The following is a 46,466-nucleotide window of genomic DNA, read 5'->3' on the forward strand; positions in this document are numbered from 1 at the left end:
CCACCCGTGGTGTTGGTGGTCCTTTCCCCCACACAACACAGCCTGAGCCCTTTCGCGCGAAGCGCGCCTCGCCTGAGAAGACCACGCCTTTGGGGGTCGAAAGCCCCCTGGGAAGCACTGTCTGGAACCCCTGGAAGGCGTCGCCTCAGCGCCCCTGGTTCGCGACGGCCTCGATGGCGGCCTTGGCGGCGTCCGGGTCCAGGTATTCGCCGCCCGGCCGCTGAGGCTGGAAGTCGGAGTCGAGCTCGTACAGCAGCGGAATCCCCGTCGGGATGTTGAGGCCCGCGATCTCCTCGTCGCCGACCCCGTCCAGGTGCTTGACCAGGGCTCGCAGGGAGTTGCCGTGGGCGGCCACCAGGACCGTGCGGTCGGCCGACAGGTCGGGGACGATCGAGTCGTACCAGTACGGGAGCATGCGGTCGACCACGTCCTTCAGGCATTCCGTACGGGGCATCAGCTCCGGGGGAAGCAGGGCGTAGCGGGGGTCGCCGGCCTGGGAGAACTCGTCGTCGTCCGCGATCGGGGGCGGCGGCACGTCGTACGAGCGGCGCCACAGCATGAACTGCTCGTCGCCGAACTCCTCGCGCGTCTGGGCCTTGTTCTTGCCCTGGAGGGCACCGTAGTGGCGCTCGTTGAGGCGCCAGCTCCGCTTCACCGGCAGCCAGAGCAGGTCGGCCTCCGCCAGCGCCAGCTGGGCCGTCTGGATGGCCCGGGTCAGCAGGCTGGTGTGGACGATGTCCGGGCGCAGTCCGGCGTCCTGGAGGAGCTTGCCGCCGCGGCGGGCCTCGTCCTCACCCTTGGCCGAGAGGCTCACGTCCACCCAGCCGGTGAACAGGCCCTTCGCGTTCCAGTCACTCTCGCCGTGCCTAAGCAGCACCAAAGTCGCCATATCGCCAATCCTATGGTCAGGGATTACCGGTCCGGGTCGGCGAATCGGGCGAACGCCTGCAGGTTGGCCAGCGACTCCCCGCGCTTGGCCCGCCATTCCCACTCGCGCCTGATCGACGAGGCGAACCCCAGCTCCAGCGCCCGGTCGAACCAGTCGTCCGAGTACGTCAGCACGCACCCCAGCAGCCGGTCCACCTCCGCCTCGGTGACGGCGGCCAGTGGCACCCGGCCCACCAGGTAGACGTCCCCCACGGGGTCGAGCGAGAAGTGCACGCCGTACATCGCGCCGTTCTTGCCGAGCAGCCAGCGGTAGAACTCGGTGTGGTTCTCGTCGGGCTGGCGGCAGAAGAACGCCTCGACGTGCAGCGCCTGCTCCCCCACGATCAACCACGTCATGGTGGCGAGCTTGTGCTGCCCGGGCAGTTTGACCAGGAACGCGCCCGGCCGCGGCTCGTCGTAGGTGACGTCCGCGGCCTTGAGCGCGGCTTCGACGACATCGCGCATGCCGACAAGGATAGAAGGCCGCCAGAACAAAGGTCGGGCTGGAAAGGGCTAGAAGTTCAGGGCGATGGGCGTTTTGTGGAGGTTTGCGATGGCGGCCGCGTACACCTCCACCAGGCGGGACGCGGTCGCCTGCCAGCCGAACGCCGCCGCGTGCGCGCGGGCTCCCGCCGACATCGAGTCGCGCCAGCGCGGCGAGACGACGAAGCGGCGCAGCGCCTGCGCCCACTGCGCCGGGTCGTGGCCGTCCACGAGCAGGCCCGACACCCCGTCCCGCACGGCGGTGCGCAGCCCGCCCACGGCGGCGGCCGCCACGGGGGTGCCGCAGGCCTGGGACTCCAGGGCGACGAGGCCGAACGACTCGCTGTACGAGGGCACGACCGTCACCGAGGCCGCCCGGTACCAGTCGGCCAGTTCCTCCTGGGGAGCCGGAGGAACGAGGCGGACGACGTCCGAGATGCCGAGTTCGGCGGCCAGCTCGGTGAGCAGGGACGGCCTGGCCAGGCCGTTGCCCGAGGGCCCGCCGACGCAGACCACGACCAGGCGCTCGCGCAGCGACGGGTCGTCGATGAGCATCCTGGAGGCGGCGCGGAGCAGCACGTCCGGGGCCTTGAGCGGCTGGATGCGGCCCACGAAGAGCAGGACGTGCGCGTCCTGCGGCAGGCCGAGCCGGCAGCGGGCGGCGCCCTGCGAGGCGGGCTGGAAGACGGTGAGGTTGACGCCCGGGTTCACGACGGCGACGCGCTCCTCGACGGCGCCGTACAGGTCGATCAGTTCCCGCGCCTCGTCCACGGTGTTGGCCACGAGGCGGTCGGCGACCTGCACGACCTGCTCCTCGCCGACCACGCGGGCCTTGGGCTCCGGGTTGTCGCCCTGGGCGAGCAGGAGGTTCTTGACCTTGGCCATGGTGTGCATGGTGTGCACGAGCGGCACGCCCCAGCGCTCCTTGGCCAGCCAGCCGACCTGGCCGGAGAGCCAGTAGTGGGAGTGGATGACGTCGTAGCGGCCCGGGTCGTACATGGCCTCGGTCCGCAGCACCCCGGACAGGAACGCGCAGAGCTGGCTCGGCAGCTCGCTGCGTTCCATCTCCTCGTACGGTCCCGCGGTGAGGTGGCGGACGAGGACGCCTGGGGCGAGTTCGGCCACGGGCGGGAGGTCGCGGGCGGTGGCCCGGGTGAAGATCTCCACTTCCACGCCGAGGTGAGCCAGCCGCTTGGCGGACTCCACGATGTACACGTTCATGCCTCCGGCGTCGCCCGTTCCGGGCTGGTCCAGGGGCGATGTGTGCATGCTGATGGTCGCGACCCGGCTGACCCGTCGTCGCCTCACTCGACACCACCTCCAGACGGCTTATAACCATCCAGATTTTTGCGACATTCCCGACACATGGTCATAACAGGGTATTTAGGGCGGTCGTCAACATGCCCGGGAGGGCTGGCAGGATGAGGAGCATGCGGAGAACGGCTGTGGTGACCGGGGCGAGCAGTGGGATCGGCGAGGCGACCGCGCGGCGGCTCGCCGCCGAGGGTTTCGAGGTGGTGGCGGGCGCGCGGCGGCGCGAGCGGCTCGACAAGCTCGCCGCCGAGGTGCCCTCGATCAGGCCGGTGACGTTGGATGTGACCTCCCAGGAGTCGGTCGACGCGCTGGCGGACTCGCTCGAGCGGTGCGACGTGCTGATCAACAACGCCGGTGGCGCCCTCGGCCTTGAATCGGTCGCGGAGGGGCACCTGGATGACTGGCAGCAGATGTACGAGGTGAACGTGCTCGGCTCCCTGCGCATGACCCAGGCGTTCGTGCCCAAGCTCGTCGAGTCCGGCGACGGCGTGCTGGTGATGGTGACCTCGACGGCGGGCCTGGTGTCGTACGAGGGCGGCGGCGGCTACGTCGCGGCCAAGCACGCGCAGACCTCGATGGTCGAGACGCTCCGCCTGGAGCTGGTCGGGCAGCCGGTGCGGATCGTGGAGATCGCGCCGGGCATGGTGCAGAGCGAGGGGTTCGCGGTCACCCGGTTCCGCGGGGACGAGGCGGCCGCGGCGCGCGTCTACGAGGGCGTGCCCGGCCCGCTGACCTCCGACGACGTGGCCGACGCGATCGCCTGGTGCGTGACCCGCCCCGCCCACGTGAACATCGACCGCATGATCATCCGCCCGCGGGCCCAGGCCGCCCAGCACAAGGTGCACCGCGTCAGTGGCTAGACCGGCCGGGGCCGCCAAGGCGGGGGGCAGACCGGTCGGCGCCATCACCAGGGGCACGACCGGGCACAACCGGCTGCGGCGCTCCGACCGGTGGATCGCCGCCGCGCACGGCCGGCTGCTGCGGGCCGCCGAACGCCCCCTCGTGGTGGATCTCGGGTACGGGGCGTCGCACACCACGACGCTGGAGCTGTTCACCCGCCTGCGCCGGGTGGCCCCCGGCGTCGAGGTGGTCGGGATCGAGATCGACCCGGCGAGGGTGGCGGTGGCCAAGCCGTACGAGCGGGAGGGCCTGAGCTTCCGGCTGGGCGGCTTCGAGCTGCCCGTCGGGCGCCCGCCGACGCTGGTGCGGGCCTTCAACGTCCTCAGGCAGTACGGCGAGGCCGAGGCGTGGCACTACTGGGACGTGCTCAGAGGCCGGCTCGCCCCCGGCGGCGTCCTGGTCGAGGGGACCTCCTCCGAGAACGGGCGGCGCGCGATCTGGGTGGGGCTCTCTCCGGAAGGGCCCCAGACGATCACGTTCTCGGCCCGTTTCGATGCTTTCGAGCGGCCTTCTGACCTGGCCGACCGGCTGCCGAAGACCCTCATCCACCGGAATGTGCCGGGCGAGCGGATTCATGCGTTCCTGAGCGACTTCGACCACGCGTGGGCGGTGAGCGCGCCGTACGGGGCCCATGGGCTGCGGCAGCGGTGGCTGGCCTCCGTGCGCGCGCTGTCGGGCTCCTGGCCCGTCGCCGGGCGGCCGCCGCTCGGCGGCCCGGCCCGGTGGCGGCTCGGCGAGCTGACCCTCCCGTTCTCGGCGGTGGATCCCCGCGATCAGAGGCGCGCCTCGAACACGGCGTAGGCCGCGCTGTCGAACAGCACGAAGCGGACGTCCTCCACGGACGTGTCCGCCTGCCGGACCGTGTCCAGGGCGATCCGCGCGGCGTCGTCCATGGGCCAGCCGTAGATCCCGGTCGAGATCGCGGGGAAGGCCACCGACCTGGCCTCCAGCGTGTCGGCGACCCGCAGCGACTCCCGGTAGCAGGAGGCCAGCAGCTCCGAACGGTCCACCGACATGGAGTACACCGGCCCGACCGTGTGGATCACCCACTTCGCGGGCAAGCGCCCGGCCGTCGTCGCGACCGCCTTTCCGGTGGCCAGCCCCTTGCCGTAGTGGCCGGCCCGCAGCTTCCGGCACTCCTCGAGGATCTCCGGACCGCCGCGGCGGTGAATGGCGCCGTCCACGCCTCCGCCGCCCATGAGGGAGGAGTTGGCGGCGTTCACGACGGCGTCCGTCGGCTGCTCGGTGATGTCGCCTTTCACCAACGTGATGCGCATCTCACCGAGATTGGCATCAACGGCCGCCCCGCACCAGCACCGCGGTCCCCCTGCCGGCCATGCGCACGGCCAGCAGGACGAGCCCCGGCAGCGGCAGGAGCATGGCCACGGCTCCGGCCAGGCGCTGGTCGGCGAGGACGCCGGGCGCGCCGGACGGGGCCACGAGCGAGATCCAGTCGGCCGCGACCGGGGGCGCGAGCAGCAGGTACGTCCCGACGGCGAGGTGGGTCAGGGTCACGGCGGCCAGCAGGCGGGCACGGTCGCCCCACGTCACCGGGTCCGCCTGGGTCAGGACGCCGAACACCAGCAGCCCGAGGCCGAAGAACAGGAGCTCGGTGAGCAGGTGAGGAGCGTAGCCGGACAGCGACCACGACAGCCAGGGAGTGCCGTAGAGGAGGACGAACGCCCCGAAGTAGACGGCGGGATGCGCGAGGAACCGGTACCGGCCGGCGACGGTGAACGGGGCGCCCAGGCAGAGCAGGAGCGGGGCGACGACGGTGAGCACCGTGTGCTGGACCGAGTGGACCGACAACATCGCCCGCGCGTAGCTCCCGACCCCGCCGAGCAGCACGAGCGCCGTCAGCGCCAGGCCCGCGTACCAGGCGATCGCGCGGCCGGCGGGCCAGGAGGCCGCCCTGCGCGCGGCGACCGCGTAGGCGACCGCGGGCAGCATCAGGAGGATCAGGACGGTCGGGTCCAGGCGGAGCTCGGTGATCAGCGCTCCCGGGGTGAAGGGGGCGAGCGCGTACTCCAGGGCGGCCTGGTCGTGACCGCCGCCGCCACCGGGCGGTGGCGGCGTGCGGGACAGGCCGATGGCCAGCCCGACGGCCGCCGCCATCACGATCACCTCGCCGGTGGCCAGGCGGACGAAGGTCCGGCGTACGGACCGGTCGGCGATGCCCGCGACCGTGCGGCGGCGATGGGTCCAGCCGAACAGGCCCAGGAGCACGAGGGCCGCGGTCTTGGCCAGCAAGAGCTGCCCGTACGAGCTCTGCCAGAGGTCGGACGGAGCGCTGAGCCGTACCCAGGCGCTGGCCACGCCCGAGACGGCCACGGCGGCGAAGCAGCACAACGCGAGCGCGCTGAACCTGGGCAGCACCGCCGGCAGCTCCGGGGACCTGCGGAAGTGGAGGAGCACCGCGACCAGGCCGCCGACCCAGACCGAGACCGACACCAGGTGCGACATGAGGGCGGAGACGGCGATGTCGTGGTCGCCCGCGGAGGCCGCATGCCCGACGTAGGCGGGCGGCAGCAGCCCGAACACGGCGACCGCCAGCCGGACCGCCGAGGGCAGCCGCCAGGTGAGCCCCACGACGACGGTGGCGGCCAGCACCACGAGCAGGGCCTGGGTCTGCGGGATCGAGGTGCCGAACTCCAGCAGATCAGGCGACGCGAGCAGGGCCCCGGCGGGCAGCGGGATGAGGTTGGACAGGGTGAGCACGTAGCTCAGCCCGGTCGCCAGGGCCCAGCCGAGCGCCCACCAGCCGGCCGCGCGGCGGCAGGACCGGGACTCGGGCGAGGAGGCGGGGGCCAGGAGGGCGGCGACGAGCGTACCGACGCAGCCGACCGCGCACACGTCGAAGCAGAACCGGGCCAGGGGCAGCCCCCACTCGGTGAACGGCCCGGCGGTGGGCAGCCCAGGAAGCTCCGGCTTGATGGCCCCGCCGAACCGCAGGACGACGACCAGCACCACGACGCCGGCGGCCACCGCCGCACCGGCGTAGGTCCTGGCCGACTTCCCTGCCGCGACCGATGGGACCGATGGGAACGCCCTGGCCATGGGTCAGCCCGCTTGCTTGGCGATCTCGGCCAGCTCCGCCTTCTGAGCCTTGATGATCTTGTCGGCCAGCTCGAGCGTGGGCCCGTGCTTGCCCGACTTCTTGACGGTCTCGGCCATCATCACGCCGTGCTCCAGATGGCCCGACAACGCCGACAGCCACTCCTTGTCGAAGCCGGAGCCGGCCTTCAGGTCCGCGCCCATCCGGTCGGTCGGCTCCGGCGGCACCGTCTCCTTCCAGGACTGCAGCCACGACGACATCATGTCGATGTCCGCCTTCTCCTCCGCGATGAGCTTCGTGCTCAGGTCACGGACGTACGGGGACTTTCCGCTCTTGGCCGCCACCTCGGCCAGCTGGATCGTCTGCTGGTGGTGCGTGATCATCTCCTGGCTGAAGACCACGTCAGCCTGATCGTGTGTCGTCGACGTGCTGTCCGCCGAGGCCGCGCACCCGGCCGCCAGCACCAGACCGAGCAGGGCCACAACCGCTGTACTCCAACGCATGCACGGAGATACGCACGACACGGAGACGTGGTTCACACGCCCCAAATGCCTGCTCGACAGGTTGTAGAGCTAGCCTGTAGGGCGTGAAGGGTCTTGGCGAGCTTGAGCGCAGCATCATGGACATCCTCTGGGCGGAGAGCGGCGCGCTGACCGCCCGTGAGGTCGGCAGGCTCATCGCCGACCGCGATCTTGCCCCCACCACGGTGATGACCGTGCTCGACCGCCTCACCCGGAAGGGCTTCCTCCAGCGCACCCGGGACGGCCGCGCATGGAGATATCAACCGGCCGAAAGCCGCGACGCGTACATCGCCGAGCTTATGCTGGAAGCCTTGGACATGACGGGCGACCGATCGGCCGCCCTGACTCGCTTCGCCCAGGCCGTGTCGGGCTCGGAGGCGGAGATCCTGCGCAGAGCCCTTACGGAGCTGGAGGAAGAGTGATCACGGCAGCGGCGCTGGCAGCGCTCGCCACGGCGTGCGCGGTCGGCTCCTGGCGTTTCACGACTGCCCGGTGGACCTCACGCGCTCCTCGGCTGGCCATCATCGTCTGGCAGTCCCTGGGGGTGTCCTGGGGCCTGGCCACCACCGGCGCCATGCTCGCCTACGCGGTCCAGCCGTACGGCGAAGGGGTGCTGCCCGGGCTGTTCGCGTTCGCGCGGGGGGAGGCGCCGCTGGAGGCGTGGGACCCGCTGCACGTGCTGGCCCTGATCGCGGGGCTCACCGCTCTGACCGTGCTGATCGCGGTGCTGCTCACCGCGGGTGTGCAGGCGCTGCGCGCCCGCCGCAGGCACCGCATGCTGCTCGCGCTGATCTCCCATGACGACCCCGGCGTGCCCGGGGTGCGGGTGCTCGCCCACCCCGGCGCCGCCGCCTACTGCGTGCCCGGCCTGCGTTCGCAGGTCGTGGTGAGCGAGGGCGCGCTCAAGCTGCTGTCGGAGGACGAGATGGCCGCCGTGCTCGCGCACGAGGCCGCGCACGTGCGCGAGCGGCACGACCTGGTGCTGCTGCCGTTCGCCGCGCTGCGCAGGGCGATGCCCTGGTCGAAGGTGGTGGCCGACGCGCAGGCGCAGGTGGAGCTGCTCATCGAGATGGCCGCCGACGACCGCGCCCGGCGCTACTGCTCGCCGCGCAGGCTGGCGACGGCGCTGCTCAGGTTCGGTACGGCGGGCGCCATGCCGACCCCCCAGGGCATGCTCGGCGTGCACGCCAAGCACGTCATGGCCAGGGTCGACCGCCTGATCAAGCCGGCTCCCGAGCTGGCCGCCCCGGTGCGCTACGGCTACATCGCACTCTCTGTGACCTTGGTCACCTCGGCGCCTCTCCTGTGGGTCTTCCAGCTCTGACGTGCTTGCTGGCGTTTACCGTCCCGTTTGCAATTGCAAGCACTACGGGGCAGACTATGAGGCATGGCACTACCCAAGGTCGACTCGATCGGTGAATACATCCGCGAGCAGCGGCAGCAGGCGAAGATCTCGCTGCGCCAGCTCGCGGCGGCGGCAGGGGTCTCCAACCCCTACCTGAGCCAGATCGAGCGTGGGCTGCGCAAGCCGAGCGCGGAGATCCTCAACCAGATCGCCAAGGGTCTGCGCATCTCCTCGCAGGCGCTCTACGTGCAGGCGGGCCTCATCGAGGACCGCGAGCCGCCGAGCGACGTCATCACGGCGATCAGGGCCGACACGCACCTCAGCGAACGGCAACGCCAGGTGCTGATTGATATCTATGAGTCGTTCCGTAAGGAGAAGCGCGCCGAAGACGAGCAGACCTCCCAGAATGCTCGCCCCCGGCACGACTCCGGATCGGACGACGAACCGCTGTCAGAGGAGTTTCTCGCCGCTCTTGAGCCCTATACGGCGACCTCCGGCAACGGCAACGTCACCCAGGAAACCAAGGAAGGTTAACCCATGACGCTCGCAACCGAGGTCAAGAAGCTTACGGAGTCCAAGCCGTTCTACGCCGTCGCGGGTGTCGGCGACTTCGCGGTCGAGAAGCTCCGCGAGCTGCCCGAGCAGCTGCAGAAGCTGCAGTCGCGCCGCACCGAGCTGACCAAGGACCTGCCGGAGATGGCCCGCGCGTACGCCGGCAAGGCCGAGAGCTTCGCCAAGGAGTTCCCGGAGAAGGCCCGCGGGTACGCCGACCAGCTCGCCGGCAGGGCCACCGAGGCCTACGAGGACTTCGCCACGCGCGGCCGCCGGGTCGTCAGCAAGACGAGCGGCGACGCCGCGCTGGAGCTCGAAGAGGTGGCGCAGGCCGCCAAGCCCGCCACCCCGGCCAGGAAGCCCCGCACTACCAAGGCGAGGGGCTGAGCTGACGCGAAAGCCCGCCTCCCGAGGGAGGCGGGCTTTCCGCTTTGGGGTGCCCGTCTGTCAGGGTCGCCTATTAGGCTGAAGCCGATTTCATTGCGGCGTTGTGCGGAGCCAACAACATGAATTTGATCAACAGTGTCCTCAATCTCCTCTTCCTGGTGCTCGCCGCCGTCATCTTCGGCATGTCGGCGTACGCGCTCGTGCACGCGCTACGGGTGCCGACCGGCGCTTTCGTCTCGGCGGGCAAGCTGCAGAAGAACATCTGGCTGCTGATCCTGGCGCTGGCGACGCTGTTCTCGGTGGGCGGCGCCTGGAGCTACTTCATCGACTTCCTCATCGTCGGCGGCGCCGGTTTCATCGGCCTGGGCGCGCTGGGCTTCTTCTCGATCGTTGCGGCCATCGCCGCCACGATCTACATCGTGGACGTCAAGCCGGCCGTCAAGGGCATGGGCGGGCGGGGCAACAACGGTCCCTACGGCCCCTGGTGATCAACCCGGGCGTTAGGCTGCCGACATGACCTACGACCTCCACGGGCGCACGCAGCGGTTGGAACTGTCCGACCAGGTCCTCCGCGACTTCGAGGCCGTCGTGCTGGACGCGACGCCCGAGGGGATCGTGCTGGACAGGTCGGCGTTCTATCCGGGCGGCGGCGGCCAGCCGGCGGATCACGGAGTGCTGATCTGGCAGGGCGTGGAGACGCGCGTCGTGGGGGTGCGCAAGGGCGACGACCTGCAGCTGATCCCGGCCGAGGGCGATCCGATCCCGCCGGTGGGCACCGTGGTCGAGGCGGCGGTGGCCGACGAGCGGCGCTCGGCCCTCATGCGTACGCACTCGGGGCTCCACGTGCTGTGCGGGGTGGTGTTCAGGGACTACGGCTGCCTCGTCACCGGCGGCAACATGGACGAGCTCAGCGCGCGGATGGACTTCAACCTGCCCGAGGTGCCTCCTGGGTTCAAGGAGGCCGTCGAGGACGCCTGCAACACCGAGATCGCCGCCGACCGGCGCATCGACGTACGCGTCCTGCCGCGCAAGGAGGCGTTCGACATCCCCGACATCATCCGCACGGCCACCAACCTGGTCCCGGAGACCGTCCAGGACGTGCGGATCGTCGACATCGTGGGCCTCGACACCCAGGCCGACGGCGGCACCCACGTGGCCTCCACCAAGCAGATCGGCCACATCAAGGTGGCCAAGATCGAGAGCAAGGGCCGCGGCTTCCGCCGGCTGCGCATCCAGATCTCCGACTAGTCGATCACCTCGGCGAGGCCGTCGAGCAGCGGGCCGAGCCCGAACTCGAAGAGCCGGTCCAGGTCGAGGTCGAAGTCGCCGGCCAGCTCGGCCACGACCCCGGCGAAGGCCGGATAGTCGTTCGACTCGGCGATCCAGAGCAGGTGCTCCTCCTGCCCGGCCATGAACTCTTCGGCGCTGAGCCCCGTGGCGGCCTGGGCCTGCCGCTCCAGCTCGAGGTTGGCGGCGATGCCCTGCACGTAGCTGTAGACCAGGGTGTGCACGTGCATCTTGGCCGTGGCGTCGAGCCTCGTGCCCGCCAGCGCGGCCATGACCCACTCCGTGTGCCTCAGCAGGCTGGCCGAGGGCAGCGGCCTGGTCAGCGAGGTGACGCCGGCCATCCACGGGTGCGCCCGGTAACCGGCCCACTGGAGGCGAGCCGACACCTCCAGCCTGGCCCGCCAGCCCTCCGGGTGCTCCACGGGCAACGGGAACTCGTCGATGACGGCTTCGACCATCAGCAGGACCAGGTCGTCCTTGCCGGCCACGTGGCGGTAGAGGGACATGGTGGCCATCCCGAGCCGGTCGGCGAGGCCGCGCATGGTCAGCTCGGAGAGGCCCTCGGCGTCGGCGATCTCGACGGCGGCCCGTACGATGCGCTCCCGCGTCATCTCGTTGCCTGAGATCTCCGGCCGCCGGGCGGTCGTCCTGCCCCCGCGCGGCTCCGCCACGATCGTCCCCACGCGCGGCTCGGCGACCACGACGCCCTCCTGGGCCAGGAGCGCGAGCGCCTTGGCGGCGGTGGCCAGGGCGACCCCCCGGTCCCTGGCGAGCTGCCTGGTGGACGGGACGCGGTCTCCGGGGCGGAGCCGGCCGTCGGCTATGCGGCGCTTGATGTCGGCGACGATCTCGGCGTAGGGGGCTGCCATCCCATCCTCCTGTACTAGTACAGATCTTGCCATCTTACCCTTGCGAGCTGCTGTCCGTACTCCGTACATTCAGCGTACAACGTCAACATCTGCGAACAAGGAGCAGATCATGAAGGTCCTCATCTCGGGCGCGAGCGTCGGCGGCCCCGTCCTGGCGTACTGGCTGCGGCGGCACGGGTACGAGACCACGCTCGTCGAGCGGGCCCCGGCCCCGCGCAAGGGCGGTCAGGCCATCGACATCAGGGGCGCCGCGCTGGACGTGGTCGCGAAGATGGGCGTCATCGAGCAGATCAGGGCTCTGCGGACGACCATGCGCGGCATGTCCATGGTGGACGGCGACGGCAACGAGCTCATGCGCAGCTACGAGCAGACGGTCAGCGGCGGCCGGTTCGACAGCCCGGACATCGAGATCATGCGCGACGACCTGACCGCCATCCTCACCTCGGTCTCGGGCGCCGAGTACGTGTACGGCGACTCGATCGCCACCCTCGACCAGGACGCCGACGGCGTGGACGTGACGTTCGAGAGCGGCGGCCGGGGGCGCTACGACTACGTCTTCGGCGCCGACGGCCTGCACTCCAACGTGCGCAGGCTCACCTTCGGCCCCGAGGCGCAGTTCCTCAACCACCTCGGCACGTACGTCTCCATCTTCACCGCCGACAACTTCCTCGGCCTGGACCACTGGCAGACCTGGTTCCGCGAGGGCGACACGGGAGGCGCCCTCTTCAGCGACCGGGACGCCACCGTGATGCGGGTCAACCTGGGCTTCGGCGCGGGTCCGATCGACTACGACCACCGCGACGTCGAGCAGCAGAAGCGCCTGATCCAGGAGCGCTGCTCGGGGCTGCGCTGGGAGGTGCCCAAGCTGCTGGAGGCCATGTGGAAGGCCGACGACTTCTACTTCGACGCCATGGCCCAGGTCAGGATGGAGCGCTGGTCGAAGGGCCGGGTCGCGCTGGTCGGCGACGCGGGCTACTGCGCCTCGCCGCTGTCGGGGCAGGGCACCAGCCTGGCGCTGGTGGGGGCGTACGTGCTGGCGCAGGAGCTCGGCAGGGACCCGATCGGGGCCTTCGACCGGTACGAGGAGCGCATGCGCCCGTTCGTCGCGCAGAACCAGGCGCTCGCCCACGAGAACCCCGGCCAGGGCGCCTCGCCGGAAAGCGTTCAGCGGGCGGCAACCAGCATCACGCTGGACTGACAGTCACGAACCGATACGATTTGCCGCCATGGGTACCAGACTCACCATGGCCGCACTCGGGGCCACCGCTCTGACGTTGACCGCCGTACCCACGTACGCGGCGGGCGCCGGGATCACGGACGAGGTGACGATGACCCTCGGCAAGAACGGCACCCTGCACGTGGTCGAGAAGATCAGCGGGGCGTCGGGTGAGCTCAAGCGGACGTTCATCACCAGGACGCGGTACGACGACGGCAACGACCGCGTCTACCAGATCTCGAACGTCAAGGGCGGCACCCTCGCCGGCGACGTGCTCACCGTGAAGGGCGACGGAACGGTCGAGTACGACGTCAAGGGGGCGGTGACCACCTCGGGCGGTGTCGAGGAGCTGCGCTGGTTCGCGGTGAACGGCTGGAGCCAGCAGGTCGCCAAGGCGACGGTCAAGGTGAACGGCCCCGGGCAGGTCCAGAACCTGTCCTGCTTCGCCGGCGAGCTGACCTCGGCCATCGGCTGCACCTCGGCCTCCATGGACCACTCGGCCACCGAGGCCGACTTCGAGCAGGAGAACATCGCCCCCAGCCAGGCCCTGACCGTGGTCGTCGGCTACCCCAAGGGGTCCAGCTCCGGCGTCCCCATCCTGGAGAGGCGCTTCTCGCTGGCCTCGGCGTTCACCCTGAACACCGTCACCGGCGGCGCCCTGGCCGGCCTGCTGGTGCTGCTGCTCGGCGGCGTCGCCCTGCTCTACTGGACGCGCGGCCGTGACGCCAGGGCCGCCGGCCACGCGCAGGGCCCGGTCGATCCGGTGCAGAACGGCCACTTCTCCCCGCCCGACGGGGTACGGCCCGGCCAGATCGGCACCTTGGTGGACGAACAGGCCGACGTGGTCGACGTGACCGCGACGATCGTCGACCTCGCGGTCCGCGGCTACCTGCGGATCGACGAGCAGCCGCGCCAGACGTACGACGCGCCCGACTGGATGCTGGTCAGGCTGCCGAACGCGCCGGTCAACGCGCTGCTGCCGTACGAGCGCGCCCTGTACGACGCCATCTTCGACGGGCGGGACGCGGTGCTGCTGTCGCAGCTGTCCGGCTCGTTCGCGGCCCACCTGGGCAAGGTGCGCGACGCCCTGTACGCCGACGTGGTCAAGCAGGGGTGGTTCGCCCGCCGGCCCGACACCGAGCGCACCAGGTGGACGACGATCGGCGTGGTGCTCATCGCGGTCGGCGTGCTGGCCACGGCGGGGCTGGCCTGGTTCACCACGTACGGGCTGCTGGGTCTGGCCGTCGTCATCGCGGGCGGCGCGCTGGCCGTCGGCGGGCAGTACATGCCGGCCAAGACGGCCAAGGGCTCGGCGGCCTTGGCGCACACGATGGGCTTCCGGCAGTACCTGTTCTCCGGCGAGCTGGGGGAGGTGCCGGAGCAGCACCGGGTGGAGCTGTTCTCCCGCTACCTGCCCTATGCGGTGATCTTCGACGGGGTGGAGCACTGGTCGCGGGTGGTGGCCTCGGTCACGGGGAACGGCCACCAGTCCGACAACCTGTACTGGTACCACGGGCCCGCGGAGTGGGACCTGTCCAAGTTCGCCGGGTCGATGCGGACGTTCACCACGACGACCTCGGGCGCCATCTCCGCCACCCGCCAGTTCCGCACCCTCTGACGTCCTTCTAACGGAACCGGAGCTCACCCACCGGCCGGCCGCCGCCGAACACCGGCGGTGCGGCCAGCTCGGCCAGCTCCGGCGCGTCCAGGCCCAGCGAGCGCAGGGCCGCCACCGTGGCCGGGACGCGGGCGCGCTGGGACCCGTCCTCGATCTTGACGGTGCCCGCGCGCCCGTCCTCGAACGCGAACGCGTCGAACGCCTCCGCCCCCGCCTTCAGCATGAGCCCGGGCAGCGCGCGCATCAGCTTGGCCTCGGGGCGGTCGGTGCCCGAGGTCCACTCGGGGTAGGTGCTCATCGCGTCGAAGATCTTGCGCTCGTACGAGTCGGGGGACGACATCGGGAACGCCCTGAACGCCTTCGTCACGCCGAGCATCGACACGAAGAACAGCGGCGCCCCGCACCCGTCCACCCCGGAGGCCGCCACCCGCTCCCCCGTCAGGTCCTCCACGGTCTCGCGGATCGCCCGCTGGAGCGGGTGCCTGGGCTCGAGGTAGGACTCGGTGGGCCAGTCGTTCAGCACGCAGGTGGCCAGCATGGCGGCGTGCTTGCCGGAGCAGTTCATGTAGACGCGGCCGCATTCCGTGGCACTCCGGTCGGACGGGTAGTCCTCGGGGCACAGCAGCGCCGACTCCTCCAGCCCGGCGCCCGCGAGGATCTTCCTGACGCCGTCCACGTGGAACGGCTCGCCCGAGTGCGAGGCGCAGGCCAGCGCCAGCAGCTCATTCTCCAGCCCGAGCCCGGAACGGAGCATGCCGAGCGCCTGGAGCGGCTTCATCGACGACCGTGGCGACGCGGGAACATGCACCGCGCCCTTCGCCTCGACCGGGCGTCCTTCCGCGTCCACCGTCAGCATGCGAGCCTGATGCGTGGACTCCACGAACCCGGACCGGACAACTTCCACAATCATCGACATTTCGCTTCCCCTTTCGGCATGAGTCTACGAACCCTTCTTCCTGGTCCAGAATGGGTTGCCATGCGAGCAGTGGTGCAGAGAGTGAGTTCGGCGTCGGTGGTGGTCGACGGTCAGACCGTCGGGGCCATCGACGAGCCCGGCCTGCTGGTGCTGGTGGGCGTCACCCACACGGACACGCGGGCCGAGGCCGCCAAACTCGCCGCCAAGCTCTGGGGCCTGCGCATCCTGCACGGCGAGAAGTCCTGCTCGGACGTGTCGGCGCCGCTCCTGGTGATCAGCCAGTTCACCCTGTACGGGGACGCCCGCAAGGGACGGCGGCCGACGTGGCAGGCCGCCGCCCCCGGGCCGGTCGCGGAGCCGCTGGTGGAGGCCGTGGTGGAGGAGCTGCGCCAGTTGGGGGCGCACGTGGAGACGGGCGTCTTCGGCGCCGACATGAAGGTGTCGCTCGTCAACGACGGCCCGATCACCCTCATCCTCGACTTCTGACCGCCCACGCCCGGGCACCTGCCCCCGGGAGAGCCCTCACCTCGGCACCTGCCCCCGGGAGAGCCCTCACCTGGGTGTCCGCCACCGGGAGGGCCCTCAGCGGATGCGGCGGCGGAGGGCCGGGTCGATGGAGACGTTGCGTCCCGCGTCCGGTGGCACGATGACCTCCTGCGCGGCCGCCACCCCACCGGCCAGCAGCGGCGCGTCCGCCGGCACCGTCCGCTTGACCACCGCGAGCGCGATCGGCCCGAGCTCGTGGTGCCGGGCGGCCGACCCGACCACACCGACCTCCTGGCTCTCGAAGATCACCGGATCGCCGTGCGCCGGCAGCGTGTCCACACTGCCGTCGAGGTGCAGGAACACCAGGCGGCGCGGCGGGTGCCCGAGATTGTGCACCCGGGCGACCGTCTCCTGGCCGCGGTAGCACCCCTTGCTCAGGTGTACGGCCGCACCGATCCAGCCCACCTCATGGGGAATCGTCTTGTGATCGGTGTCGAACCCCAGCCGCGGCCGGTGCGCCTCGATCCGCAGCGCCTCGTACGCCCACAGCCCCGCCAACGGCTTGCCCAGGTGGTCGGGCAGCTCGTCGCGCGGCACCAGGAAGTCCTCCGTGGCCGTGGACAGCACGGCCAGGTCGTCGGCCCGCGACACCTCGACCCGCAGCATGAACCGCATCCGGTCGAGATAGTCGATCAGGCTCTGCGCGGTGCCCGGCTCGACATGGGCCAGCATGCTCTCACCGTCGTCGACGAGCGTCAGGTGGTGCAGCACGTGACCTTGCAGGTCGAGATCGAGCGTCTGCGTCCACTCGCCTGGCTTCAGGGTGTCGAGTTTCTGCGAGGTGAGGTCGTTGAGCCATTTCAGCCGGTCTACGCCGGAGATGCGGACCACCTCACGGTTGCTGCGGTCGACGACCGCCTCACCCTTGGCCAGCGCACGCTGCTCGGCGAACAGATCGCCGTAGTGGGCGGCAACGTCGGAATCCGGCCCATCGGCCGCGACGGCACCGGGGAGATCGAGCAGAGGGCTACGCATGCCCTCCAGGCTATCGGCACTCACGCCACCGCCCGAAAACCCCCACCCACTCGCCCGCGTACGGCAGCTGGAAGCAACCACTCACGTACCCAAGGCAGCCACCCAAGGCCCGGGCACGGCCACTCGCGTTCGCCGAACACCGGCAAACAACTACCCACACACCCACCTGCGGCAGCCGCTCAACCCCCCGTGAACGACCACCGCCCCAACTCCCAGCAGTCACGACAGTCACGGGAACGCCCGGAGGCGGCCGTCCTCCCGTCCGCTACCGGCAGTTGCGGCACCGTCCGAAGACTGTCAGATGGTGCACGTCGGCGACGAACCCCAGCTCCTCGTCCAGCCCCTTGACCAGCCCGTCCGCCAGCTCGGGCCGTACCTCGAACACCTCGTCGCACCCCCGGCACACCAGGTGCACGTGATCGGCCTCAGCGGCCAGGTGGTAGGTCGGCGCACCGTGGCCCAGATGCGTGTGGGTCACCATGCCGAGCTCTTCGAGCAGCTCCAGCGTCCGGTAGACCGTGGAGATGTTCACGCCACGCGCGGTCTCGCGGACCTTGACGCAGATCTCCTCGGGCGTGGCGTGCTCCAACGTCTTGACCGCCTCAAGGACGAGCTGGCGCTGCGGGGTGACCCGGTAGCCCTTGGCGCGGAGTTCCTCATGCCACTGCGTCTCCGTCATGCCCCGAGTGTACGGCCCGGCGATATTCACTTGCCCCTTTCGCGCACAAGCGCATAGCGTCTTTGGTACGCGGAAAGGAGGTGGTCCAAACAATGGTGAATCATAGTTGGGCTAGCGAGGTGGTTGTCCGCTAGCGCTGCGGACTGTTGTCTCGTGACGCATGCGAATCCGAGGCAACCACCGGGGCCCCTGGCAGCCGGAGGGCGGGACCATGATCCCGTCTTTGGTCCATCCGGCCCACCTGCCGAGCAGGTGGAGTTCGCCTGGGGCCCTTCTTCATGTCCACGTCGGGAAGCCGAGCCGTTGCACGCACCTTGCCGGACGGAAGCCCCCGCTCGTGAAAGCCCCGCCTGACGCTTCAGGCCGTGGCCGGCACCGGCTCCAAGAGCACGACCGAGGCCACTCACCCGGCCACTGAGGCGACCTCGACACGACCGGAGTCACTCACCCGGCCGCCGAGACCTCCACACGACCGAGTTACACCCTCGACCACCGAGACCTCGACCACCGCAGAGCGCCACCGGGGTTACTCACCCAGCCACCGGGACCTCGGCACGACCGGGTTACGCACCCGACCACCGAGACCTCCGCCACCGCAGAGCGCCATCAGGGTTACTCACCCAGCCACCGATATCCCAGCCGCCGATGTTCCGGCCAGCGATATCCGGACCACCGATATGCCGCCACCATGATCGCTACGCCATAAAGCGCGGGCTCGGGGGCGAGGGGGACAAACTCGAGAGACGAAGGGGACAGGCTCGAGCGACGAAGGGGACAGGCTCGAGGGGCGAGGGGGACAGGCGCGGGACCAAGAGCCCCCGAGCCTCCGTTCAGTGCTCACCCCGCGCCGCGATGCCGAGCTTGTCGCACGCGTCCCGATAGAGCTGCACCACGGCCTTACGCACCTGGGCCCGCTCGGTGAGCGTCTCCCCCCAGGGCACCCGCACCCGCTCCCCACCATCGACCACGAACTCGATCGCCTCGGCATCCACATCACTCGTCACCGCCGAGGTGGCGTCGGGCCGGCCGCCGAGCGCCCGCACGATGATCAGCGAGTCCCCGGCGTGGTCGTCATTCATGTGGCGCTTGATCGCCTCGACGGCGTCAGCGGTGAAAGGCGTGCTCATATCGGCTCAAGCTACCTTCTTCAGCTCCGCCGACATATGGTCCGTGAGCGGGTGACCCACGGCCGCCATCTCGTACGCCCACATCAGGTTGCCGTTGACCAACCCGTACAGCCGGTGCCCCGCCGTGTACTCCTTGGCGGTGCTGGTGCGGGCCACGACGTCCGTCCTCAGCTCGATCTTGTGGAAGACGACCTCGCCGATGTAGATCTCGACGATCCCGGTCGGGTGGGCGAGCACCACCTCGATCTGCCTGTCGGGCTGCGGGCGCCAGTATCCCGATTCGGTGGCCAGCGGCTTGACCCGGTTGCCGTCCTGGTCGAGCAGCCAGGTGCGGCTCACGTAGCTCAGGAACGGCTTCCCGTTGTGCCCGAACTCGATCTCCTGCCCGAAGTTGAAGCTCTCGATCGTCGGGTAGCCGCCCACGCCGGCGCCTTCCCACCGGCCGAGCAGGAACGCGATGGGCTCCAGGGCGGGGTGCACCTCAGGTTCTTCCATGCTCCCCAAGCGTAGTGCTCCTGGCTCGCCGTACAGCCTCGGTGTACAGCTCAGTGGTGAGATCATCGCGGCCGATGCCGACGTCCGCCATCACCTGCCTGATCACCCGCAATGCGCCGGGCACCGCGTCGGGCTCGACCACTGCCTCGATTTCGAGAAACGTACCGTCGAGTTCGGGAATGGTCACGAGAGTGGCCAGCAAAGAAAGCCCCGACTTCGAAATCCGGTAGTTCCTGCACCGCTTTTCGTACCGGATCACTTCCCGCAACCCAAGTTTGCGCAGCACAGCTTCCATCGCCACCGGGTCCTCGACGCCGGTCTCGTACTCAGGCTTGGACCCGCTGACCGGATCGACGCTGGGATCCTTGAACGTGAGCAGGCTCACCGCGCCATCGTCCACGACCCTCACCCGGATCTCCCTCCCGTCGCGGGAGTACCGGAGATCGGGGGTGTCGTAGTAGACATCGCGGTAGACACTGGCCGTCTCCGGCGCAAGCTCCCGCAACGCGGCCCGTACGCCGACGGGATCCCACACGACGGCCTTCAACTCGGCCTCGATCCGCATACTCCTCCTTCAGCCTCCCTCGTAGCAGCCCATGGGGCGGTGCCTTTCGGCGTCCCCTGCGGGAGCCCGTGGGGCGGTGTTCTTTGTGGCGTTTCTTCGGTCAAGGTGGGGTCTTTCCCGCGCGGGCTTGTGTATTCGGTTGGAGTCCTTCGCCGGAAGTCGGGGGGAGTTAGGGTGACGGGTATGGAACGATCACTGGTGATCAAGGTGACCGCCGGGGCGGATGCCCCTGAGCGGTGCAACCAGGCGTTCAATGTCGCGGCCGCCGCGCTCGCGAGTGGTGTGCCCGTTTCCCTGTGGCTGACCGGCGAGGCCTCGTGGTTCGCGCTGCCGGGCAGGGCCAAGGAGTTCAGCCTGCCGCACGCCGCGCCGCTCACCGACCTCCTCGACGCCGTGCTGGCGGCGGGGCGCGTGACACTCTGCACCCAGTGCGCGGCCCGTAGGAATATCACCGTGGACGACCTCATCGACGGGGTCCGCATCGCGGGCGCGCCGGCGTTCGTCGAGGAAGTGGTCAGGGAAGGCGCCCAGGCGCTGGTCTACTGATCCTCCGAGATCGTAGGCCGCACAGCACATCCCCCTGAGGCTCATCCGCCGGCGTCCCAAAGACGGGGCGCGCGAAGAGCAGGCGCCTGCCCTGAGTGCAGGGTGAGGCCTCCGGCCCGCCGACCCCGATGGCCGACCCCGATGGCCGACCCCGATGGCCGACCCCGATGGCCGACCCCGGTGGCCGACCCCGGTGGCCGGTATCGGTGGCCGGTGGCGAAGTTGGCAAGGTGCGGGAGTCGTGGTGGGTATCGGTGGCCGGTGGCGAGGGTTGCAAGGTGCGGGAGTCGTGGTGGGCAACAGCTCTAACGCCCGTTGCGCGCCGGTCGGCCCCTGGTTTTCGGCCCGGCCGTCATGAGCTCACCAACCGATGCTCGGACCCCGGCCCCAGAGGCCTGTCCTGACCCCCGCCGTTCGGGCGGGCAGAGCGGGTTTGCCTAGGATCGGGAGTCGATCGAGGAGGCGGAGGGTGGAGATGACCGGCGCGTTGGCGGAGGCCGACTGGGAATCGCATCGCTCCGCGGTCTTCGGGGCGGCCTACCGGATCCTCGGCACCGTGGCCGAGGCCGAGGACGTGACGCAGGAGGTCTGGTTGCGCGCCGCCGCCGCCGACCTGTCCGAGGTGCGGGATCTGCGGGCCTGGCTGGTGACCGTGGCCGCCCGGACGTCCTACAACGTGCTGCAGTCGGCCCGCGTCCGGCGCGAGTCCTACGTCGGCCCCTGGCTGCCCGAACCGCTGCTGACCGGGCCCGACGCCGCCGCCCGGGTGCTCATGGACGAGTCGGTGAGCACCGCGATGCTGGTGGTCATGGAGACGCTCACCCCCGCCGAACGCGTCGCGCTGGTGCTGCACGACGTCTTCGACTTCCCGTTCGCCCGGATCGCCGAGGTGCTCGACAGCACGCCCGCCGCCGGCCGCAAGCTCGCCTCCCGCGCGCGGGCGCGGGTCGCCGCGGTGCAGGAGCGGCCCCGGGCGTCCAGGGCCGAGACCGAACGGCTGCTCAGGGCGTTCAAGGCGGCCGCCGACGCCGGTGACCTGGCCGGGCTCGTCGAGCTGCTGCACCCCGAGGCCGTGTACGTCGCCGACGGCGGCGGCGAGGTGACCGCGGCGCGCAGGCCGGTCCGGGGCGCCGAGCGGATCGCCCTGCTGGCGGTCAGGCAGATCGAGCTGAGGCGGCCCGACGCGTTCCAGGTCATCGAGGTGAACGGGCGCCCCGCCCTGGCGACCTACCACGGCGGCGAGCTGGTCTGGCTCGACACCGTGGAGATCGCCGACGGGCGGATCACGACGTTCAGGCGGCTGGTCAATCCGGAGAAACTCGCCCGCCTCGGTCACATCTGACCCCGCCGTCTTGTCTCCCTCCCGACCGGCCCCCGATCCCCCGGGGGCCAGGCGGAGAGAGGACGGGACAGTGGCGCACGTTGTGACCATCGGAGGCGGTTTCGCGGGCGTGTGGAGCGCGGCGGGAGCGGCGCTGGCGCGCGGAGCGGCGGACCTGCGCATCACGCTCATCTCGCCGAACGAGCACCTGGTGCTACGACCACGCCTGTACGAGCCGGAGCCGGACCTGGCCAAGGTGGAGCTCGGCAGAGTCCTCGGGCCGATCGGCGTCGAGCACCTGCGGGCGTCGGTGAGCACGATCGACACCGGCCGCCGCGTGGTGGTGGCCGACGGCCGGGAGATCGGCTACGACCGCCTGGTGCTGGCGGCGGGCAGCAGGCTCGTCCGGCCCGAGGGCCTGCCCGGCGCCGAACGGCTCTTCGACATCGACACCCTGGACGGGGCCCGGCGGCTCGCCGACCACCTGCGCGACCGCGAGAACTACCACGCCGTGGTCGTCGGCGCGGGGTTCGTGGGCCTGGAGGCCGCGACCGAGCTGGCCGCCCGGGGCCGGGTGCTGCTGGTGGACCGCTCACAGGTGGTCGGGCACCAGCTCGGCCCGGGCCCGCGCGAGGAGATCGAGGCGGCGCTGGACAAGCTGGGCGTCGAACGCCGCCTCGGGACGACGGTGACGGAGGTAGGCGACGGGTACGCCGTCCTGTCCGACGGCACCAGGGTCGAGGCGGACGCGGTGGTCTGGGCGGTCGGGATGAGGGCCAGCGAGCTCACCCGGCAGATCTCCGCCGAGCTCGACCACCTCGGCCGCGTGCCGGTGGACGGGCACCTGCGCGCCCTTCCCGAGGTGTTCGCCGCCGGGGACACGGCCGCCGCGGCGTTCGACGCCGAGCACACGGTCATGCAGGCCTGCCAGCACGCCACCCCGCTCGGCAAGGTCGCCGGGTACAACGCGGCGGCCGACCTGCTCGGCGTGCCGCTGCGCGACTTCACCCCCGGCCCGTACGTCACCTGCCTCGACCTGGGCGGGGCCGGCGGGATCTTCACCCGGGGCTGGGACCGAAGAGTGATGGCCTCGGGCGCCGACGGCAAGGAGATCAAGACGCGGATCAACCAGGCAATCCACCCACCGGTCGACGACGCCGCGAAGATCCTCGCCGCCGCCGACCACGTCTACCTGGAGTTGCCCTTCTTCCCTCCCGACGAGGAGACCGGTCAGCCGGGCAGGACGGCGGCCAGGCGTTCCTGGCGCAGGGCCTCGTAGCGGGAGTTGTCGAGGGGTGCCAGGTCGCCCACCCGCCACGACAGCAGCAGGTCGGCCAGAGCCGGGTTGCGGGCCAGGGCGGGCCCGTGGAGGTAGGTGCCCACCACGTGGCCCGCGTAGCAGCCCTCGAAGCCGTCTCCGTTGCCCACCCCGACGAGGGTCCGGGACAGGGGCTTGACGCCGGGGCCCAGGTGGGTGATGCCCATGTGGTTCTCGAAGCCGGTCAGGGTGGGGAGGTTGAGAGCGGCGTCCACCTCGGCGGCCAGCTCGCCGACCGCTCGGGCGGGACCGCGGGAGCTGGCGATGTCCAGCAGCCCGATCCCGTCCACCGGCTGGCCCTCCTCGCCCCCGAACGTGCTGCCCATGATCTGGTATCCGGCGCACACCGCCAGCAGGGCGGCGCCGCGGGCGATGGCGCGGTGGAGGCCGCCGTCGCGGCGCAGGCGTTCGGCGGCCAGGATCTGGGGACGGTCCTCGCCGCCGCCGATGAGGTAGATGTCGCCCGAATCCGGCACCGGGTCCGCCGAACGTACGTGGATCGTCTCGGTCGCGATCCCCCGGCGGTTCGCGCGCTGCTCCAGGACGAGCGCGTTGCCCTGGTCACCGTACGTGCTCAGCAGGTCAGGGTAGATCCAGACGATGCGAAGGGCGCTGTCAGACGGCACGGCCGAACTCCGTTCGGATCTGCTGGAAGGCGGTGTAGTTGGCGATGACGTCGACCCGGCCGGGAGGCTGCATGGACAGCGCCTCCGTGAACGAGCCGCACAGCGTGAACGGCACGTCCGCCACGTCGAGCCGGAGCGCCAGGTCGAGGCGGCGCTCGCCCGTCACGAAGACGGGGCGCCCGCGCAGGATGCGGTAGTCGACGTCCCACAGCCAGGAGGTGTCGCGCCCGTCGGGGCCGTTCGCGTTGACCGAGAGGATGATCGGCAGCTGCGGGTCGGCCACGTCGAACGCCTCCAGCCACCCCGCCGGGTTCTTCGCCAGCAGCAGCCGCGCGTGGCGGCCGTCGCGCTCGACCGTGGTGTAGCGGCCGGCCACCGAGGTGACCTGGCGCAGCCGCGGCAGCGCCCGCTCCACCGGCACCCCGAACGCCTCGGCCACCGCCAGCGCCATCACCGCGTTGGACCGGTTGGCCAGGCCGGGCAGCTGGATGTCGAGCTGCCATCGCTGCCCGCGCGGATCGACGGCCACCTCGTCGTCGATCGCCCACTGCGGCTCCGGCCGGTGGAACGTGCACTCCTTGCACGCCCAGTCGGCGTCCTTACGGTCCAGCGGGCCGCCGCACTCGGGGCAGCACCAGGAGTCTTCCTTCCACCGCTGGCCGCCGGAGACCCAGGTGACCTTCGCCGCCGTGGAGGCGCCCCAGGTCACGAGCGGGTCGTCGCAGTTGGCGATGACGTGGGTGGGCTTGCCGGACAGCGCCCTGCGCCACTTCTGCGCGAGCAGCCAGATCTCGGCGGCGCGGTCCATCTGGTCGCGGCTGAGGTTCATCAGGCACACGACGCCCGCGCCGGTGGTGTCGAGGACCTCCGGCAGGTATTTCTCGTCCACCTCCAGCACGCCGTACGGGGCGGCCTTGTTCTGGGAGAGCGCCGAGACGTGGCCGGCGGGCATGTTGGCGCCCAGCGCGTTGGTGGCGACGTCGCCGAGCTCGAGGAGCGCCGAAGTGATCAGCCGCGTGGTGGTGGTCTTGCCGTTGGTGGCGCTGACCAGGGCCAGCTTGCGGTCGCGGGCCAGCTTGCGCAGGAGGTCGGGCTCAAGCAGCAGGCCCACTCGCCCGCCGATCACCGACCCGTCCCCGCGCCCGGTCATCTTGGACAGCGTCGCGGCACTGCGGCCCAGGGCGCTGGCGAGCTGGGCCCGCAGAGGAAGCTGGGTCATGCCCAAGGATCCTAGTCGGCATTGGCCGATAGTCTGGAGATGCACACGAAAACGCGGCCCGGTCGGTAGCCCGGGCGAAGCTTCACCGTATCCGCCCTTCCATGGGATGTCCGGTGTGCCGGAAGCGGCCTCGACAGGCCGTCATTTCGGCATACGCGCATGGAGGGCGACGTGGTGACGATGTCGGTCTATCTGGACGGGCCGTTCTGGGTCGGCGTACTCGAGATCGTCGAGGACGGCACGGTCCGGGCGACCCGTTTCACGCTCGGGTCCGAGCCCACCGATCCGGAGCTGTACGAGTTCCTGCGGCGCCACGGCGTCGCGCTGCTCGAACGGGCGGCCGCCTCGCCTCCCGTCCCCTCGGAGGGGCGGGAGACCAAGCGGGTCAACCCCAAGCGGGCCGCGAAACTGGCGGCCCGGGCGGCGGCCGGGGTGTCCCGCCGGAGCACGGCCGCGCAGGAGGCGCTGCGGCTGGAGCTGGAGAGCCGGAAGGCGGAGACCGCGGACGACCGGCGGGCCCGGCGGCGGGAGGCGGCTGAGCACAAGCGAGCGGTGGCCCGCCGCAAGCGCCTCGAACGCCGCCGCGACCGCTGAGACCCGCCGCCGTCGTCGCCGAGACCCGCCGTCATCGCCGAGACCCACTGTCATCGCCGAGACCCGCCGCCGCGACCGCTGAGCCCCGGAGGTCAGGACGGGGAGGGGGCGGTGTCGGCGAAGGCGATCTCCGGGGCGCCGCCGTGGTCGAACGGCAGGACGAAGCGGCGCGGCCACGACAGCACGCCCTCCAGCCACCCCGCCCCCATCGTCTGCCCCACGTGCCGCAGCCGCGCCGACGACTCGATCCCGATCGCCACCGTCGTGATGTCCCGCTGCACCCCCTCGTTCTCGTCGTCCCCCAGGATGACCCGCCAGGCCAGGGCCCGGTTCCGGTCCACCTCCATCGACAGCGGGTGGTGCCGCAGCGCCTTGGCGCGGTGCCCGAGCAGCTCGGTGTGCACGAGGTCGGGGTTGGCGCCGTTGCCGTTCGAGGGCTGGCGGAAGAGGGCGTACTCCATGGGCGGCGCGGGGCTGCGCAGGTTGGGGGCCGCGTGGCCGTGCGGGAAGAGCCTGTCCACCTCGTGCAGCCACCGGACCTGCGGGATCACCCACGAGGCGCCCGGCCGGTCCCCGCCGCCGTCGAGCCCGGCGAGCAGCCGCGTGGCGGTCTCGGCGGCCTTCTCGGTGAGCAGGGCGGGGTCGAACCAGCTGCGCAGCGACCAGGCGCGCCGCTGCACCGAGCGTTCGATCAGGGTCGCCAGCAGGCACTCGCCGCGCCGCGCCGGCAGCTCGCCCCAGGCGGCGCCCAGGGCTCGCGGAACGCCGGGCAGCGGCCGGTTGCTGACGAAGGCGAGCACGACCGTGTCGCACCAGATGCGCAGCCAGGCCCACTCGGGGGCGTCGGCGAGCACGTCGGCCTCGCGCAGCTCCACCAGCGTGCACGCCTGCCCGGTACGGCAGGACGCGCCGCACGCCGCGGACCGGCGGCCGCGGATGGGCGGCGGCGGGCCGGGCAGCACCTTCTCGCGGGACTCCCCCAGCGGCACGCGGACCCGCAGCGGCCGGTCCATCCCGTCGGCGAAGACCGCTGCCGAGCCCGGCTGCAGGGAGACCACGTGGCGGGACTGCTCGTCGCTGAGGTTCATGGCGGCGCCGACGAGCTTCCTGTCGTCCTCCGCCGGGAGCCGGTGCACGACCTTCAGCGCGGTGTTCTTGACGACGTCGGAGACGAGCTTGGTCGGGATCTGCTCCGCCACCACGATGCCCTCGCCGTACGCGCGGATCTCCGCCAGCAGCCCGGCCAGCAGCTCCACCGCGTGCGTGGAGGCCCGGCCGTGGCCGCGGTCGCGCAGCAGCCGGTGCGCCTCCTCGATCACGATGACGTGGCGCAGCTCGTGGGACTTCTCCCGGCGGGCCCGCATCCGCAGGTGCTCGACGATCCGGATGATCAGCGTGCCCATGAGGAACGCCTTGTCCTCGTCGTTGGCCACGTCCTCGATCGCCAGCACGACGTCCCGCTCCAGCAGGCCGCCGATGTCGGCGGGGTGGCCGCCCTCGAAGAAGCGACCCGCCGAGCCGACCCGCAGGGACCGGAGCCGGAGCGAGATGAAGCCCTCCACGTCGGCCTGGACCTCGCGGCCGTAACCGATCTCCTTGATCACGTCCATGGCGTGCTGCTGGAGTTGTTCGAGGGTGGGGATGCTGGGCGGGACGTTCGAGCCCGGCACGGCGCCGCCGGTGACGACGTCCCAGCCGGTGGCCTCGTAGACGCGCTGCAGCGCCAGCGACATGATCTGCGGGAACGGCTCCTCGGCGTCGAACGCCGCCATGAACAGCGCCCTGACCATGTCGATGTGGGCCTGGACGGGGTAGCCGGGCTCGGGTTCGAGCGGGTTGATGCTGAACGGCACCCCGTCCGGCGCCGACGGGTTGATGACGGTGACCGGGTCGTCGAGGCGCCCGGCCATGGCGGCGTACTCGGACTTGGCGGGCTCGATGGCCAGCCACGGGATGCGGGCCCGGCTGAGCTGCTCCAGCAGGTGGCGCACCGTCTGCGACTTGCCCGAGCCGGTGGCCCCGGTGACGAACGCGTGCCGGTTGAGCGTGGCCAGCGGCACCCGGAACGTCCCGACCCCCCTGTCCTGCCCGTCGAGGATCTCGCCCAGCTCCAGCTCGCCGCCGTCGGCCTCGGACGTCACGTCGAAGAAGCCCGACTCGAGCACGCGTACCCCCGGGACCTCCCGCCTGGGCAGCCCGGCCAGCGCCGCGAGAGCCCCTGCGGTGGCGGCGAACGGGGCGGCGGCGCCGTCCATCGGGTCCTGCATGGTGATGGCGAGGGCCTCCGACAGGCCGTAGGCGGCGCCGTGCGAGCTGCGCAGCCGGTACGGGTGATGGCTCATCTCAACCGACCCGACCAGCACGGGAGCGATCTGCCGCAGCTCCTCGGCGGTGGCGCCCCCGGCCAGCACGCGAACGTTCCAGAGCCCCGCCTCCCTGAAGGCGTCCAGCTCCTGCATGCGCCGCTCGGCCCGCTCGGCGTCGAAGCGGGAGCGCTCGGAGGCGTCCCCGTACTGCCTGAGCACGTTGAGCTGGGTACGCAGGTGCGCCACCTCGGCGTCGAGCAGGTCGGTCGGCTCGGCCACCACCAGCCAGGCGAAGGGCCGCGACATGAGCGTCACCAGCGTCGACTCGAACAACGTCGGCCGCCTGAGCTCGTCCGGGTCGAACTCGCGACCCTTGTTCCCCAGCGGCGGCGCCTGGCGGCCCGGGCACGGCGTCCACACCAGGTCCGCCAGGTCGGCGAGATACTCCTCGTCGAGCTGGACCCCGCGCGCCCCGCCCGGGAACAGCAGCGGCTGCGGCCCGCTCGGGCGGCCGGGCGCGTCGGTGGACCTGCGCGGCTGGCGCGGCGGCGACAACGGCCCGGCGTTGGTGATGAGCTCGAGCGGCGCGCCGGATCCCCGCGACAGCCACCCGATGACGAACGGCCGGTCGCGTTGCGCCGCCGACAGCACCGCGGGCAGCACGGTGACGAAATCCCACTCCGCCGACGAGCTTCGCGAAGGCGCTGCGATCGACTGGATTCGATACCAGGGCCCATTCAGCGACACACTCGGCTGCATTTCATTCCCCCACAGACGGTTCTTTGTTAAATTCCGCCAACCGTCAGCTCGTCACGTTGACATTGACCATGTCATTGCCTGCCCTTGCGCCAGTCCAGGCGTGGCGGTGGTGGCCCGAGGTTCGGTGGGGGTTCCCCGTCGGTGCCCTGTGCCTGGGGGTCGAGCGCGAGCACGGCCTCGCGTACGTCCTCCAGCTCGCCGAGCGTGGTCTTGGGGAAGGTCAGGATGGCGGGGTTCGCGTCGGCGAGGCGTACGCGCCTGCCCTGGGCCGTGGCGTCGGTGACGATCACGGAGGTCGTGGGGAGCTGCTGGAGCTGGTGCGGCTCGACGAGGAACTCGCGCGAGCGCTGCAGTACCCGCTCCTTCTCGGAGATCTTGTCGGCGGTCCTGCCCCACTCGGTGGACTCGGTGATGTCGCCGGCCAGATCCGCGAGGTTCTCGTCGCGGTCCTCCGTGCCGTCGTCGTCCATCTGGGAGATCGTGGAGGTGTAACCGCCGTCGAGGCCGGGCAGCGAGTCGCTGATCGTCTCGGTGAGCTGGGCCAGCTCCAGCCGGTGCTCGGTGCCGACGTGCTCGCTGGCGACGCGCGCGTCCTCGGCGTTGCCCAGCCGCATGAACGCCACCGCCGCGTGCCCCCTGCCGAGCCGCTCCCGCACGGTGGGGGTCAAAGACCGATAAGTCAGAACCAGTCCGGTACGGGAGGTCTCGCAGGCGTCCATCAGCCGGTCGAGCACGTCGCCCCTGAGCTTGTCCGCGCCCGCCACGATGATCGTGTGGTACCAGGGCCGGTCCGAGGCCGGGGACTGGCGCAGGATGTGGGTGAGCGCGGTGGCCACGTACGTGCCGAGCACCCGGTTGCCGAAGGCGCCCGCCTGCCGGTCCATGCTCACCACCCGCAGCCGCGCCGGCGGCAGCCGTACGGCCTCCGAGCCGAGCGTCTCCAGCTTGCGCAGCTGCGACTCCAGCGCCCAGGCCCGCTCGATCACCACCCGCTCGCTCACCCCGCGCCCGAACAGCGTGCCGATGCGCTCCAGCTGGGTGGCCGTGATCAGCCCGAACCTCAGGTCGTCGCGCGGGTCGCCCACCTGCGCGAGCGCCCGCAGCGCGGCCGTGACCTGGCTGATCGTGGCGTTCTCGCCGAGCACCTCGAGCACCCGCTCCAGGATCGCGTTGTCGAAGCTGAGGTCGCGCGTGGTGCGGTGCTCCTCGCTCACGCTCACCACGTGCGCCAGCACGTCCGCGAACGCCTCCGGCTTGAGCGTGGCCCCCAGGTCGAGCTTGGGCAGATCGACCGGCAGCACCCAGACCAGCGGGTCGTCGCCGCCCTTGCGGGCCAGCTCGATCAGGTCCTTCGCGATCGCGCCCTCGGACAGGTCGAGCACGGTCAGGTGGCCGCCGCTGTAGAGCCGCGTGGCGCCGAGCAGCGTGATCAGCGCCGACCAGCCGGGGAGCGTGCCACCCGCCACGTCGATGCGGTCGATCTCGTCCGGCACGGCGACCGCGTACCACGAGAGCTGCCTGTCGTGGCGTTCCTTGGAGTCCTGCCACTCGCGGTAGCGCTGGGCGTGCTCCTCCTGGGCGCGGAACAGCTCCTTGTCACGTTCCTCGCGCCGGCGCTCGTTCCTGGCCTGCTGCTCCAGCACGCGGTACTTCACCGCCCGGTCACCCTGCAACAGCGCGTAACTGCAGATGCCCGCCACGCCTCCGGCGGCGGTGAGCCCGGCGATCGCGAACGGCCACGCGAGGTAGCCCGCGATCCCGGCGGCCAGGATGAGCACGGCCAGCATCAGCATGAGCGTCCGGACGAGCCGCACGGGCTTGTTGAGCATGTCCTCCTGGAGCCGCTCGCGGCGCAGCAGGTCCGGGTCGACGGGGCCGGGCGGGTCGGCGGGCTCCTCGAGCGGAGAGGGGCGCTTGGGCGGCGGGCCAGGGTCGGAGTGCAGCAGGATGTACTGCCAGCCCAGGTAGATGCGGTCCGCCTGGAGCTGGGCATGCTCGGGATGCACGTCCGTCACGTGACCCTCCGGCCGCCGATATGTCGTTAGGAGTAAGGGCCAACCCTTTCCGCTCCGTGACAGCGTATGAGCTTCGAGGCCCGTAGCGGCAGGGTTTCTCGGCAATTCTCCCAGTCCGATGGGAGTATTGCGGCAGATGGGACAAGCGAGACCTACTACCATCCTTACCCATGACGGAACCCTCCGGCGCAAGCAGTGACAAGCCCAGACGCCCGGTAGTGGTGCCCGCCCTTGCCCTGGTGGCTTTCACCGCCATCGGCATCACCGCCCTTCTGGGCGGACTGAGCGAGGCCGCCGAGGAGCCCGAGGCGCTGGGCGCGGGCGGAGTGCTCGATCAGGGCCTGTACGCCACCAAGTTCGTCGAGTCGCGCGTGACGGTGCAGAAGGCCGAGTCGCAGTTCGACGAGGACAAGCGGTTCGTGGAGCTGGTCTTCGAGGTCACCAACAAGGGCGACAAGACCTACCAGGTCGGCCTGCCCCCGGCGAAGCTGGAACAGGCCTTCACGAGCGACTCCTTCGCCGGCTCCCTGGTGAAGATCACCCCCGCCTTCCCCAAGGACGCGGGGCCGTTCACGTTCGCCCAGGCCAAAGGGGGCGAGACCGGCCAGCTTCACCCGGGGGTGACCAGCCAGGTCATCCTCCGCTACCGGCTCAAGGACAACGAGCAGCCGCCGGAGAAGATCACGATGGACGTCGCGTCGTTCGAGTACGAGCCCGGCTTCAACAGCAACGTCCCGCGCTGGCAGATGGTCGCCAACGAGAACCTCGACACCATGAAGTTCTATCCCGAGATCAAGGCGCGGGTGACTCTTGCGGTCAAGAAGGGTGACGCAACGTGACCGCCACGCAGCAAAGATCAACTGTCGCGCCCGGTCGCCGCGGCAGGAGGGCGGGCCGGGGACCGGGGATCGGCACCCGGCTGCTCAGCGGCGTCGTCGGGCTGGTGCTGCTGGGCGGCGCCGCCTGGCTGCAGACCCTGCACATGGCCGAGGGTGAAATCACCGACCCGATCACGTACACGGGCGCCAAGGGCGAGGTGGTGGACGCCCGGCGGTTCTCCCTGCGGCTCGACTCGTTCACGGCCGCCAAGTCGATCCAGAGCGGCAGCAAGACGATCGAGACCGACAACCTCTTCCTCGTCGTCAACGTCACGGCCAAGTCCAGCCTCAAGCCCTATCACCTGGAGCAGCCGGAGCTGCTGACCGCTGACGGGAAGAGGTTCGACGCCACCGACCGGGTCAACAACGACCTCACGATGGCCATGTCATGGGTGCAGCCGGACATCTGGAAGAGCGGGCGCTTCTTCTTCGAGGTGCCGTCGTCCGAGCTGGCGGGGGCGCATGTCGTGTTCGGGCTGAACAAGGGGTTCGTGGTGGAGCCGTACCAGCCGGAGGTCGAGGTGGATCTCGGCCTGGACGACGAGGGCGCGCGCAAGCTCGCGGCCTCGCCTCAGGACGTCTACTCGACCGACAAGAAGTGATCTCAGGATGAGCACGAACGAGCGCGACTGGTTCTCGCCCAGGAACGACCCGCGGCGCGAGGACGATCCGGCCCCGCCCCCACCCCCGCCCAGCCAGGAGCCGCCGCCGGGTCTCGGCAACCACTCCGGCGGCGGCGCACCGCCGCCCGGCCAGGGACGGCACTCCGGGCACGACCCGCGCCTCGATCAGGACCTGCTCGGCGAGGAGACGGCGCCGGTCCCCCGGGTGCCGTCCGCGGGCGACCTGCCCGGCCGTGGCGGCCGTGGAACGCCGCCTCCGGGCTACGGCGCGCCGAACGGGCCGCAGGAGGCGATGGGCTGGCCTGAAGCGCCTCGGGAGGCGATGGGCCGGCCCAACCCGCCGCAGGAGGCGTTGGAGTGGCCCAACGCGCCACAGGGCCCCACGCACCCCCAAGGCCCCGCACACGCCCAAGGCCCCTCGCACGCCCGGCCTCCGGCGGATGCCCAAGGCCCCTCGCAAGGCCCCTCGCAAGGCCTCTCGCACGGCCAGGGTCCGGCGCACGGTCAGAGCCCCGCCCATGGGGAAGGCCCGGCGCACGGCCAGGGACCGGCACGCGCGCAAGGTCCCGCACACGCGCAGGGCCCGGCGCGGAGGCCGGGGCTGCCGCCTCGCCCCACCCCGCAGCAGCCCCGCGCCCGGCACGCCGCCCAGCCCGACCAGCAGGTGTGGCCCCCGGCCCCCCGGGAGCCCGTAGGCGGCTCCACACAGCCTCTGCCGGCCGTCCCGGCCGCCATGCCCGTGTCGCCGCAGCAGGGCCCCGGCACGCCCCTCCCGCGCCGGCAGAGCCCCGATCCGGAACCCGCGGCCCACCAGATGTCCGAGCCCGAGCCGTCGCCTGACGCCCCGCAGGAGGCCCCTCCCGGGTCGCGGCGGGCCGCCGCCCCTGGAGGCCGCAAGAAGCGCACGGTGCTGGTCGCCGTGGCCGCCGTCATCGTGTCGCTGGTCACCATGGGCGCCCAGTCGTACGACGGCTACCTCTTCTACGAGAAGACCACCACGAAGGAGACCAAGGAGACCGTCGTCTCCGCCGGCCAGGCGGCCAAGGTGAAGAACATCGAGTGGCGGGCCACGGTCACCCGCATCGAGATGCCCGACAACCTCCCGTACGGCCCCGAGGTGACCGCGCTGAGGGTGGACATCACCAAGAAGATCCTCGACGAGGGCAGCGTCACCAAGACCGGCCTGTTCACCGACGCCAAGCTGGAGGACCGCGCCGGCCGCAGCTGGGTCGTGAGCGTCGATCCGCAGAGCGACCGGCCGACGGACCGGCTGGAGGTCGGCAAGGAGTACAAGTTCCTGGCGGCGGCGGTGGTGCCGACCGCGGTGGCGGACGAGGTCGAGCTGTCGTTCAGGCCGAGCAACTACCGTTCGGACACGCCCACGGCGGACCTCTTCAAGCGGGACACCGTGGCCAAGCTCGAGGCCGACGTCGACGTCCTGAGGTTCAGGCGGCGCTGAGCGGTCGCGGCCGGCGACCGCTCGTGGGTCGCCGGCTCAGACGTCGTCGAACGGCTCGCCCCTGAGGCGCGCCCTGGTGGCCGCGAGGTCGTACGTGGCCGCCAGCAGCGCCATCGTGAGCACGGCCACGACCGTCTCGCGCACGAAGCTCAGCGGCGGCCCCTGGAACTGCCACACCCACTCCCGCTCGGTGCCGATGAGCCACCGCAACCCCCGCTCGGCGTACTCCCCGCCGACCAGCAGGCCCACGTAGCACAGGCACATCATGCCGAACAGCGGGAGGCCGGCCTTGACCACCATCCGCAGGGAGTTGGCCAGCGGCAGCCAGCGGTCCCTGAACCCGCCGGTGAGATGGTCGAAGGACTTCTGGGTGAGGTCGTGGGCACCTTCCAGCCGGTCCACGCCCCGCTCCAGGCGGGTGCCCTTGACCAGGGCGCGGGTCTCGTCGGAGTACGAGCCGAAGACCAGCATCGCCACGGTGAGCCAGGCCAGCGGGACGGCCACGGCGTCGAGGAAGAACGGCCAGGCGTCGCCGAGGAAGCCGGTGACGGTCTCCCACAGCGGCACGTTCTTCTGCGCCTCGGCCCAGAGCTCCTCCGTGCCGGCCACCACGTTGCGGTGCTCGACCCAGTCGGTGCGCGCGGTGCCGATGTAGAGGGTGGCGTTCAGGCCGTAGAAGACGAAGGCGAACTCCGAGAAGGCCGCGCAGAAGCCGTAGAACTTGCCGTTGCCCTCGGTCTTCTCCAGGAGCTTGGCGAAGAGCAGCTTCAGCCCGAACATGACGGCCATCGCCCCCAGCGACACCCGCCAGTCGAGGTCCGTGAGTCCCCGGCCGACCTGGGACTGCTCCCCGAAGAAGGACGCCGACGTCTGGTCGTAGATGTGGTGGAACAGGTCCATCTGGTAGACGTCCCTGGCGTCCTCCGTCTGGAACCCCCACGCCAGGTAGAGCACGGCGAAGGCCGGGGCCACCCGGTCGAGCACCCGGAAGAAGCGCTCGTCCTGCATGCCCTGCTCGGTCTTAGCGCGCATCTCCCACAGGGCGTTGCGCAGGGAGTACAGCATGCCGGCGGTGACCGTCATCACCGACAGAATGATCAACGTGAGCAGCGTCATCACGAGGACCAGGCGGACCTGCCGGAAGTCGCCGTAGGCGACCTCCGTGGCGGCGTAGAGCAGGACGTAGCGGGTCAGCTGACCGGCGGCGTACCAGAGGATCAGCGGCAGGGCGCACTTCCCCGCCAGCCGTAGGGCGTGCAGGGGCAGCGAATACGGCGACGGCATCCCCTGAGCCGGCGTAGGCCCAGGTCGGGGAGGTGCCGCCACACCTGTCGAACCGGACATCTGCAGAATCGTATCGGTCTGTCACACATGTCGCAGCAGCAACCCCGGAAAGCGCGATGCTCCGCATGCCAGTGCGGGTGTGGTCCCTGGGCAGTGACAAAAGAATTATCGGCGGGGAAATGGCGGTCCCGCAGCGGGGCGCGTGCCATTGCTCTATGGAGCCACGGCCCGCACTCGACGCCGATCCCCACATCGTGGGAGATCGCCTCCGGCGGCTGCGGCACGAGCGCGGCGTGTCGCTGTCAGAGCTCGCCAAGCGCGCGGGCATCGACAGGGAGACCCTGTCGGACGTCGAGACCGGCAAGGTCGACGCGACGGCGGAGACGCTCTGGGCGATCACCGCGCAGCTCGGGGTGCCGATCGGGGCGATACTCGACGCGCCGCCCGAGCCGCAGATCATGCGGGGCAGGGCGATGGAGGCGGAGCTGCTGGAGGTGTTCGAGGACGACCGGGTCACGTACGAGCTCTACCGGGTCACCGTCCCGCCGGGCCTCACCCAGACCTCGCCCGCCCACCACGAGGGCGTGAGCGAGCACGTCACGGTCTTCACGGGCACGCTCAGCGCGGGCCCCATGCGCGAACCGCTCACCGCCGGGCCGGGCGACCACATCTCGTGGATCTCCGACGTGCCGCACGGCTACCGCGCGCACGGCCCCGACGTCGTACGCGCCACGCTCCTCATGCGCTACCCGATCAAGCCTTAGGCACTGGCGGGCCGGCACGTGCGGCACGGCCGGTAGCCGGCGGCCCTGGCCTGGGCGATGGTGCGGAAGCCGTGCCGGTGCCGCGGCGTGATGCGCCGGGCGTTGTGGCAGGTCGGGAAGCACACCACGCCCGTGGTGTCGCTGGCCAGGTAGAACACCCGGTCCCCCGCCAGCTCCCGCACCCGCTCCAGGTCGGCGCCCTCGGCCAGCAGCAGCCGCTCCTTGGCCGCCGGGCCGAACACGTAGTCCCCCGCGACGCCGTCCGACCGGGTGACGCGGTGGCACGGGATCAGCAGCGGCACGGGGTTGCGGCCGAGCGCCGTGCCCACCGCGCGCACCGCCCTGGGCCGGCCGATCCGCTCCGCGATCCACGAGTACGGCCTGACCTCGCCGCGCGGGATCGTACGGACCGTCTCCAGCACGTCGCGCTGGAAGTCGCTCACCCCGCGCAGGTCCAGCCGCAGCCGGCCCAGGCGCCCCGTGCGCAGCGCGGGCAGCAGCCCGGCGGGCGGGCGTTCGGCGGGCAGCAGCGGGCGGGCGAAGCGCCCCCTGAACGCCTCGGCGAACCCGTCGCCCGGGCGCACGTAGGCCACGCCCTGGTCGGTGAACGCGACCCGCAGCTCCCCGATCGGGCTCGGGACGCGTACCCAGCGGGCCGCGATCCGGTCGAGCAGTCCCTCGGGCGCGTCGGCGGCCAGCGCCGACAGCCCGGCCAGCAGTGGATCGTGGGTCATCGGGCACCTCCCAGTGCGCGCAGCCGCCGCAGTCCCCGCGACACGTGCGACTTGACCGTGCCCTGGGGGATCCTGAGCACGGTGGCGATCTCGCTGACCGGCAGGTCGACGACGTGCCTGAGCACCACCGCGACCCGCTGCTCCTCGGGCAGCAGGCCGAGCAGCCCGGCCAGCTCGTCGCCGGTCTCGCGGCGCACCGCGGCCTCCTCGACGTCCTGACCGGGGTCGACTTCCTCGATCGGCTGGTCCCGCAGCTCCGGTGGCGGCTTGCGGGACCTGGTCCTGGCGCAGTTGCGCCAGACGTTCATCAGGATCGTCATCAGCCACGCCCTCGGCTGGAGCGTGGCGATGCGGTCGCGCTCGTATCCGGCCAGCGCCCTGTACGCACGCAGGAACGCCTCCGCGGTGAGATCCTCGGCGTCGGCCCAACGCCCGCTCAGCCGCAGCGCGGTCGAGAAGACCAGGCCGCGGTAGGCGCCGTACAGCTCGGCGAACCCCTCGTCGAGGTCGTCGAGCAGCGCCTTGCGCACCGGGTCGGGACAGTCGGTTTCTCTCACGTTGGTACAACACCGGCGTGCCCGGATCCGTTGCACCGAAAAGACCCGCGTCCGGATCGGACGCGGGTCTTTTACCTCAGCAGTCTCAGACGGCGACCGCGAGCGAGGAGACCTCGCCCAGCTTCGCCTCGACCTTGATGTCCCTGGTGACGCCGCCGCCCGCGATGATGCGGACGGTCCAGTCGCCGGGGGCGGCGAAGAAGCGGAAGACGCCCTCGTCGGACACCACGACTTCGCCGGTGAACTCGCCGGAGTGGTCGAGCAGACGCGCGTACGCCGTGCCGGCGCCGGTCACCACGCCCTGGATCACGGCCTGGGTGGACAGGTCGATCCCGGCGGGCAGAGTGATCGTCTGCTCCGGCGCTCCGCAACCCTGTGCAGCAGTCATCAGCGGGCCTCCCCCAGCTCGATCGGCACGCCCACGAGCGAGCCGTACTCGGTCCACGAACCGTCGTAGTTCTTCACGTTGTCCTGCTCGAGCAGCTCGTGCAGCACGAACCAGGTGTGCGCCGAACGCTCGCCGATGCGGCAGTAGGCGATGGTGTCCTTGCCGAAGTCGACCCCGGCCTCGCCGTAGAGCGTGCGCAGGTCGTCGTCGGACTTGAACGTGCCGTCGTCGTTGGCGGCCTTGGACCACGGGATGTTACGGGCGGTGGGCACGTGGCCGGCGCGCTGCGCCTGCTCCTGCGGGAGGTGCGCGGGAGCGAGCAGCTTGCCGGTGAACTCGTCGGGCGAGCGCACGTCGACCAGGTTGAGCTTGCTGATGGCGCCGACCACGTCGTCGCGGAAGGCGCGGATCTTGGTGTCCTGCTCCTGCGCCACGTACTGCGTCTTGGCCCGCTCCGGCACGTCCCGAACCAGCTCGCGGGAGTCGAGCTCCCACTTCTTGCGCCCGCCGTCGAGCAGCTTCACGTTGGAGTGGCCGTAGAGCTTGAAGTACCAGTACGCGTAGGCGGCGAACCAGTTGTTGTTGCCGCCGTAGAGCACGACGGTGTCATCGTTGGAGATGCCGCGGTCGGACAGCAGGGCCTCGAAACCGGTCTTGTCCACGAAGTCGCGGCGCACCGGGTCCTGCAGGTCCTGCCGCCAGTCGACCTTCACGGCGCCACGGATGTGGCCCTTGTCGTAGGCGCTGACGTCTTCGTCGACCTCGACGAGGACGACTCCGGGGGTGTCGAGGTTGGCCTCGACCCAGTCGGCGTCCACCAGGGCGGCGGAGCGGCTCATTTGGAAACCTCCATTTTGGCGGCGGGCAGTAGACGGCGAAGGAGCAGGTACATTTCGCAGCCAAGGCAGAATCCGAAGGCTGCGTTGAGGAAGGCGGCGAGGAGAGCCGCCGCCGTGGCCGCGAGGGCCAGCGGCGTGATCCCGGTGAGATATCCGACCAGGCCCGCGATCGCGAAGACCAGCCCCACCGCCTGCGCGAACCGCGGCGGGCGGGCGTCTTCGGTCTCCTTCGGGGCGCTCTTGACGAGCGCCTTGAAGAGCATCGTGTACGGCGAGCGCGCCACGACTCCGAGTGCGAAGACCATCGCCTGGACGGCGAGAAGCCAGGCACTCCCCGTCACCAGGACGAGGGCGAGGACCAGGGTGGTGATGGCCGCGCCGAAGCGCAGCGCTCTAGGATCGGCACGCATCGCGGGATGCTCCTGAAGGGTCGACGGGGCGGACCGGATGTCCGCGGGATCGTCCTCAGGCAGCGCGACAGAGCGCGGTGGTCACGCGGCAGAAATCAACCGCGCGCCGCTTCGTCAGCAGCTCTGTCGTTGGGTACATGCCGAAGACACTACTCGGCGTCTCGTCATCTGTCACATCTCGTCCGGTTGGTGAGACGATTCGTGAGACGACGGCGGCGACACGGCCGCGGCGAGGGCCGCCAGGACGTCCGCCTTGCGGGGCTGGCCGGCGGCCCTTTTCACGATCTTTCCGCTGGTGTCGAGCACCAGGACCGTCGGGGTGCGCATGATGTCCAGCCGCCGTACGAGGTCGAGCCGGGACTCGGCGTCGATCTCGACATGGGTCACCCCCGGCACGATCCCGCTGACGTCGGCCAGGATCCGTCTGGTCGCCCGGCACGGCTGGCAGAACGCGGTGGAGAACTGCACCAGCGTCGCCCGCTCGCCCAGACCGGCGCCGAGGTCGGCCTCGGACAGCCGGTCGCCACCCGTGTCACGCACCCGTCCGTCGCGGCGCAGGCGAACCACCCCGATCACACACCCGAGCGCCAGAGTCGCCAGCGCCACCCACCAACCAGTCATCTCCCGATGCAACCACGCGCACCCGCGTTTACTTCCGCACCGGGATCCTGATCAGCACCTTCTCCTTCTGGTCGACCACGTAGAACGCGGTGATCTCGGACATGGGCAGCGTCGTCGACCGCTTGAAGACGGCCTTGTCCTGGTACGCCTCGCGGCTGATCGTCCAGCTCTCCGTCAGCTCGTGCCGCCCGCCGGCCACGACGAGGAGGCTGCAGGTCGTGTCGACGGGCACGCCCCGCACGCTCACGTCCAGCTCCGTGCCGCTGCCGCCGGGCCAGACCGACACGGTGGCGGAGTACTTCTCGGCCCTGTTCACGCCGGAGAACTTCAGGCCCTCGGCCATCTTGAACGGCGACGCGGACGGCGCCGCCTTGCTGGGCCGTTTGGCCTGCGGCGTCGGCTCGGCCAGCCGGCTCAGCGGCGCCTGGTCGGACTCCGAGGACGAGTCCCGCATCGTCTGCGACTCCTGGGTGGACATGGGAGCCGCCACCCCGGAGGCCACCTGCTGCCGGGTGCCGCTGTTCACGACCGACACGATCGTGCCGCCGACCCCCAGCAACGCGACGGAGGCGGCCGCCACCAGCAGCAGCCGGCCGCGCCTGTTGCGCTTCGCGCTGGCGTTCAGCAGCCGGTCGAGCACCTGCCGCGGCGGGCTTGCCACCAGCTCCACGTCTCGTTCGGACACCTTGCCAAGAAACGAGGCCACGCCTTCGAGGTCGAGCAGCTCGCGGCCGCACTCCTCGCAGGTCGCCAGGTGGTTGTCGATCTCCAGCGCCTCGTCGGGGTCGAGCGCGCCCAGCGCGTGCGCGCCCAGGGCGAGCCTTACCTCCTCGCACGTCATCATGGCGCCAACCCCCGCTCCTCGAGGGCCAGTTTGAGCGCCCGCAACGCGTAGTAGGTGCGGGATTTGACCGTGCCCGGCGGTATGCCCAGCGTCGCCGACGCCTCCTTCACCGATCGCCCCCGATAGTAGACCTCCAGCAGCACCTCACGGTGCTCCTGCCTGAGCACGGCCAGCGCCTCGGCCACCGCCCACGACTCGACGGCGCGCTCCAGGTCGTCGTCCGCCGGCATGACGGCCAGCGCCTCGTCCCCGGTCTCCTGCGGTCTGGCCTTCTTGGCCCGATGCTGGTCGACAACAAGGTTCCGGGCCACCGTGAACAGCCACGCGCGCACCGGCCGGCCCGAGAGGGCGTCGGGATGTCGCCAGGCCCGCAACAGGGTCTCCTGCACGACATCCTCCGCCCGCCCGGAATCACCGGTCAGCCGCAGGACGTAGCCGTAGAGTGGCCCGGCATGCTCGTCGAAGAGGGTTCTCACGAGTTCCTCATCCGCGGTGGTGCCGGCTGCGCTCACAGGCCCGCCTTCGTCGGGCCCGTGAGCGCTGCGCTGCTGTGCCGATTGGCTCGCTCGCTGCGCTCTCTCACGTACCTCATCACGTACGGACCCCAGGTCCGGTTCAGACTCATCCACGGATCGGCACGTCAGACGCTTCGGCCGAGATCTCCAATCCTTCGGCCACGCTCTTGACCCCGGTCACCTTCACGTCGAAGGGCAGCTTCCCCTTGAACTTGATGGTGTAGGAGACGAGCGACGCGAGCTGGTCGGGCACGCCCTCGATCTTCTCGGCCTGGATCTTGATGCCGCCGTCGACCAGCTCGACCCGCATCTCGGCGTTGAACTTCACCTTGTTCACCCCGACCGTCACCTCGCCCGACGCCGTGAGCCGCTCACCGTTGCCGCCGATCTTGACGCCTCTGGGGGCGTACTTGTCGATCGTCGCCCTGGTCAGGGTGCCGGCGATGGCCACGCGCCCGGCCTGGATGTTGGCTCTGTTCTGCAGGACGTCCGCCAGGGGAGCCGTCACGTCGTAGGCGGCGCCCCGGAGGTTCTTGATCGGCACGCCACCGTAGGTGAACGTGCCGAGATTGAACCGTACCTCCGGATAGCGCCCCGAGACGGCCTGCGTGAGAAAAGGGATGCCCTCAATTGTCACGGTCGGCTTGTCGGACAGGTCGGTCGCGGCGGCGATCCGGTTGGAGAGATCGCGCTCCACGCCCGCCACGGCGACCCGGTCGACGGCGACAAGGAGAATGACCAGCACGATCAGGAAAATGATCAGCTTCCGCATGGGGCTCCCTGTCTGTGGCGGGGGTCAAGAGCCTATCGACTGGCCTCACTCATTCCCCCATGGAAGGCCCCATCACCCGCCGGCGAACGGCGGCAGCACCTCCACGGTCGCCCCGTCGGCGAGAACGACCTCGTCATGAGGGCGTTTGCCGACCGGAGAGCCGTCCACGAGGAACGAGCAACGCCTCACCACGCGTGCCAGATCTCCATGGTTCTGTGTGATTTTCGTCATGAGTTCACCAAGAGTGACCGCGTCGAACGGCTCTTCCGCCACTCCGGCCGCCTCCTTCGCCGCAGCCCAATAACGTACCTTTCCCGTGGCCATGGGCACCTCACAATCCCTTTCCGGTCTATTGTGCGTCGCCCTTAACAAGGTTGTTTCGAGAGACGCGCTGTTCACCTGTTGGACGCGCAATGGACGCGACTTACTCGTGGGATATCCTCACCTACGGGACCTGGGCGATGAAGCCCCCGGGTCCTTGCGTGTTTGAGGAGGCCGTAATGAGCAACCTGCTCCTGCTGACCAACGCCCTCGAGCCGTCCGCCGAGGTGCTCCCGGCGCTGGGCCTGCTGCTCCACTCGGTCCGGGTCTCACCCGCGGAGGCGTCCGCACTGATCGACACGCCTCCCGCCGACGCGGTCCTCGTCGACGCGCGGAAGGAACTCGTGCAGGCCAAGAGCCTGTGCCGGTTGATCCGCACGACCGGCATCGACTGCCCGCTGCTGGTGATCGTCACCGAAGGCGGGCTGGCCGCGATGACGGCCGAGTGGGGTGTGGACGACGTGCTGCTCGACAGCGCGGGCCCGGCAGAGGTGGAGGCGCGCCTGCGCATGGCCACGGGCCGCATCTCGCAGGCCGCGACGGAGGAGGTCCCCGACGAGATCCGCAGCGGCGACCTGTCGATCGACGAGGCCACCTACACCGCGCGGCTGCGCGGCCGGGTGCTCGACCTCACGTTCAAGGAGTTCGAGCTGCTGAAATACCTCGCCCAGCACCCGGGCCGGGTCTTCACCCGCGCCCAGCTGCTGCAGGAGGTCTGGGGTTACGACTACTTCGGCGGCACCAGGACGGTCGACGTCCACGTGCGGCGGCTGCGCGCCAAGCTCGGCACCGAGTACGAATCCCTCATCGGAACGGTCCGCAACGTCGGCTACCGCTTCGTCCCCGACCGGCAGGACACCGCCGCCGTCTGATCGTTGACAGAGGCACCCGCCGATATGACACATTGTCGTTGAGGTTGTTTCGCGTCTGTCATACGAGGACACCGCCGTCCCCAGATTGGTGGTGTCGGGGTGGGTCTGTTCCGGTCGTTGGTGGACGAGGGCGCCAGGCCCCGCGTCTTCCGGCGTAACGAGACCATTTGCTCGCCGTTGCGGCCCGCCCACCGGATTTACCTCATCGACCACGGCTACGCCCGCGAATACACCCCCGCGGGCGAGCGCGAGGCCATCCACGACCTGCGCGGCGCGGGCGACCTCGTCGGCGAGCTCGCCTTCTGGAACCCGGCCGAGCGCGCCAAGGTGGACGCGCTGACCGAGGTGCGGGCCTGGCCCATCGACATGCGCCGGCTGCGCGAGCACGCCGCCGCCGGCCCGGCCGTGGCCACGGCGCTGGTGCAGGAGCTGTTCGCCAGGAACGTGGCCGCCCGCAGGCACGAGTCGCTGGCCCGGGCCCCCGTCGCCGCCCGGCTGGCCGTGTGGCTGCTGCACCTGGACGAGCGTTACGCGCTGGCCGCTGAGTCCGCGCCGCCGCTGTCCATGGAGACGCTGGCCGACCTCGTGGGCAGCTCCCCCGACGTGGTGCAGCGCCAGCTCACGCAGTGGGTCCAGCGGGGCTGGCTGGTACGGCCCGGCTACCGGCGGCTGCGCATCGCGGACCCGTCCGCGCTGCGCGATGTGGCGGGCGGCTGGGAGCACCTGTCGGAGCCGTGGCAGGGACGGGTGACGCCGTTCCTGACCAGGCCGGGGGCGCTCGCGGAGCCGCTGCCCCTCGGCGAGGTGCCGAAGCCGCGCCAGCTCCCCGCCGACGTGTCCGACTTCACCGGGCGCCAGCAGAGCCTGGACCTGCTCACCGCCTGGCTGGAGCGGCCCAGGCGGACGAACACCATGATCGTGCAGGGACTGCCGGGCGTGGGCAAGACCGCGCTGGTGACGCACTGGGGGCACCTGCACGCCGGCCGGTTCCCCGACGGCCAGATCGTGATCGACCTGCGCGGGCAGTCGCCGAGCCAGCCGCCGATGACTCCGGCCGAGGCGCTCGGGCAGATCCTGCGCTCGCTCGGGGTCGGCGAGCACATGCCCGCCGACGACGAGGCCGAGCTGACGCTGCTCTACCGCAGCAGGATCGCCGGGCGCAGGCTGCTGCTCATCCTCGACAACGCCGCCGACCCGGCGCAGGTGCGGGCGCTGCTGCCGGGCGGCAAGGACTGCGTGGTGCTGGTGACCAGCCGCACGCGGATGGCGCCGCTGCGGGCCACCGGGCACGCCGACCTCATGGACCTGCCGGTGCTCGACCCCGGCAACGCGGTGGCGCTGCTGGTGGCCGTGCTCGGGGAGCACTCCCCGCGGGCCGCCGACCGGGACGCGCTGGCCGAGCTGGCCAGGGTGTGCTCGTACCACCCGTTCGCGCTGCGGATCTCGGCGGCCAAGCTGGCCGAGAGCCCCGGGCTGAGCGTGCAGGAGCGGGTCCAGGAGCTGCGCAGGCCGGGCACGCTCCTGGTGGGCGATCCGGAGGAGGCGTTCAGGTCGGCGCTCGATCTGGCGTACGAGTCGCTGAGCCCGGGGCAGCGGCGCGCGTTCCGGCACGTGGGGCTGCTGCCGGGCCGGGACTTCACGCCCGAGGTGCTGGCCGCCGCGCTCGGCGCCCCGGTCAGCGAGGCCGTGGTGGCGGTGGAGGGGCTGCACCGGGCGTATCTCGTCGAGCCGCTGGCCGGGCCACGCTACCGGGTGCACGACCTGGTCAAGCGGCTGGCCAGGGAGCTGGGCCGGCATGCCGAGGCAGGCGTGCGGGAGGCCAGGGCGCGGCTGCTCGACCACTACCTGGCGGTGGCGACCGACCCCGCGACGGCGCCCGAGTGGTTCGAGGCCGAGCGGCGCTCGCTGGTCTCGGCCGTGCGGCTGGCCGAGGAGAGCGGCGCCCAGGGGATGGCGTGGCGGCTGGCCGAGGCCGTGTTCGAGCCGTTCAGGAAGCTGCGGTACAACGAGATCAACCTGGAGATCCAGCAGGCCGGGCTGACCTCGGCGATGCAGGTGAGCAACCGGCGGGCGATCGCGCGCATGCGCAGCAACCTGGGCTCGATCCACCGGGACATCGGGCCCTCGACGCTCGCGGCCAGGTTCATCGGGGAGGCGCTGGAGGAGTTCGCCTCGCTCGGCGACGCCGAGGGGCGGGCCAGCGCGCTCAACGACCTGGCCGAGGTGCACGGCATCGCGGGCCACAACGAGGAGGCCCTGCGGTGCGCGGGCGAGGCGCTCGACCTCTACCGCGAGATCGGCGACCTGGCCGGGGTGGCGAGCTGCCTGCACACGCTCTCGCGGCTGCACCTGTCCCAGGAGCGCTACGAACTGGCGTTGCAGCACGCGGGTCAGGCCCTGGAGGTACGCGAGGAGCTCGGCGACCGCAGGGGCACGGCGCAGAGCCTGATCATCCTGGCCACGGTGCAGCGGGACCTGGGCGAGCCGAACGCGGCGCTGTCCGAGGGCCTGGAGGCGCTGTCGATCTGCCACGAGTTGGGCGACGAGCACGCCGAGGCCGAGACGCTGCTCTGCCTGGCCGAGATCTACGACCTGCTGCGGCTGCCGCACGACGCGCAGCGGGACGCCGAGCGGGCCCTGGCCGGGTACACGGCGACGGGCGACCAGCACGGCTGCGGGCGCGCCCTGTGCGCGCTCGGCCGGATCGCGCGCAACGGCTCCCGGTACGACGAGGCCCTGGCCTACTACGAGCAGGCGCTGGCCGTGCAGGTGGAGCTCCACCACGAGCAGGGCAAGGCGGAGACGCTCGGCGACATCGGGCTGGTGCACTGGCGGCTGTCCGACTACCTGCGGGCCGACGACTACCTCAACCAGGCGCTGACGATCAGCCGGGTGATCCGCGACGAGCCGGTGGAGGCCCGCATGCTCAACCGGCTCGCCAGGGTGCGGCGGCGGCAGGGCCTGCCGCACGTGGCGTTCGTGTACGCGCTCGAAGCCCTGGACATCGTGCAGGGCATGGGCAACCGGCGGGCCGAGGCGGACGTGCAGGAGACGCTGGCGAACACGTACCTGTCGCTGGGGCAGCACCAGCCCGCGCTGCGGGCGGCCAAGTCGTCGCTGGCGATCAGGGAGGAGCTGCGGGACAACCGGGCCAGCGCGCTGCTGTCGATGGCGCAGGCGCTGCACACGGCGGGCGAGCCGCAGGAGGCGCTGAAGCTCGCGTGGGAGACGGTCGAGCTGCAGAACGAGACCGGCACGAAGGACCGGTGGGCGGCGGCGCTCACGACGCTGGCCATGGTGCTGCTGGACCTCGGTCTGGCCGGGGAGGCGCTGGTCCACGCGCGCCAGGCCAGGGACGTCCATCTCGAGTGCGGGACCAGGCGGGACCTGGGGTGCGCGCTGCGGGCGCTGGGGCTGATCTCGGCCAGGCTGGGGAACCGGGGCCCGGCCGGCGGCTATCTGCGGGAGGCGCTGCGGCTGCTGGAGGAGGTCGGGGACGTCTTCGAGGTACGGCGGGTGTCGGAGGATCTCCGCGAGCTGGGGGCCAGCCCCACGTCCTGAAATATCGCTAAAAGTCGTGAAATCTCGGATGTGAGGTCGCAGATCTTCTCCGGAAATTTCCGTTAGCTGGTGCTACCAGCTACTCCAACGGGGGTGATCCGGATGCTCAAGAACCATCTGCGTCGAGACCTTCAGTGGCTCAAACGCCAGGCGCGCAAGGACCGGCGGATCACTGTTGTCCTGCTCACCGGCGTGCCGGCCGCCTGGGTCCGCCAGCTCCCGCCGTCGGACCTCCTGGGCGGCTCCCCGATCCTGCTGGCCCTCTCGCTGGGGCTGCTCGGCGGGTCGGGGGCGGCCTGGCTGATGTCGGCGTACTTCGTCACCAGGACCCTCAAGGCGCGCAGGGAGCCCGCGGAGGAGCTCCGGTGGATCTCCAGGATCAGCCGGGGCAAGGAGTGGGCCTTCTGCTCGTTGAGCGCCTACGTGGCCTGGCACCTGCTGCAGTTCGTCACGGTGCCCAGGTAGCCCTGGTGACCGGTGAGAAGTACCCGCATCAGTTCTCCAGATCGACGGTGAGCTTGGAAACGTGGAACGCCTCGGCAT

50 protein-coding genes are annotated in these 46,466 nt (G+C 70.8%); 22 read left to right on the top strand and 28 right to left on the bottom strand.

What is annotated here, in order from left to right; all coding sequences use genetic code 11:
* Positions 1 to 145: 145 nt before the first annotated feature.
* Genes ACWEPL_RS49245 through mshA form a run of 3 tightly spaced genes read right to left on the bottom strand, consistent with a single transcriptional unit; the run spans position 146 to position 2,718 of the window.
* Complete coding sequence (locus ACWEPL_RS49245) at positions 146 to 889, bottom strand: phosphoglyceromutase (RefSeq protein ID WP_363962087.1); 744 nt, start codon at positions 887 to 889, stop codon at positions 146 to 148.
* A 23-nt stretch (positions 890 to 912) separates the two neighbouring features.
* Positions 913 to 1,392: a type III secretion system chaperone family protein gene (locus tag ACWEPL_RS49250; protein WP_355204330.1), complete on the bottom strand. Its 480-nt coding sequence runs from the start codon at positions 1,390 to 1,392 to the stop codon at positions 913 to 915.
* Between the two features lie 48 nt (positions 1,393 to 1,440).
* Positions 1,441 to 2,718 carry a D-inositol-3-phosphate glycosyltransferase gene (gene mshA, locus ACWEPL_RS49255; RefSeq protein WP_452440374.1) on the bottom strand — a complete coding sequence of 426 codons (1,278 nt, stop codon included), beginning with the start codon at positions 2,716 to 2,718 and terminating at the stop codon, positions 1,441 to 1,443.
* A gap of 122 nt (positions 2,719 to 2,840) precedes the next feature.
* Between mshA and ACWEPL_RS49260 the strand changes: the two genes are divergently transcribed.
* Together ACWEPL_RS49260 and ACWEPL_RS49265 are read left to right on the top strand one after the other, a co-directional pair.
* Positions 2,841 to 3,584, top strand: coding sequence for an SDR family NAD(P)-dependent oxidoreductase (locus tag ACWEPL_RS49260; RefSeq protein WP_363962085.1), 744 nt, complete (start codon positions 2,841 to 2,843; stop codon positions 3,582 to 3,584).
* Complete coding sequence (locus ACWEPL_RS49265; protein ID WP_364258835.1) at positions 3,577 to 4,425, top strand: class I SAM-dependent methyltransferase; 849 nt, start codon at positions 3,577 to 3,579, stop codon at positions 4,423 to 4,425. Before ACWEPL_RS49260 ends, ACWEPL_RS49265 begins: the two co-directional genes overlap by 8 nt.
* On the opposite strand, the gene ACWEPL_RS49270 is transcribed toward ACWEPL_RS49265, so the two are convergent.
* Genes ACWEPL_RS49270 through ACWEPL_RS49280 form a run of 3 tightly spaced genes read right to left on the bottom strand, consistent with a single transcriptional unit; the run spans position 4,398 to position 7,161 of the window.
* Complete coding sequence (locus ACWEPL_RS49270) at positions 4,398 to 4,901, bottom strand: O-acetyl-ADP-ribose deacetylase (RefSeq protein ID WP_350733246.1); 504 nt, start codon at positions 4,899 to 4,901, stop codon at positions 4,398 to 4,400. The genes ACWEPL_RS49265 and ACWEPL_RS49270 overlap by 28 nt on opposite strands.
* A gap of 16 nt (positions 4,902 to 4,917) precedes the next feature.
* Positions 4,918 to 6,681, bottom strand: coding sequence for a cytochrome c oxidase assembly protein (locus tag ACWEPL_RS49275; protein ID WP_452440376.1), 1,764 nt, complete (start codon positions 6,679 to 6,681; stop codon positions 4,918 to 4,920).
* A 3-nt stretch (positions 6,682 to 6,684) separates the two neighbouring features.
* Positions 6,685 to 7,161, bottom strand: a complete 477-nt coding sequence (locus ACWEPL_RS49280; protein WP_350733243.1) for a DUF305 domain-containing protein — start codon at positions 7,159 to 7,161, stop codon at positions 6,685 to 6,687.
* 104 nt (positions 7,162 to 7,265) lie between these two features.
* On the opposite strand from ACWEPL_RS49280, the gene ACWEPL_RS49285 reads away from it, so the two are divergent.
* The 6 genes from ACWEPL_RS49285 (at position 7,266) to ACWEPL_RS49310 (ending at position 10,732) form a co-directional block, all read left to right on the top strand.
* A complete protein-coding gene (locus ACWEPL_RS49285; RefSeq protein ID WP_357725389.1) occupies positions 7,266 to 7,622 on the top strand; it encodes a BlaI/MecI/CopY family transcriptional regulator in 357 nt (118 codons plus the stop codon).
* Positions 7,619 to 8,524 carry a M56 family metallopeptidase gene (locus ACWEPL_RS49290; RefSeq protein ID WP_364258844.1) on the top strand — a complete coding sequence of 302 codons (906 nt, stop codon included), beginning with the start codon at positions 7,619 to 7,621 and terminating at the stop codon, positions 8,522 to 8,524. The genes ACWEPL_RS49285 and ACWEPL_RS49290 overlap by 4 nt, the downstream gene beginning before the upstream one ends.
* Positions 8,525 to 8,587: 63 nt before the next feature.
* Positions 8,588 to 9,079: a helix-turn-helix domain-containing protein gene (locus ACWEPL_RS49295; RefSeq protein ID WP_350733238.1), complete on the top strand. Its 492-nt coding sequence runs from the start codon at positions 8,588 to 8,590 to the stop codon at positions 9,077 to 9,079.
* Between the two features lie 3 nt (positions 9,080 to 9,082).
* Complete coding sequence (locus ACWEPL_RS49300) at positions 9,083 to 9,484, top strand: hypothetical protein (protein WP_452440378.1); 402 nt, start codon at positions 9,083 to 9,085, stop codon at positions 9,482 to 9,484.
* Between the two features lie 119 nt (positions 9,485 to 9,603).
* Positions 9,604 to 9,972, top strand: coding sequence for a DUF2516 family protein (locus ACWEPL_RS49305; RefSeq protein ID WP_192789781.1), 369 nt, complete (start codon positions 9,604 to 9,606; stop codon positions 9,970 to 9,972).
* Between the two features lie 25 nt (positions 9,973 to 9,997).
* Positions 9,998 to 10,732, top strand: a complete 735-nt coding sequence (locus ACWEPL_RS49310; RefSeq protein WP_355204313.1) for an alanyl-tRNA editing protein — start codon at positions 9,998 to 10,000, stop codon at positions 10,730 to 10,732.
* Here the strand turns inward: ACWEPL_RS49310 and ACWEPL_RS49315 are convergent.
* Positions 10,729 to 11,640 carry a TetR/AcrR family transcriptional regulator C-terminal domain-containing protein gene (locus ACWEPL_RS49315; RefSeq protein ID WP_452440380.1) on the bottom strand — a complete coding sequence of 304 codons (912 nt, stop codon included), beginning with the start codon at positions 11,638 to 11,640 and terminating at the stop codon, positions 10,729 to 10,731. The two genes, ACWEPL_RS49310 and ACWEPL_RS49315, sit on opposite strands and share 4 nt — an antisense overlap.
* A gap of 109 nt (positions 11,641 to 11,749) precedes the next feature.
* Here ACWEPL_RS49315 and ACWEPL_RS49320 point away from each other — a divergent pair, with 109 nt between their 5' ends.
* Positions 11,750 to 12,838, top strand: a complete 1,089-nt coding sequence (locus ACWEPL_RS49320) for an FAD-dependent monooxygenase (protein WP_452440381.1) — start codon at positions 11,750 to 11,752, stop codon at positions 12,836 to 12,838.
* 28 nt (positions 12,839 to 12,866) lie between these two features.
* On the top strand, positions 12,867 to 14,474 hold the full coding sequence (locus ACWEPL_RS49325) for a DUF2207 domain-containing protein (RefSeq protein WP_452440382.1): 1,608 nt from the start codon (positions 12,867 to 12,869) through the stop codon (positions 14,472 to 14,474).
* Positions 14,475 to 14,481: 7 nt separating this feature from the next.
* Here the strand turns inward: ACWEPL_RS49325 and ACWEPL_RS49330 are convergent, their stop codons facing one another.
* Positions 14,482 to 15,390 carry an asparaginase gene (locus ACWEPL_RS49330; protein WP_452440383.1) on the bottom strand — a complete coding sequence of 303 codons (909 nt, stop codon included), beginning with the start codon at positions 15,388 to 15,390 and terminating at the stop codon, positions 14,482 to 14,484.
* A gap of 60 nt (positions 15,391 to 15,450) precedes the next feature.
* Between ACWEPL_RS49330 and dtd the strand changes: the two genes are divergently transcribed.
* Positions 15,451 to 15,876, top strand: a complete 426-nt coding sequence (gene dtd / locus ACWEPL_RS49335; RefSeq protein ID WP_357725373.1) for a D-aminoacyl-tRNA deacylase — start codon at positions 15,451 to 15,453, stop codon at positions 15,874 to 15,876.
* 96 nt (positions 15,877 to 15,972) lie between these two features.
* Here the strand turns inward: dtd and ygfZ are convergent, their stop codons facing one another.
* From ygfZ to cyaB, 5 genes are all read right to left on the bottom strand, one after another.
* Positions 15,973 to 16,911, bottom strand: coding sequence for a CAF17-like 4Fe-4S cluster assembly/insertion protein YgfZ (gene ygfZ / locus ACWEPL_RS49340; protein ID WP_363962074.1), 939 nt, complete (start codon positions 16,909 to 16,911; stop codon positions 15,973 to 15,975).
* Between the two features lie 265 nt (positions 16,912 to 17,176).
* Entirely contained in the window at positions 17,177 to 17,590 is a 414-nt protein-coding gene (locus ACWEPL_RS49345; RefSeq protein WP_185070409.1) for a Fur family transcriptional regulator, read from the bottom strand.
* Positions 17,591 to 18,420: 830 nt separating this feature from the next.
* Positions 18,421 to 18,717, bottom strand: a complete 297-nt coding sequence (locus tag ACWEPL_RS49350) for a DUF2470 domain-containing protein (protein ID WP_355204292.1) — start codon at positions 18,715 to 18,717, stop codon at positions 18,421 to 18,423.
* Between the two features lie 6 nt (positions 18,718 to 18,723).
* Positions 18,724 to 19,212, bottom strand: coding sequence for an FABP family protein (locus tag ACWEPL_RS49355; RefSeq protein WP_363962073.1), 489 nt, complete (start codon positions 19,210 to 19,212; stop codon positions 18,724 to 18,726).
* Entirely contained in the window at positions 19,199 to 19,777 is a 579-nt protein-coding gene (cyaB, locus tag ACWEPL_RS49360; protein ID WP_452440384.1) for a class IV adenylate cyclase, read from the bottom strand. Before cyaB ends, ACWEPL_RS49355 begins: the two co-directional genes overlap by 14 nt.
* 183 nt (positions 19,778 to 19,960) lie before the next feature.
* Between cyaB and ACWEPL_RS49365 the strand changes: the two genes are divergently transcribed.
* The 3 genes from ACWEPL_RS49365 to ACWEPL_RS49375 all read left to right on the top strand — a co-directional run bounded on the left by ACWEPL_RS49365 (position 19,961) and on the right by ACWEPL_RS49375 (position 22,923).
* Positions 19,961 to 20,323, top strand: coding sequence for a DsrE family protein (locus ACWEPL_RS49365; protein ID WP_185070406.1), 363 nt, complete (start codon positions 19,961 to 19,963; stop codon positions 20,321 to 20,323).
* Positions 20,324 to 20,798: 475 nt separating this feature from the next.
* Complete coding sequence (gene sigJ / locus ACWEPL_RS49370) at positions 20,799 to 21,665, top strand: RNA polymerase sigma factor SigJ (protein WP_452440394.1); 867 nt, start codon at positions 20,799 to 20,801, stop codon at positions 21,663 to 21,665.
* A gap of 70 nt (positions 21,666 to 21,735) precedes the next feature.
* On the top strand, positions 21,736 to 22,923 hold the full coding sequence (locus tag ACWEPL_RS49375; RefSeq protein ID WP_452440385.1) for an NAD(P)/FAD-dependent oxidoreductase: 1,188 nt from the start codon (positions 21,736 to 21,738) through the stop codon (positions 22,921 to 22,923).
* On the opposite strand, the gene ACWEPL_RS49380 is transcribed toward ACWEPL_RS49375, so the two are convergent.
* On the bottom strand, positions 22,875 to 23,588 hold the full coding sequence (locus ACWEPL_RS49380) for a type 1 glutamine amidotransferase (RefSeq protein WP_363962069.1): 714 nt from the start codon (positions 23,586 to 23,588) through the stop codon (positions 22,875 to 22,877). The genes ACWEPL_RS49375 and ACWEPL_RS49380 overlap by 49 nt on opposite strands.
* Entirely contained in the window at positions 23,578 to 24,807 is a 1,230-nt protein-coding gene (locus tag ACWEPL_RS49385; protein ID WP_363962068.1) for a Mur ligase family protein, read from the bottom strand. The genes ACWEPL_RS49380 and ACWEPL_RS49385 overlap by 11 nt, the downstream gene beginning before the upstream one ends.
* A gap of 159 nt (positions 24,808 to 24,966) precedes the next feature.
* On the opposite strand from ACWEPL_RS49385, the gene ACWEPL_RS49390 reads away from it, so the two are divergent.
* The gene (locus ACWEPL_RS49390; RefSeq protein ID WP_452440386.1) at positions 24,967 to 25,401 is read left to right on the top strand and encodes a YjdF family protein; all 435 of its coding nucleotides are present in this window, start codon (positions 24,967 to 24,969) and stop codon (positions 25,399 to 25,401) included.
* A 92-nt stretch (positions 25,402 to 25,493) separates the two neighbouring features.
* Here ACWEPL_RS49390 and ACWEPL_RS49395 read toward each other — a convergent pair whose 3' ends face one another.
* Positions 25,494 to 28,370, bottom strand: a complete 2,877-nt coding sequence (locus tag ACWEPL_RS49395) for an ATP-binding protein (RefSeq protein ID WP_363962066.1) — start codon at positions 28,368 to 28,370, stop codon at positions 25,494 to 25,496.
* 167 nt (positions 28,371 to 28,537) lie between these two features.
* The gene (locus ACWEPL_RS49400) at positions 28,538 to 30,481 is read right to left on the bottom strand and encodes a hypothetical protein (RefSeq protein WP_363962065.1); all 1,944 of its coding nucleotides are present in this window, start codon (positions 30,479 to 30,481) and stop codon (positions 28,538 to 28,540) included.
* A gap of 170 nt (positions 30,482 to 30,651) precedes the next feature.
* Between ACWEPL_RS49400 and ACWEPL_RS49405 the strand changes: the two genes are divergently transcribed.
* The 3 genes from ACWEPL_RS49405 to ACWEPL_RS49415 are packed head-to-tail and all read left to right on the top strand — an operon-like array spanning position 30,652 to position 33,441.
* The gene (locus ACWEPL_RS49405; protein WP_363962064.1) at positions 30,652 to 31,320 is read left to right on the top strand and encodes a hypothetical protein; all 669 of its coding nucleotides are present in this window, start codon (positions 30,652 to 30,654) and stop codon (positions 31,318 to 31,320) included.
* On the top strand, positions 31,317 to 31,961 hold the full coding sequence (locus ACWEPL_RS49410) for a hypothetical protein (protein ID WP_452440387.1): 645 nt from the start codon (positions 31,317 to 31,319) through the stop codon (positions 31,959 to 31,961). Before ACWEPL_RS49405 ends, ACWEPL_RS49410 begins: the two co-directional genes overlap by 4 nt.
* A 7-nt stretch (positions 31,962 to 31,968) precedes the next feature.
* A complete protein-coding gene (locus tag ACWEPL_RS49415) occupies positions 31,969 to 33,441 on the top strand; it encodes a hypothetical protein (RefSeq protein WP_452440388.1) in 1,473 nt (490 codons plus the stop codon).
* 36 nt (positions 33,442 to 33,477) lie between these two features.
* Here the strand turns inward: ACWEPL_RS49415 and ACWEPL_RS49420 are convergent, their stop codons facing one another.
* Entirely contained in the window at positions 33,478 to 34,725 is a 1,248-nt protein-coding gene (locus tag ACWEPL_RS49420; RefSeq protein ID WP_363962061.1) for a hypothetical protein, read from the bottom strand.
* A 215-nt stretch (positions 34,726 to 34,940) separates the two neighbouring features.
* Between ACWEPL_RS49420 and ACWEPL_RS49425 the strand changes: the two genes are divergently transcribed.
* Positions 34,941 to 35,489, top strand: a complete 549-nt coding sequence (locus ACWEPL_RS49425; protein ID WP_452440389.1) for a helix-turn-helix domain-containing protein — start codon at positions 34,941 to 34,943, stop codon at positions 35,487 to 35,489.
* Here the strand turns inward: ACWEPL_RS49425 and ACWEPL_RS49430 are convergent.
* The 10 genes from ACWEPL_RS49430 to ACWEPL_RS49475 all read right to left on the bottom strand — a co-directional run bounded on the left by ACWEPL_RS49430 (position 35,486) and on the right by ACWEPL_RS49475 (position 41,493).
* Complete coding sequence (locus ACWEPL_RS49430; protein WP_363962060.1) at positions 35,486 to 36,223, bottom strand: methylated-DNA--[protein]-cysteine S-methyltransferase; 738 nt, start codon at positions 36,221 to 36,223, stop codon at positions 35,486 to 35,488. The genes ACWEPL_RS49425 and ACWEPL_RS49430 overlap by 4 nt on opposite strands.
* Positions 36,220 to 36,780, bottom strand: coding sequence for an RNA polymerase sigma factor (locus tag ACWEPL_RS49435; protein WP_350733193.1), 561 nt, complete (start codon positions 36,778 to 36,780; stop codon positions 36,220 to 36,222). Before ACWEPL_RS49435 ends, ACWEPL_RS49430 begins: the two co-directional genes overlap by 4 nt.
* A gap of 85 nt (positions 36,781 to 36,865) precedes the next feature.
* Positions 36,866 to 37,168 (bottom strand): DUF1416 domain-containing protein, encoded by a 303-nt coding sequence (locus tag ACWEPL_RS49440; protein WP_185070393.1) that lies wholly within the window; start codon positions 37,166 to 37,168, stop codon positions 36,866 to 36,868.
* Positions 37,168 to 38,007, bottom strand: a complete 840-nt coding sequence (locus ACWEPL_RS49445) for a sulfurtransferase (protein ID WP_350733191.1) — start codon at positions 38,005 to 38,007, stop codon at positions 37,168 to 37,170. Before ACWEPL_RS49445 ends, ACWEPL_RS49440 begins: the two co-directional genes overlap by 1 nt.
* The gene (locus tag ACWEPL_RS49450) at positions 38,004 to 38,417 is read right to left on the bottom strand and encodes a DUF4395 domain-containing protein (protein WP_363962059.1); all 414 of its coding nucleotides are present in this window, start codon (positions 38,415 to 38,417) and stop codon (positions 38,004 to 38,006) included. The genes ACWEPL_RS49445 and ACWEPL_RS49450 overlap by 4 nt, the downstream gene beginning before the upstream one ends.
* A gap of 171 nt (positions 38,418 to 38,588) precedes the next feature.
* Positions 38,589 to 39,038 (bottom strand): thioredoxin family protein, encoded by a 450-nt coding sequence (locus ACWEPL_RS49455; protein WP_363962058.1) that lies wholly within the window; start codon positions 39,036 to 39,038, stop codon positions 38,589 to 38,591.
* A 28-nt stretch (positions 39,039 to 39,066) separates the two neighbouring features.
* The gene (locus ACWEPL_RS49460; RefSeq protein WP_452440390.1) at positions 39,067 to 39,882 is read right to left on the bottom strand and encodes an anti-sigma factor family protein; all 816 of its coding nucleotides are present in this window, start codon (positions 39,880 to 39,882) and stop codon (positions 39,067 to 39,069) included.
* Positions 39,879 to 40,394, bottom strand: a complete 516-nt coding sequence (locus ACWEPL_RS49465; protein WP_363962056.1) for a sigma-70 family RNA polymerase sigma factor — start codon at positions 40,392 to 40,394, stop codon at positions 39,879 to 39,881. The genes ACWEPL_RS49460 and ACWEPL_RS49465 overlap by 4 nt, the downstream gene beginning before the upstream one ends.
* Positions 40,395 to 40,503: 109 nt before the next feature.
* Positions 40,504 to 41,169, bottom strand: coding sequence for an LmeA family phospholipid-binding protein (locus ACWEPL_RS49470; RefSeq protein WP_363962055.1), 666 nt, complete (start codon positions 41,167 to 41,169; stop codon positions 40,504 to 40,506).
* A 72-nt stretch (positions 41,170 to 41,241) separates the two neighbouring features.
* A complete protein-coding gene (locus tag ACWEPL_RS49475) occupies positions 41,242 to 41,493 on the bottom strand; it encodes a MoaD/ThiS family protein (RefSeq protein ID WP_350733178.1) in 252 nt (83 codons plus the stop codon).
* Positions 41,494 to 41,669: 176 nt separating this feature from the next.
* Between ACWEPL_RS49475 and ACWEPL_RS49480 the strand changes: the two genes are divergently transcribed.
* From ACWEPL_RS49480 to ACWEPL_RS49490, 3 genes are all read left to right on the top strand, one after another.
* Positions 41,670 to 42,362: a response regulator transcription factor gene (locus ACWEPL_RS49480; RefSeq protein WP_185070386.1), complete on the top strand. Its 693-nt coding sequence runs from the start codon at positions 41,670 to 41,672 to the stop codon at positions 42,360 to 42,362.
* Between the two features lie 99 nt (positions 42,363 to 42,461).
* The gene (locus ACWEPL_RS49485) at positions 42,462 to 45,923 is read left to right on the top strand and encodes a tetratricopeptide repeat protein (RefSeq protein ID WP_452440391.1); all 3,462 of its coding nucleotides are present in this window, start codon (positions 42,462 to 42,464) and stop codon (positions 45,921 to 45,923) included.
* 102 nt (positions 45,924 to 46,025) lie between these two features.
* Entirely contained in the window at positions 46,026 to 46,388 is a 363-nt protein-coding gene (locus ACWEPL_RS49490; RefSeq protein ID WP_452440393.1) for a hypothetical protein, read from the top strand.
* The last annotated feature ends 78 nt before the right edge of the window (positions 46,389 to 46,466 follow it).

Source organism: Nonomuraea sp. NPDC004186 (assembly GCF_053603495.1).

Excerpts from the sequence above, each read along its gene's own strand:
- ACWEPL_RS49355 (WP_363962073.1), bottom strand. The coding sequence starts at position 19,212 with ATGGAAGAACCTGAGGTGCACCCCGCCCTGGAGCCCATCGCGTTCCTG.
- ACWEPL_RS49455 (WP_363962058.1), bottom strand. The coding sequence starts at position 39,038 with ATGACTGGTTGGTGGGTGGCGCTGGCGACTCTGGCGCTCGGGTGTGTG.
- sigJ (WP_452440394.1), top strand. The coding sequence starts at position 20,799 with ATGACCGGCGCGTTGGCGGAGGCCGACTGGGAATCGCATCGCTCCGCG.
- ACWEPL_RS49320 (WP_452440381.1), top strand. The coding sequence starts at position 11,750 with ATGAAGGTCCTCATCTCGGGCGCGAGCGTCGGCGGCCCCGTCCTGGCG.
- ACWEPL_RS49315 (WP_452440380.1), bottom strand. The coding sequence starts at position 11,640 with ATGGCAGCCCCCTACGCCGAGATCGTCGCCGACATCAAGCGCCGCATA.
- ACWEPL_RS49490 (WP_452440393.1), top strand. The coding sequence starts at position 46,026 with ATGCTCAAGAACCATCTGCGTCGAGACCTTCAGTGGCTCAAACGCCAG.
- ACWEPL_RS49420 (WP_363962061.1), bottom strand. The coding sequence starts at position 34,725 with ATGCCGTCGCCGTATTCGCTGCCCCTGCACGCCCTACGGCTGGCGGGG.
- ACWEPL_RS49325 (WP_452440382.1), top strand. The coding sequence starts at position 12,867 with ATGGGTACCAGACTCACCATGGCCGCACTCGGGGCCACCGCTCTGACG.
- ACWEPL_RS49260 (WP_363962085.1), top strand. The coding sequence starts at position 2,841 with ATGCGGAGAACGGCTGTGGTGACCGGGGCGAGCAGTGGGATCGGCGAG.
- ACWEPL_RS49390 (WP_452440386.1), top strand. The coding sequence starts at position 24,967 with ATGGAGGGCGACGTGGTGACGATGTCGGTCTATCTGGACGGGCCGTTC.
- ACWEPL_RS49350 (WP_355204292.1), bottom strand. The coding sequence starts at position 18,717 with ATGAGCACGCCTTTCACCGCTGACGCCGTCGAGGCGATCAAGCGCCAC.
- ACWEPL_RS49295 (WP_350733238.1), top strand. The coding sequence starts at position 8,588 with ATGGCACTACCCAAGGTCGACTCGATCGGTGAATACATCCGCGAGCAG.
- ACWEPL_RS49450 (WP_363962059.1), bottom strand. The coding sequence starts at position 38,417 with ATGCGTGCCGATCCTAGAGCGCTGCGCTTCGGCGCGGCCATCACCACC.
- dtd (WP_357725373.1), top strand. The coding sequence starts at position 15,451 with ATGCGAGCAGTGGTGCAGAGAGTGAGTTCGGCGTCGGTGGTGGTCGAC.
- ACWEPL_RS49460 (WP_452440390.1), bottom strand. The coding sequence starts at position 39,882 with ATGATGACGTGCGAGGAGGTAAGGCTCGCCCTGGGCGCGCACGCGCTG.
- ACWEPL_RS49440 (WP_185070393.1), bottom strand. The coding sequence starts at position 37,168 with ATGACTGCTGCACAGGGTTGCGGAGCGCCGGAGCAGACGATCACTCTG.
- ACWEPL_RS49245 (WP_363962087.1), bottom strand. The coding sequence starts at position 889 with ATGGCGACTTTGGTGCTGCTTAGGCACGGCGAGAGTGACTGGAACGCG.
- ACWEPL_RS49445 (WP_350733191.1), bottom strand. The coding sequence starts at position 38,007 with ATGAGCCGCTCCGCCGCCCTGGTGGACGCCGACTGGGTCGAGGCCAAC.
- ACWEPL_RS49415 (WP_452440388.1), top strand. The coding sequence starts at position 31,969 with ATGAGCACGAACGAGCGCGACTGGTTCTCGCCCAGGAACGACCCGCGG.
- cyaB (WP_452440384.1), bottom strand. The coding sequence starts at position 19,777 with ATGCGGATCGAGGCCGAGTTGAAGGCCGTCGTGTGGGATCCCGTCGGC.
- ACWEPL_RS49250 (WP_355204330.1), bottom strand. The coding sequence starts at position 1,392 with ATGCGCGATGTCGTCGAAGCCGCGCTCAAGGCCGCGGACGTCACCTAC.
- ACWEPL_RS49305 (WP_192789781.1), top strand. The coding sequence starts at position 9,604 with ATGAATTTGATCAACAGTGTCCTCAATCTCCTCTTCCTGGTGCTCGCC.
- ACWEPL_RS49405 (WP_363962064.1), top strand. The coding sequence starts at position 30,652 with ATGACGGAACCCTCCGGCGCAAGCAGTGACAAGCCCAGACGCCCGGTA.
- ACWEPL_RS49310 (WP_355204313.1), top strand. The coding sequence starts at position 9,998 with ATGACCTACGACCTCCACGGGCGCACGCAGCGGTTGGAACTGTCCGAC.
- ACWEPL_RS49430 (WP_363962060.1), bottom strand. The coding sequence starts at position 36,223 with ATGACCCACGATCCACTGCTGGCCGGGCTGTCGGCGCTGGCCGCCGAC.
- ACWEPL_RS49365 (WP_185070406.1), top strand. The coding sequence starts at position 19,961 with ATGGAACGATCACTGGTGATCAAGGTGACCGCCGGGGCGGATGCCCCT.
- ACWEPL_RS49480 (WP_185070386.1), top strand. The coding sequence starts at position 41,670 with ATGAGCAACCTGCTCCTGCTGACCAACGCCCTCGAGCCGTCCGCCGAG.
- ACWEPL_RS49385 (WP_363962068.1), bottom strand. The coding sequence starts at position 24,807 with ATGACCCAGCTTCCTCTGCGGGCCCAGCTCGCCAGCGCCCTGGGCCGC.
- ACWEPL_RS49475 (WP_350733178.1), bottom strand. The coding sequence starts at position 41,493 with ATGGCCACGGGAAAGGTACGTTATTGGGCTGCGGCGAAGGAGGCGGCC.
- ygfZ (WP_363962074.1), bottom strand. The coding sequence starts at position 16,911 with ATGCGTAGCCCTCTGCTCGATCTCCCCGGTGCCGTCGCGGCCGATGGG.
- ACWEPL_RS49275 (WP_452440376.1), bottom strand. The coding sequence starts at position 6,681 with ATGGCCAGGGCGTTCCCATCGGTCCCATCGGTCGCGGCAGGGAAGTCG.
- ACWEPL_RS49425 (WP_452440389.1), top strand. The coding sequence starts at position 34,941 with ATGGAGCCACGGCCCGCACTCGACGCCGATCCCCACATCGTGGGAGAT.
- ACWEPL_RS49470 (WP_363962055.1), bottom strand. The coding sequence starts at position 41,169 with ATGCGGAAGCTGATCATTTTCCTGATCGTGCTGGTCATTCTCCTTGTC.
- ACWEPL_RS49300 (WP_452440378.1), top strand. The coding sequence starts at position 9,083 with ATGACGCTCGCAACCGAGGTCAAGAAGCTTACGGAGTCCAAGCCGTTC.
- ACWEPL_RS49345 (WP_185070409.1), bottom strand. The coding sequence starts at position 17,590 with ATGACGGAGACGCAGTGGCATGAGGAACTCCGCGCCAAGGGCTACCGG.
- ACWEPL_RS49330 (WP_452440383.1), bottom strand. The coding sequence starts at position 15,390 with ATGTCGATGATTGTGGAAGTTGTCCGGTCCGGGTTCGTGGAGTCCACG.
- ACWEPL_RS49270 (WP_350733246.1), bottom strand. The coding sequence starts at position 4,901 with ATGCGCATCACGTTGGTGAAAGGCGACATCACCGAGCAGCCGACGGAC.